Consider the following 42,290-nt stretch of genomic DNA (forward strand, 5'->3'; position numbering starts at 1 on the left):
AAACCGATCACGAACGCCCACACCGGCGGCAGCCGGGTCAGCACGCCCAGAAACTGCAGCGGGCTTTGCAGCCGTTCGCCGTGACTGCCGCAGCGCACCGCCACCCACAGCGCGAGCGACCAGAACAGCGGATTGATGCCGAGGATGTCGGAATAAATCGCATAGCGCGCCCCATCCGGCCCGAACAGCGCCTGCACCACCGGAATACCCAGCGAGATGATGTTCGGCAGGCCGCAGCCGATAATCAGCGCGCCGAGCTGCGCCGGACCGCTCAGCGCGAAAAAGCGCTGCCGGAACAGGCCAAACGCCAGCGCCATGCCAAGCACGATGGCGAACATGGTCAGCAGCGGCGCCACGATCAGCTCGGCATTGACCTCGGCGCGCACCACCGTGTGGAAGGCCAGCGCCGGGTAGTAGACGTACATCACCAGCGCACCGATGACGCGCCGCGCGGTGGGCGCATCCACCCCGCCCGGGCGCAGCCGCCGCCACGCATACCCCACCGCCATGATGCCGCCGACCGGCAGCAGCGCCTGTTGCAACACCGGGGCCAGACCGACCACGAAAACTCCTTATGGTTGGCTGCCGAGCGATTCCGTGCTGGGGTTTTGAAGCCACGCAGGCGCGCGCCTGCGTGCAGAACGGACGGTTTCAAGGATCGCGCCGGCGCCGGCAGCCCCGTCGGGCGCCGGCTGCGGTATGGTACGCGTCACCTCTGCGACCGCCCTGCCCATGCACGCCATCCTTGCCGAACCCCGCGGCTTCTGCGCCGGTGTGGTGCGCGCCATCGACATCGTCGAGCGCGCCCTCGAACTCTACGGCCCGCCCGTCTACGTGTTGCACGAGATCGTCCACAACCGGCACGTGGTGGACGACCTGCGCGCCCGCGGCGCCGTGTTCGTCGAAACCGTGGACCAGATCCCCCCCAGCGCACGAGCCATTTTCAGCGCCCATGGCGTGGCCGACAGCGTGGTCGAGGCCGCCGCGGCGCGGGGCCTCGAAAGCATCGACGCCACCTGCCCGCTAGTCACCAAAGTGCATGGCCAGGCGCAGCGCTACGCCGCGCAGGACTACGACGTGATCATCGTCGGCCACGCCGGGCACCCGGAGGTCGAAGGCACGCGCGGCAGCGTGCGCGGGCGCGTGCACGTGGTCGGCGAGCCGCACGAGGTGGCGGACCTCACCGTCAAAGACCCTGCGCGCGTGGCCTACGTGACGCAGACCACGCTGTCGCTGGACGACACCCGCGACGTGATCGACGCGCTCAAGCGGCGCTTCCCCACCGCCCGCGGGCCGGACACCAACGACATCTGCTACGCCACGCAGAACCGCCAAAACGCCGTCAAGGCGCTGCTCGGCGACATCGACGTGCTGCTGGTGGTCGGCGCCCGCAACAGCTCGAACTCGAACCGCCTGCGCGAGGTCGGCGAGCGGGCCGGCATTCCTTCGCATTTGATCGGCGAGGCGGACGAGCTCGACCGCGCCTGGTTTGCGCCGCACAGCCGCATCGGCATCACGGCCGGCGCCTCCACGCCGCAGCGGCTGGTCGACGGCGTGCTCGAACGTCTGCGCGACTGGGGACTGACGCAAGTGAGCCGCCAGGTCGGCGTGGCCGAGGAGACCATCTTCCGCCTGCCGCCACAGCTCGCGCGCCCCGACCGCGGCCGCCTGCCGGCGGACCTGCGCTGAGAGCTTGTAAGTTTTTCTAGCTCTCAGCGCCAACCAGGGATGGCCGCACGCACATTGCTTCACAACCTGTGACGGCACCGCTGTTGGGGCAGACGGCGCGGCAACGGTCACGCCGCTGTATTTCCCAAAGGAATTTTCGAGGGTCCGGCAGGCGGTTTCGCCGCTAAACTGTCGCCATGCGTTCAGTGACAACACCAATACAGATACAGAACGCGATCAGGGTGGGCGGGCTGCTGGGCGCAGTCGTCATGCTGCTGCTGCTCGCGGCGTGCTCGAGCACCGGCGACAAGGCCAAACGTCCGCAGGCGGTCAGCGACACCCACCGCGCCGCCTCGCTGGATGCCGTCGCGCCCGACCCGCGCGACACCGACATCTGGCAGCGCATGCGCGCCGGCTTTGCCATGGACATGCCGGACGACCCGCAGATCGACGTCGAGCTGCGCTGGTATCTGGACCACCCGCTGTTCCTTGAAAACGCCTGGGCGCGCGGCAGCCGCTACCTGTTCCACATCCTGAACGAAATCGAGCGGCGCGGCCTGCCGACCGAGCTGGCCCTGCTGCCGGTGGTCGAAAGCGCCTTCCAGCCGCATGCCGTGTCGCGCAGCAACGCGGTCGGGCTGTGGCAATTCCTGTCCGAGACCGGCCGCGATTACGGCCTACAGCAGACCGCCTGGGTGGACCAGCGGCGCGACATCATCGACTCGACGCGCGCCGCGCTGGACTATCTGGCCGCCCTGGGCCGGCAGTTCAACGGCGACTGGACGCTGGCCCTGGCCGCCTACAACGGCGGCCCGGGTTATGTGTCCAGGATGTGCGAGAGCAACCGCAGTCGCGGGCGCGGCGCCGGCTTCATGGACCTGCCGCTGCGCGACGAGACGCGCTGCTACGTGCCCAAACTGCTGGCGCTGCGCAAGCTGGTGGAGAACCCCGGCCGCTACGGCGTGACCTTGCCGGACATTCCGAACGAACCGTACTTCACTGCCGTCGACGTCGAAGGGCCGATCCGCCTCGACCTGCTGGCGGCGGTGGAAAACCTGCGCCCGGACGACATTCGTGCCCTGAACGCCGGCTTTCATCGTGGCAGCACGCCGCCTGGCGGGCCGCACCGCCTGCTGGTGCCGGTCGATGTGGCCGACGAGGCTCGCCGGCAAATCGCCGCCCTGCCGCGCGAGACGCTGCCGCTGCCGGCCGTCACGCAAAGCCCCGACCTGCCGCAACGGCGTGTGCAATGGCGGCGGCACACCGTGCAGCCCGGCGAGACGCTGACCGGCGTGGCGCAGCGCTATCGGGTCAGCATCGCGGCGCTGCGCCAGGCCAACGGCCTGCACACCGGCACCCTCAAAAGCGGCCAGGACCTGATGATCCCGGTGGCGTACGCGGCCGACGCCCGCCCCGGTCCCAAGCGTGGCTGCGATGGCGAACGGGTGCTGCACCGCGTGGCCGCCGGCGACACGCTGTGGAGCATCGCCCGCCGCTACCAGGTCGAACCCGGACGAATCACCGCCTGCAATCCCGGGCTGAGCGGTGCCGCACTCGCCGTGGGCAAGACCGTGTCGGTCTACCGGCCGGCCGAGGTGACCGCCGTGGCCGACGCCACGCGGCACCGGCGCGAAACCTACACCGTGCGGGCCGGCGACACCGCCTGGCGCATCGCCCAGAACCTGGGCGTCAGCATCGACCAGCTGCAGCGCTGGAACAACGGCCTGCGCACGCAGTCGCTCAAACCCGGTGATCGCCTGACGGTGATCCGCAACGGCGGCTGACGCATGGCGCACACGGTTTTCTTCGTCTCGGACCAGACCGGCATCACGGTGCAGACGCTCGGGCAGGCGCTGCTGGCGCACTTTCCCGGCGCCGATGTGGAACGGGTGGACATCCCGTTCATCGACAGCCCGGCCAAGGCCGAGCGGGTGGCGGCGCGCATCGTCGAGGCGGCCGCCACCGGCGGCCAGCCGGTGGTGCTGTGCAGCATCGCCGATCAACACCTGCGGGCCATCATCAAGCGCTCGGGCGTGCTGTGTCTGGACGTGCTGGAAACCTTCATCGCCCCGCTGGAAAACGCCTTCGGCGTGGCCGCCACACCGCAAGCCACCCACACCCACGGCGCACCGGACTCCAGCGACTACGAAGAACGCATCGAGGCGATCAACTTCACCCTGGCCCACGACGACGGCGTGGACGGCAAGCACCTGGCCGACGCCGACATCATCCTGATCGGCGTGTCGCGCTCCGGCAAGACGCCGACCAGCCTGTACCTGAGCCTGCAGTTCGGCATCCGGGCCGCCAACTTCCCGCTCACCGAGGACGACCTCGAAAACCTGACGCTGCCCAAATCGCTGCTGCCGCACCGCAACAAGCTGTTCGGCCTGAGCATCGACCCGGTGCGCATCCACCGCATCCGCGAGGAACGCCGCCCGGGCAGCCGCTACGCCTCGCTGGCCCAGTGCCAGTTCGAGGCCCGCCAGGCGCTGCGCCTGTACCAGCGCCTGAACATTCCGCACCTGGACTCGACCCACAAGTCGATCGAGGAAATCGCCACCACCGTCATCCAGCAGTTCGGCCTCAAGCGGCGGGTGTTTTAGGAACGCAGGTGCCGCCGTGCACCATGCCCAGGCGTCGCCCGATCGCCGGCTCGGTCAGCACGGCGGCCATGGCGTCGAAGTCACCGAGCTCGCCCGCCGCAAGGTAGTCCGCCAGTAAGGCCGCCTCGGGTCGCTGCAGCAGAGCGACCAGGCCGGCTTCGATGTCGAAATGCTCCTGCGCGCGCAGCGTCTCGGCCAGGCGGCAGGCGAAATACGCCAGCGCCACGACCGGCAACAGATCCGGCGCGACGCTGGCCGGCGCTGCCACCAGCGGTTTGAGACTGTCGCCCAATGCCCGGCGCAGGTCGCGTGGCAGCCGCCAGGCACTGCCGAGGCGGGCGCCGACGATGGCCGCGTTGAAGCCCAGCGCGCGCTGCACGGCATCGACCCGCCCAGGCAAGTCGCCCTCGCCCTCGTAGACGGCTGCCAGCCAGGGATGGTGCGAGACGAGCGTGATGTCTCCCAGACCGAACAGCAGCGCGCAGGTGGACCGTTCCGCCGCCCCTTGCTGGCGCCGCCCCTGCGCCACCGCCAAAGCGACGGCGCTGGCCAGGTAACTGCTGGCCCACAGGCTTCGATGAACGCGCTCGGCGGCCGCATCGACGGCCGGCGAGATGGCCACCGCATGCGAAACGGCGATGTCACGCACCAGATTGGCGCCCAGGTAGGTGATGGCGTGCTGCACGCTGGTGATTTCGCGCGACAGGCCGAACTGCGCCGAGTTCACCGTGCGCAGCAACAGTGCAGCCATGGCGGGGTCGGTGGCCACCACCCGCGCCAGCTCCGCCGGATCGTCACCAGCCCGCAGCAACGCCCACAGTACCCCGCTCGGACGTGGCACGGCGTCGGTCAGCGCCTCCAGCCGCCGGTTCGCCTCGGCCGTCAGCTGCGGCTCGTCCAGCAACGTCAGCTCCGGCACCGCTGGTCTGGCGGTCGGCGTCAGCCGCGCCCCCGCCGGACCGGCGGTGCCGGACCGCAACGCCGCGCGGCTGTTCGCCGGCGCGGCCGAGCGCCGCTGGCTGGGCCCCGCCCCGGCCCCGCGTCGCCGGCCCGGCCGCGGTTTCGCCGACCACCACAACACGCCCATGCCGGCCAGCAACGCGCCGGCCACGACCGCAAATCCCATGCCGCCCATCCCGCGTTGATTGTCGCCGCATCGGTCGCTTCGACGCGGCTGCCGCCGCGCTGCGTTACGCCATCGTCAGGCCAAATGAAGCCGATTCATGAACGCCCATACAACTTCAGCAGCTCGCCCAGGCGCGCCGCCAGCGGCGCCGTGAGCTGCCCGGCGGCGAGCCGCCAGCACCAATTGCCCTGCACAGTGCCCGGCGTGTTCATCCGCGCGGCGCTGCCCAGGCCCAGCAGGTCCTGCACCGGCAACACCGCCAGTTCGGCCACCGAAGCCAGCGCCGCCCGGATCAGCGGCCACGGCATGGCCTCCCCCGGCAGGCCGAGGTAATCGAGCGTGCGCTGCGCGGTCGCCGGCGGCGCGCTGTCGAACCAGCCGCAGGTGGTGTCGTTGTCGTGCGTGCCGGTGTAGGCCACGTCGTCGCGGGCGTGGTTGTGCGGCAGGTGGGGATTGCTGGCATCGCCATCGAAGGCGAACTGCAGCACCACCATGCCCGGCAGGCCGAAGCGCCGGCGCAGCGCCTCCACCTCGGGCGTGATGATGCCGAGGTTCTCGGCCACCAGGCGCAGGTCCGGGAAGGCCTGCGTGATGGCGTCGAGCAGCGCCGCGCCAGGCACCGCCTGCCAGGCGCCGGTGACCGCGGTGGGAGCGTCGGCCGGAATCATCCACACCGCCTCCAGACCGCGGAAATGGTCGATGCGCAGCAGGTCGAAGCGCTGCGCCTGGGTGGCGACACGCGCCCGCCACCAGGCGAAATCCTGCGCCTGGTGCCAGTCCCAACGGTAGTGCGGATTGCCCCAGCGCTGGCCGTCGACGGCGAAATAATCCGGCGGCACGCCGGCCACGTATTGCGGCTCACCGTCCTCGTCCAGCAGGAACGCCTGCGGCGTCGCCCACACGTCGGCGCTGTCGTGGGCCACGAACAGCGGCAGATCGCCGAACAGGCGCACGCCGTGCTCGTGCGCGTAGGCGCGCAGTTCCCGCCATTGGCTACAGAACGCGTACTGCTCGAAGTACACCTGCGCCACGACCGGCGCGTGGCGGCGGCGGGCCGCGGCCAGCACCGCCGGATCGCGATCGCGCTCGGCCGCCGGCCAGGCAGTCCAGGGGCTGCCGCCGTGTGCCGCCTTGAGCGCGCTGTAGAGCGCGAAATCCTCCAGCCAGTGCGCCTGCCGGGTGCAGAAATCGCCAAAATCGGCCGCCGGCTGCTGCGCAAACGCCGCGCCCGCGGCGCGCAGCTGCTCCTCACGCGGGCGGTCGGCATTGACGGTCTGCAGCCAACCGCGGTCACGCAGCCAGTCCAGGCTGATCAGCTCGGGATTTCCGGCGTGGCTGGAGGTCGACTGGTACGGACTGCCGCCATCGCCGGTCGGCCCCACCGGCAGCATCTGCCACACCGAACAGCCGGCGGCGGCCAGGAACTCGACGAAACGGTACGCCTCGTGCCCCAGATCGCCGCAGGCAAACGCCCCGGGCAGCGAGGTCGGATGCAGCAGCAGCCCAGCCCGCCGCTCACCGGGCATGGTGCAGCGCCTGCCCCAGCATTTCCGGGATCACCAGCGTCACGCCGCCCGGGGTGACGCTGAAGCGCCGCGCGTCGGCGTCGTGGTCGTAACCGATTTCGGTGCCCGGCGGCAGCACACAGCCACGCTCGATGATGGCGCGGCGGATACGGCAGCCGGCGCCGATCTGCACCCGCGGCAGGATCACGCAATCCTCGATCTGGGCGCCATCGTCCACGCGCACGCCGGTGAACAGCAGCGAGCGGCGCACCAGGCCGCCGGAGACGATGCAGCCGCCGGAGATCACCGAATCGACCGCCATGCCGCGCCGGCCGTCGTCGTCGAACACGAACTTGGCCGGTGGCACCTGCTCCTGCAGGGTCCAGATCGGCCACTCGGTGTCGTACAGGTTCAGCTCCGGCGTCACCGCCACCAGGTCCATGTTGGCAGCGTAGTAGGCGTCGAGCGTGCCGACGTCGCGCCAGTAGGCCTGCCCGCCGGTCTGCCCGTCGACGAACGGGTAGGCATACGCCCGGTAACGGTCGATCAGGCCGGGGATGACGTTGTGCCCGAAGTCGTGCTGCGAGCCCGGCGTGTCGGCGTCCTTGTAGAGCTGCTCGAACAGGAACGCGGTGTTGAACACGTAGATGCCCATCGAACACAGGGCCCGGTCCGGCTTGTCTGGCAGCGGCGCCGGCTGCGCGGGCTTCTCGACGAAGCTGCGGATACGCAGGTCACCGTCGACACCCATCACCCCGAAACCGCTGGCATCGGCCAGCGGCACCTCGATGCAGCCGACCGTGACGTCGGCCTCCCGCGTCACGTGCGCCGCCAGCATCGGCCCGTAGTCCATCTTGTAGACGTGATCGCCGGCCAGGATCAGCACGTACTCGGGATTGTGGGCGGCGATGATGTCCAGGTTCTGCCACACCGCATCCGCCGTGCCGGCGTACCAGGAGGTCTCCAGGCGCTGCTGGGCCGGCAGCAACTCCACGAACTCGCCGAACTGGCCGCTCAGGTGCCCCCAGCCGCGCTGAATGTGCAGGATCAGCGAGTGCGCCTTGTACTGCGTCAGCACGCCGATGCGGCGGATGCCCGAGTTCACGCAGTTCGACAGCGGAAAATCGATGATGCGGAACTTGCCGCCGAACGGCACCGCCGGTTTGGCCCGCCACAGCGTGAGCTGCTCGAGCCGGCTGCCGCGCCCGCCGGCCAGTACCAGCGCCAGCGTGTCGCGGGTTAGCTCACTGATGAAGCGTTCGGGCCGACGGGCACCGTTCATGCGTCCTCCAATGTTTCGTCACAAGCCGGCGATGGGTCATTGATACCATGCGTGGCAACCGCACCATCACGGCCCCTTCTGCGTGAACGCAACCAGCATTCCAGAATTTTCGACCGACGACCTGCAACGCCTGCAGGACGGCCGCCTGCACGATCCATTCCACCTGCTCGGCCGCCACGGCCCGCAGCTGCGGGCGTGCTGCCCCGACGCCGCCGCGGTGGTGGTGGAAGAAGCCCCCACGCTGGCGCTGCGGCGCCTGCCCGACAGCCACGTGTGGGTGGCCGATGTTGGCACGCGCCCGCTACCGGCGCATTACACGCTGCGCTGGCGCGATGCCGACGGGCGCGAACAGCGCCGCGTCGACCCGTACAGCTTCGGCCCGCTGCTGTCCGACTTCGATCTGTACCTGTTCGGGCAGGGCCGGCACTGGCATCCGCAGAATTTTCTGGGCGCCCACCTGCGACGGGTGGACGGCGTGGACGGCGTGCTGTTCGCCGTGTGGGCACCCAACGCCGAGGGCATCTCGGTGGTCGGCGACTGGAACGGCTGGGACGGACGCTGGCACCCCATGCGCAACCGCGGCAGCAGCGGCGTGTGGGAGCTGTTCATTCCCGGCGTGGTGGCCGGCGCGCTGTACAAGTTCGAGCTGCGCACCGCGCACGGCCTGCTGCTGAAGGCCGACCCCTACGCCCGCGCCGCCGAGCTGCGCCCGGCCACCGCCAGCCGCGTGGCGCCGGCCACGTCCTACGCCTGGGGCGACGAGGCCTGGCTGGAACGGCGCGCCGCCGGCGACTGGCATCGCCAGCCGATCAGCATCTACGAGCTGCATCTGGGCTCCTGGCGCCGGCGCGCCGACGGCGGCTTTCTGAGCTATGCCGAAATCGCCGACCAACTGGTGCCGTACGTGCAGGAACTCGGCTTCACGCACGTGGAGCTGCTGCCGGTGATGGAGCACCCCTTCGACGCCTCCTGGGGCTACCAGTGCACCGGCTACTACGCACCGACCGCCCGCCACGGCGAGCCGGACGGCCTGCGGCTGCTGATCGACCGCCTGCACCAGGCCGGCATCGGCGTCATCCTGGACTGGGTGCCGGCGCATTTCCCACGCGACGCGCACGCGCTGGCCCGCTTCGACGGCACCGCGCTCTACGAGCACGACGACCCGCGCCTTGGCGAGCACCCGGACTGGGGCACGCTGGTGTTCAACTTCGGCCGCGCCGAGGTCAAGAGCTTCCTGCTCGGCTCGGCCTTGTACTGGGTGGAGGCGTTTCATGCCGACGGCCTGCGCGTGGACGCGGTCGCCTCCATGCTGTACCTGGATTATTCGCGCGGTCCCGGCCAGTGGCTGCCCAACCGCCACGGCGGCAACGAAAACCTCGAGGCGGTCGAATTCCTGCGCGAGGTGTGCGGCGTGGTGCAGGGCCAGCATCCCGGCACGCTGATGGTGGCCGAGGAGTCCACCGCCTGGCCGCAAGTGACGCGCCCGCCGTGGACCGGCGGACTCGGCTTCGCGCTCAAGTGGAACATGGGCTGGATGCACGACACGCTCGAGTACCTCGAGCACGACCCGGTGCACCGCATGTACCACCACGACCGGCTCACCTTCAGCATGCTCTACGCCTACACGGAAAACTTCGTGCTGCCGCTCAGCCACGACGAAGTGGTGCACGGCAAGCGCGCACTGCTGGCCAAAATGCCCGGCGACGACTGGCAGAAGTTCGCCAACCTGCGCCTGCTGCTGGCCTACCAGTTCACCTTCCCGGGCAAAAAGCTGCTGTTCATGGGCGGCGAATTCGGCCAGTGGGCCGAGTGGAACCACGAGCGCGCACTCGACTGGTACCTGCTGGATTACGACCGCCACCGGGGCCTGCAGGCCGCCGCGCGCGATCTCGCCCACCTGTACCGCAACCACGCCGCCCTGCACGGGCACGACTTCGAGCCGCACGGCTTCGAGTGGGTGGACTGCCACGACGCCGCCCAGTCGGTGATCAGCTACCTGCGCCACGGCGGCGGGCGCAGCGTGCTGGTGGTGCTCAACTTCACGCCGGTGGTGCGGCACGGTTATCGCCTCGGCGTGCCCGGACCCGGCTGGCACGCGGTGTGTTTCAACTCCGACTCCGCCTACTACGGCGGCAGCAACACCGGCACCGCCGGTGCACAGGCCGAGCCGGTGCCCTGGATGGGCCGGCCGTGGTCGGTGTCGCTCACCCTGCCGCCGCTGGCGGCGCTGGTGCTGGAGCTGCCGTGAAACGCCTGCGGGTGCTGCTGGCGGCCAGCGAGGCCTGGCCACTGGTCAAGACCGGCGGTCTCGGCGACGTGGTGGGCGCCCTGCCGGTGGCGCTGCGTGGTCTCGGCGTCGACGCGCGCCTGGTGCTGCCGGCCTACCCGGCCGCGCGCCAGGCACTGCCCGACGCCCGGCCGCTGGCGCGCTCGGCGCTGTACGGCGCCGACATCACGCTGCTGCGCGGCGAGCTGCCGGCCGGCGGCCGGCGCATGCTGCCGGTGTACTTGATCGCCACCGCCGCTTTCGATCGCCCCGGCAATCCCTACCAAAACGCCGACGGCGTGGACTGGCCGGACAACCCGGCGCGCTTTGCGCTGTTCTGCCGCGCCGCGGCGGCGCTGGCGCTGGGCCATCTGGCGCCGGACTGGCGCGCCGATGTGGTGCACGCGCACGACTGGCAGGCCGGCCTGCTGCCGGCCCTGCTCAGCCTGCACACGCAGCGGCCGCGCAGCGTGTTCACCGTCCACAACCTCGCCTACCAAGGCTTGGCACCGGCCGCGGATGCCGCCGCACTCGGCCTGCCGGCCGAGTGGTGGCGCTTCGACGCGCTGGAGTTCTTCGGGCAACTGGCGCTGATCAAGGGCGGCCTGGTGTTTGCCGACCGCATCACCACCGTCAGCCCGCGCTACGCGCAGGAGATCCAGACCCCCGAGTTCGGCTGCGGGCTGGACGGCCTGCTGCGCTACCGCGCCCACGCGCTGGTTGGCATCCTGAACGGCATCGACGCCGAGCAGTGGAACCCAGCCACCGATCCGGCCCTGCCCTACCGCTACGACGCCGAGCACCTGGACCTTAAGGCCGCCGACAAGGCGGCGCTGCAGCAGGAACTGGGACTCGCGGCCGAGCCGCGGGCGCTGCTGCTCGGCCTGGTCAGCCGCCTGGTGGCGCAAAAAGGCATCGACCTGCTCATCGACGCCCTGCCGCACCTGCCGGCCGATGTGCAACTGGTGGTGCTCGGCAGCGGCGAGGCCGCCTACACCGAAGCCCTGCGCGCCGCCGCGGCGGCGCAGCCGGCGCGCATCGCCTTTCGCGCCGGCTACGACGAACCGCTCGCCCACCGCATCCAGGCCGGCGCCGACGCCTTGCTGGTACCCTCGCGCTTCGAACCGTGCGGCCTGACGCAGCTGTACGCCCTGCGCTACGGCACCGTGCCCATCGTGCGCGCGGTGGGTGGTCTCGCCGACACGGTCGTCGACGCCAGCGCCGAGAATCTCGCCAGCGACTGCGCCACCGGCATCGTATTCGAGACCGCCAGCAGCGCCGCCCTGCTGGCCGCCATCGAGCGCGCGCTGGCGCTGTTTCGCGCCGGCGCGCCGTGGCAGCAGCTACAGCGCGCCGGCATGGCCGAGGACCACTCCTGGGAACACGCCGCCGGGGCGTATCTGGAGCTTTACTGCCACCTGCTCGACCAAGAGCTGCCAGGCGCCTGATCGATAACGAAAAACGGCCCGCGGCCGGGGAGTGATTCCCGGTCGCGGGCCGTCTTGCGAGCAAGCGTTTTTAACAGGCCGTTGAAACAGGCCGTCGAAAAAGGTTTTTCAACGGCCTGTCAAACGCTGAACACGTCGAGCTGGCGCGGGATCACGTCGTTGTTGACGATGATCTTCTTCTGCACGATGCCAAAACCCTCCGCGCGCCGGCGCAGCGCGTAGTGGTAGCTGCCGAAGAAGAAATCGGCGCGCTTCTCGTCGAGCTTGAACGCATCGGCGTGGAAGTTCGCCGTCACCAGCAGGCAGCCGTCCCGCTCGCCGGCCAGGCGCACCGTGCTCACCAGGTGGGTGACGCGCGGCATGCGCAGCAGCGACGAGGACAAGCCCGAGCGGATGCGCCAGATGCGCTCGCCGAGCCGCTCCTTGCCCTGCAGGTAGATCAGCGACAGCTGCGTGTCGGGATCTTGCGTGTAGGATTCGTCGTCGTGCCAGGCCGGCACCCAGTAGACGCAATCCTCCTCGTACAGCGCCAGCCAGTCGTCCCAGCGGCGCTGGTCCAGGCAGGCCGCCTCCTCGTACAGAAACTCCGTCACCTCGGCCAGCAGTTGGACGTCGATTGCCATCTCAGGCCACCTCGCGCCGGGTTTGCTGCGCGTCGCGCTCGAGCCCTTTGCACAGCGTGTTCAGCCAGTGCCGGTACTCACCGTGGTACAGCGTCTCGTCGGCGGCGTCGGGCGCGCTCTCCCGCGCGGGGATGCCCACCTCACGGGCGAATTCGTCCGGCCCGATGATGCGCCGCGCCATGCCGCGGTCGAAATCCTGCCATTCGGCGTTGCGTCCGTAGTAGCCGGACTGGCAGGCGTCGAACTCGGTCAGGTCGTCCGGTGTGGCCAGGCCGCTGGCGCTGTAGAAGTCCTCGTACTGGCGCAGGCGCCGGCGGCGCTGCTCGGCCGACTCGCCCTTCATGGCGATGCACTTGACGGTGACCTCGGTCTCGTCCTGCGACAGCGGCCGCCAGGTGCGCACCTGCGTGGAAATGCCGTCGAACAGGATCACGTTGGGGTAGATCAGCACCTGGCGCAGACGTGCCGCCATCCAGCGCGCCCGCTGCTCGCCGAAACGGGCGACCAGGTTGTCGTACTGCATGCCGGCGGCGCGGTCGCGGTAGTTGGCGACGTCGAACCAGATCACCACGTGGCCGTTGCCCAGATCGTAATTACCGCTGTGCGCCTGCGGGTTCAGCACGTCGATGGCCTTGACCTGGTCCTTGCCGGCCGCCTCGGCCGCCTTCTTGGCACGCAGCGCCGCGAGGCGGAAGTACGAGGTATGCACCGGGTCCAGGTGATAACCGTCGACGCCGTTCTCGGCCTGCATCTTCCAGTTGCCGTGGTGCGTGTACACCGAGAAGCCGGGCAGGATCTCGAGGCCCTGCTCGGACTGGTCGGCGAACATGTCCAGGAACACCGCCGCGCCGGCCAAGTGCTCCTTCAGCGGCAGCACGTCGGCGTTGAGACTCGCGAAGATGAAACCCCGATAGGAGCCGACCTGCGGCACCGGCGTCAGGCCGTAGTTGGCCTTGTCGAAGCTCGGCAGGTAACCACCGCCGGCCTCGTTTTTCACATCCAGCAGCGTGCCCTGGTTGTCGAACACCCAGCCGTGATAGGGGCAGGTCCAGTGCTTGGCGTTGCCGTGCGGCTTGCGGCACACGTTGGCGCCACGGTGGCTGCAAGCGTTGATGAAGCCGCGGATCTGCCCGTCGCTGCTGCGGGTGATGATCACCGGCTGGCGACCCATCACGGTGGTGATGTAGTCGCCGGGGTTCGGAATTTCGCTCTCGTGGGCGACGTAGATCCAGTTGCCCTCGTAGATGTGTTTGAGCTCCGCTTCGAAGATCTCGGGATCGGTGTAGATCGAACGGTGGACCTTGAAGGTTTCACCCGGCTTGTCGACGACACGCCAGCGCAGGTCTTCGGGTTTCATACGGCACTCCTGATGAGGCAAGCGAACGGATCGGCGCGGGCCGGCGAGGCACACTCGCCCGACCTGCGCACGAGCGAAGCTTGCGGGACGGGTACCGAAACGGGTTGACGAGCGTCAAGGGCGCCGCCTGAACCGACCCGACCGGTCGGTCGCCCTCACCTTTACAAGCGCGCCTTCGTCAGACTAACGTACGTTGATCTTTGACGGCACCAGCGTTCCGCCCTGGGCCAGCACCCGCCCCGAGGAGACCGAGCCATGAACCGACCGCGCGACTACGCGGATCTCGCGCGCGTGGACCGCACGCACGTCAGCCTGTACACGGACCCGGAGGTGTTCCACGACGAGATGGAGCGCATCTTCTACCGCTCCTGGGTATACGTGGCGCACGAGAGCGAAATCCCGAACCCCGGCGACTACAAGACCACCTACATCGGTCTGGTGCCGGTGATCGCCACGCGCGACGCCAAGGGCAAGGTGCACGTGCTGGTGAACCGCTGCACGCACCGCGGCGCCACCGTGTGTCCGTACGAGAAAGGCCACGCGGCGAGCTTCGTGTGCCCCTACCACGGCTGGGAGTTCGCGCCGGACGGCCAGCTGCTGTCGGTGGGCCTGCCCAAGGGCTACAACGAGGGCGAGCTCGACATGGCCCAGCTCGGTCTGCGCGAGGCGGCCAAGGTGGACAGCTACCGCGGCATCGTCTTCGCGAGCCTGCTGGAGGTGCCGGACATCACGCTGGAGCAAAAACTGGCCGGCGTGCGGCCGGTGATCGACATGTACATGGACCTATCGCCGGTGGGCGAGATCCTGGTCGGCCACAGCGGCATCTACAAACATCCCTACCACGGCAACTGGAAGATCCAGACCGAGGGCTCGGTCGAGGGCTACCACGCCATCTTCACGCACCAGACGGCGCTCGACGTGATGGCGCGCAAGATGGGCGCCTTCCTGCGCGGCTTCCAGAATTCCGGCCTCAAGGGCCTGGACGTCGGCTACGGCAACAACATCCTGGAGGTGTACCGGCTGTCGGACGAGCAGGTGCACCAGCGCTGGCCGAAGCCCTACATCGACATGCTGTGCGACGCCCACGGCGAACGGCGCGCCATGGAGGCGCTGCGCAACCGCTTCAACCTGGTGATCTTCCCGAACTTCGCCATCCTGGAGTACCAGTTCCGCGTCATCCGGCCGATCGAGCCCGACTTCACCGAGGTGCGCATCTACCACACCACGCTCAAGGACGCGCCGGCCGAGATAAACCTCAAGCGCGTACGCGAGCACGAGTTCTTCTACGGCCCGGCCTCGTTCGGCGGCCCGGACGACTACGCCGCCTTCGACCGTATCCAAGAGGGTTTCCGGGCACCGATGGTGCCGTGGGTGCACCTGAACCGCGGTTACCTCAGCGAACAGACCGACGCCCAGGGTCATCGGGTAGGCGACCTCACACAGGAAACCCAGCAGCGGGCGCCCTACTACGAATACCGCCGCCTGATGACGCGGGAGGTGTGAGCATGGACCGCGCGCAAGCCGAAGATTTCCTCTACCACGAGGCGCGCCTGCTGGATGCCGGGCGCTGGCGCGACTGGCAGAAGCTGTTCACCGACGACGCCATCTACTGGGTGCCGGCCAACAAGGCCGACTACGACCCGACCCAGCACGTGTCGTTCATCTACGACACCATGGACCTGCTGAACGAACGCCTCGGGCGGCTCGAAAGCCCGGTGTGCTACTCGCAGCAGCCGCCGTCGACCACGCTGCACCAGATCGGCAACGTCATCGTCGAAGAATCCGGGCCGGATTACGCCAAGATCAGCTCGAATCTGGCGCTGTTCGAGTTCCGCAACAACCGCCAGATGCGCTTCTACCCGCTGCAGACCTTCCCGGCGCACTGCCAGCATCATTTGCAGCGCACGGCAGACGGCTGGAAGATCAAGTTCAAAAAGGTCACCCTGCTCAACTGTGACGGCGAGATCTTCGACCTCACCTTCCTGCTGTAACCGCGAGGGCTCCCCCATGAAGACCGAAGGACGTTTCAGCCTGGATGCCACCGACGGCTTCCCGTTCTCGCGCGACAGCAAGGACTACCAGCAGGGTCTGGCGCTGATGCGCAAGGTGCTGGGAGCGGACGACGCCGCCAAGATCGAGGCGCTGATCGACAACCCGCTGTTCGGCAACGAGATCGGCTACCTGTTCTCCAAGACCTGGGGCGCGCTGTACGCCCGCGACAACCTGCCGCTGCGCGACCGTGCCCTGCTGCTGATGGGCAGCGATCTGGCGCTCGGCCGCGAGGGGCCGCTCAAAGACCACATGCGCGTCGCGCTGTACGCCGGCGTGAGCCCGCAGCAGATCGTCGAGGCACTGTTCCAGTCCATGTTCTACGTGGGTGCCCCGGGGCTGGTGCTGGGGCTCAAGGTGGCCAGCGAGGTGCTGGCGCCGCACATGGAAGCCATGAAGAATGCGCCGGCGATTCCGCAACGGACAAAGGAGGGGACGATGATCAACGATCTTGGCGTGCGCCTTGGACCGATCAACCACGTGGCCATGGCGGTCAAGGACTGGGAGAAGACCGCGCGCGGCTTTGCGAGCCTGATGGGCCTCAAAACCTGGCGCAAGATGGAAATCCCGTCGGCCATCATGGAAAAGGCCGAGTACTACGGCAAACCGGCCGAGTTCGTGTGGATTTCGGCCTTCGCCAAGCTCGGCGACACGCTGATCGAGCTGTGCCAGCCGGTGTCCGGTGAAACCGTGTTCGCCGACTTCGTGAACCAGTACGGCGACGGCATGCAGCACGTGGGGGATCTGTCGCACCCCGAGCCGCTGGAACTGGTGCGCCGCTACACCAGCCAGGGCGTGAAGATCGCCAACTACTGCAAGATCGCCGGCGTCGCCGAGCTGTTCTTCCTGGACACCCGCGAGCAGCTCGGCGGCATGTTCCTGGAAGTGGTGGCGCCGCCCACCTACGCGCAGATCGCCGCCATGGGCGAGGACGTCACCTTCACCTGACGGGCGCCCGCGCGCTCACGCCGACACATTTGTCAGGCCGGCACGCTCCGGCCTGATTTTTTCGTGACGAGGAGAACCAACCGTGCCCGCAACCATCCCGGTCGGCAAATGGCAGTACACCACCGTGGTCGTGCGCGACTACCGACAGGTGGTGTGCAACTTCGCGCGCTTTTTCGGCATCGACCGCTGGGAAGTAACCCGCGTCGACGGCAAGTACCTCACCGGTGCCCGGTTCGATGGCAAGCCGGCGCAGCCGCGTTGGATCTCGGCGCGCGGTCACAGCGGCCAGCTCGGCATCGAGCTGATCCAGCCGGTGGACGGCCCGTCCGGCTACCGGGCCATGCTGGATAGCGTCGGCGAGGGCATGTACGGCGTGGCCGCCAGCGTGTGCGAACCCGGGCAGTTCGAGACCCTCCAGGCGGACCTCGCCGCTCAGGGTATCGGCATCCGCCAAAGCGGCACCTTCTTCGACGCCGTCGACGTCTACCAGCTCGACACCCGCGACGCGCTGTCGAACGTGATCGTCGAGGTGCACTGCCCGCGCCGGGCGGACTGGCAGTCGCGCATCCACCCGCACGAGGTGCTGCAGATGGACCTGAACCGCCTCGGCCCGCAATTCCTGCCGACGCAGAAAATGCTGCACATCGGCGTGGTCTGCAAGGACCGCGACCGCACCAAAGCCAATCTGCAAAAACTGTTCGGCATGCAGCGCTGGATCGAGTTCAAGATCGAAACCGGCGTCAGCATGGAAGACACCACCTACTACGGCCAGCCCTGCTACCACGCCTACGACAACCACGTCGGGCGCCTCGGCGAGCTGTGCTTCGAGCTGATCACCCCGCGCAGCGACAAATGCGTGTATGACGAGTTCCTGAAGGAACGCGGCGAGGGCATGCACCACACCTTCCCCACCATCTGCTCGAAGGAAGAATTCACCGCCCGCCTGCCGGAACTCGAAAAACACGGCATGCCGGTCATCCAGGGCGGGCGCATCGGCGATCTGATGGAGTACTACTACGTCGATACACGCCGCTACCTGCCCGGCATCACCACCGAGGTGGTCATCCCGCTGCGGCCGGACTGGCTGCAGCTGTTCTTCCCGAACCCGGAAGACGCCTCCATACTGACCGGTAACTGAGAACCTGTGAATTTTTCAGGCTCCGAGGCCGGCCAGGTATGGCCGGACGCGAATCGAGCACGCAAGGGCTTGATTCGCGGGAGCTCGTCCGGGCGTGTACCGGACGGGCGACGCAAGAAATGCGCAGGACGCGCATTTCTTCACAAACTCTGAGCCGGCTGGAGCGCGGACGATGATTCCTTTCAGCGTGCTCGATCTGTGCCCGGTGTTCGAGGGCAGCAGCGCGGCCGATGCGCTGCGCAATTCGCTCGATCTTGCCCGGCACGTGGAGCGACTCGGCTTCAAGCGTTACTGGCTGGCCGAACACCACGGCATGCCGGGCATCGCCAGCGCCGCCACCGCGGTGGTGATCGCGCATGTGGCCGGCGGCACTTCCACCATCCGCGTCGGCGCCGGCGGCATCATGCTGCCGAACCACTCGCCGCTGGTGATCGCCGAGCAATTCGGCACGCTGGAGGCGCTGTTCCCGGGGCGCATCGACCTTGGCCTCGGCCGCGCCCCGGGCACCGACCAGGCCACCGCCGCCGCGCTGCGCCGGGACTCGCACGCCAGCGCCGAACGCTTCCCGCAGGACGTCGTCGAGCTGCTGCGCTACCTCGGGCACCTCCCCCACGACGGGCCGGTGCAGGCGGTGCCCGGCGCCGGCTCGCGCGTGCCGGTGTGGATTCTGGGTTCCAGCCTGTTCGGCGCGCAGCTCGCCGCCATGCTGGGCCTGCCGTTTGCGTTCGCCTCGCACTTCGCACCGCAGGCACTGATGCAGGCACTCGACGTGTACCGCAGCCAGTTCCGGCCGTCGGCGCAGCTCGAAAAACCCTACGTGATGCTCGGTTTCAACGTCTACGCCGCCGACACCGACGCCGCCGGCCGCCTGCTGGCGAGCTCCATGCAGCAGGCCTTCGTGGCGCTGCGCACCGGCCGGCCGGGCAAGCTGCCACCGCCGGTGGCGGACTATCCCGACCAGCTGCCGCCCGCCTGGCGCGCCATGCTGGAGGAGTCGATGTCCTGTTCGGCCATCGGCGCGCCGGACACGGTGCGCGCCCAGCTGGCCGCCTTCATCGCCCGCACCGGCGCCGATGAACTGATGATCAGCAGCCCGATCTACGATCACGCCGCACGCAAACACAGCTACGACATCGTCGCCGCGGCCCGCGATCGGTTGGCGGCACCGGCCTGACGGCGGACCGGACGCCTCAACCGCCCAGCAGGCGCCGCTCGGCGTTTTCCACCTGCGCGGCGGTACCGAACAGCACCACCACGTCGCCGGCCGCCAGGCGCAGGTCCCCGCTCGGTTCGAGCTCACCCAGGCCGTCGCGGCGCACGGCGCGCACCTCGGCACCGGTGCGCGCCAGATCGAGATCATCGAGGCGCAGCCCGACGGCGCGCGCGTTGTCCGGCAGGCGCACCGCGTGACGCACTTCCAGCGCCTGCCCCTGCGTGTCCTCGATGCGCGAGCGCTGGCCGTGGAAATAGCCGCGCAGCACGCCGTAGCGTTCCTCGCGCACGCCCTGCACGCTCTGCTGCACGCGCTCCATCGGGAAATCGAGCAGCGCCAGCACGTGCGAGGCGAGCGTGAGGCTGGCCTCGAAGGTTTCCGGCACGATGGCGGTCACGCCGGCCTGCTTGAGCACGTCGCGGTGGCGGTCGTCGGTGGTGCGCACCAGGATCGGGATGTCCGGCGAGCGGTCGCGCACCGCGCGCACCACGGCCAGCGCATGCCGGTGGTCGGTGAAGCTCACCACCACCAGCCGCGCCCGGGCGATGCCGAGCGCGTGCAACAGCGCCGGGCGGCGGGCGTCGCCATAGAACACCCGCTCGCCGCCGAGCAGCGCTTCCTGCACGCGCACCGGGTCCTCGTCCACGGCCACGAACGCCACACCCTCGCGGCTGAGAATGCGGCCCACCGCCTGCCCCACCCGGCCGTAGCCGCAGATGATCACGTGTCCCGACAGCTCGGCGGTGGCGTCGCTCATGCCGACCAGGTCGGCCTGCGCCTGCGGCGGCGGGTGGTGATGGCGCAGCAAAAAGGCCGCCATGCGCCCGTTGTGGCGCACGATCAGCGGCGTCAGCGCCATGCTGAGCACGATGCTGGCCGCCACCAACACGGCCTGCGCAGGGTCGATCAGGCCGTAGGTGCCAGCCACCGCCAGCAGCGCAAAACCGAACTCGCCGCCCTGCGCCAGCAGCAGCGCGGCACGCAGCGCGGTGAGGCGATCCTCGCCCAGGCAGCGGCCGAGCGCCGCCACGATGATGGTCTTGAACACCAGCAGTCCGGCGGTCAGCGCCAGCACCTGCGGCCAGCGCGGCAGCAGTTGTGCCGGCACCAGCAGCATGCCGACGCTGACGAAGAAAATGCCCAGCAACACGTCGCGGAACGGCCGGATCTCGACCTCGATGCGGTGCCGGAAATGGCTCTCACCGAGCATCATGCCGGCGATGAAGGCGCCCAGCGTCATCGACAGGCCAAAGGCATCCGTCAGCAGCGCCGCCAGCAATGCCACCAACAGCGCCGCCAGCACGAACAGCTCCTCCGAATGTGTCTTGGCGACCTCGAAGAACACCCGCGGCAGCACCCACTTGCCAATACCGATCAACACCGCGAACAGCGCAAGGCCTTTGGCGATGGTCAGCGCGAACGTGAGCGGCACATGGTCGCCGGCATTGGCCAGCGCCGGGATCAGGATCAGGAACAGCACCGCGGCGAGATCCTGGAACAGCAGCACCGCCACGCCGAGCTGGCCGTGCCGGGCATACAGCTCGCCGCCGCGGGCGAGCTCGCGCGTGACCACCGCGGTCGAGGACAGCGCCAGTACCGCCGCCATCAGCAGCGCCAGCCGCCCGTCGAGTCCCAGCCCGACGCCGACCGCCATGAATGCCGCCGTGCAGATCAGCACCTGCCCGCCGCCGAGGCCGAACACCAGCCGGCGCATGGCCAGCAACCGCGACAGCGAGAACTCCAGCCCCAGCGAGAACAGCAGGAACACCACGCCGAACTCGGCCAGATACCGGACCGCCTCCTGGTTGACGACCAGACCGAGCGCGCCCGGCCCGATCAGCAGGCCGGTGAACAAATAACCCAGCGTCGCCGGCAGGCGCAGGCGGTAGAACACCGCCAGCACCAGCGCCGAGGCGGTGAGGATGATGACCAGTTCGGTGAAAAAGCCGTGCATCAGGCCGCCGTCTGCTGCCGACTGAGCCACACCAGAACCGCGCCGGCCGCCAGCATCGGCAGGCACAGCAGCTGGCCCATGGTCAGCCAGTCGAAGGCCACGAAACCCAGAAACGCATCCGGCTCGCGCGCAAACTCGCCGATGAAGCGCAGCGCACCATAACCCAGCAAAAACACGCCGGACACCGCCATCCGCGGCCGCGGGCGGGCCGAATACAGCCATACGATCAAAAACAGCACCCCGCCTTCGAGCGCTGCCTGATACAACTGCGAGGGATGCCGCGGCAGCGGTCCGGCGTCCGGGAACACCATGCCCCACGGCAGGTCGGTGACGCGGCCCCACAGCTCGCCGTTGATGAAATTGCCAAGCCGCCCGGCCAGCAGCCCGGTCGGCACCAGCGGCGCCACGAAATCGGTGACCGCAAAAAAACCGCGCCCGGTCTTGCGCCCGTACAGCCAGCAGGCCGCCAGCACACCGAGCAGGCCGCCGTGGAAGGACATGCCGCCCTCCCAGGCCCGCAAAATGGCGGCCGGGTTGTGCAGGTAAAACCCCGGCTGATAGAACAGCACATAGCCCAGGCGCCCGCCGAGCACCGCGCCCATGGCGCCATAAAAAATGAGATCGCCGAGCTCCTGTACCTGCCAGCCGCTGCCCGGACGCAGCGCGCGGTAGCGGCCGAGCCACCAGGCGGCGGCAAAGCCGACCAGGTACATGAGGCCATACCAGCGGATGGCGAACGGGCCGAGGTGCAGCGCGACGGGATCGATGGCGGGATGGTGCAGCATGGGCGTGGATTATCCGGCATGATGCGGTGCGAACCCGCTTTGCCGAGATCGGGACGGTTTTTTTTGGGCTCGCCAGCGCGCCGGTCGAGCCGATTCCGACCACCCGCCAGCCAGCCACTATGACCGACACCGCCACCAACCGCCTCGCCCGAGAACGCAGCCCGTATCTGCTGCAGCACGCCCACAATCCGGTCGACTGGCACCCCTGGGGCGACACCGCGCTGCGCCTGGCGCGCGAGCAGGACAAGCCGATCCTGCTGTCGATCGGCTACTTCGCCTGCCACTGGTGCCACGTGATGGCGCACGAGTCCTTCGAGGACCCGGCCACCGCGGCGCTGATGAACGCGCTGTTCGTCAACATCAAGGTGGACCGCGAGGAGCGGCCGGACCTGGATCGCATCTACCAGCTCGCGCACCAGATGCTCACCGGCCGTGGCGGCGGCTGGCCGCTGACGGTATTTCTGACGCCCGATCAGGTGCCGTTCTTCGCCGGCACGTACTTTCCGAAGCAGGCCCGCTACGGCCTGCCCGCCTTCGCCGACCTGCTGACCCGAGTCGACGAGTACTACCGCCAGCACCGCGCCGCCATCGACAGCCAGAACGCGCAGTTGCTGGAAGCCCTCGCCCACAGCCAGGCGCTTGCCGGCAGCTCGGCGCTGACCGACGCGCCACTGCGCCGCGCCACAGCGGAACTGAAGGGCCTGTTCGACGGCGTGCACGGCGGCTTCGGCGGGGCGCCCAAGTTTCCGCAGGCACCGCTGCTGGAACGGTGTCTTCGCGAGCACGCCCGCACGGGTGACCAGGAGGCGCTGCGCATGGCGCTGCTGACACTCGAACAGATGGCCCGCGGCGGCATTCACGATCACCTCGGCGGCGGCTTTTTCCGCTACGCGGTGGACGGCGAGTGGACCATCCCGCACTTCGAGAAAATGCTCTACGACAACGCACAGTTGCTGCGCCTGTACGCGCAGGCGGCGCAGATCACCCAAAGCGCCCGCTTCGACGCCGTGCTGCACACCACAGGTCACTGGGCGCTGCGCGAGCTGCGCGCGCCGGACGGCGGCTTCTACGCCGCGCTCGACGCCGACTCCGAGGGCGAGGAAGGCCGCTTCTACGTCTGGGACCGGCAGGACGTGCAGGCACTGCTCAGCGACGAGGAGTACGCCATCCTCGCCCGCCGCTTTGGTCTCGACGACACGCCGAACTTCAAGGGCCGCTGGCATTTGCGCGTCGTGGCCGACGTGGCGGACATCGCCAAAGACGTCGATCTTTCCCCGCAGCGCGTGGCGGTGGTGCTGTCGGGCGCCATGCAGAAACTATTCGCCGCGCGCAGCGCGCGCGTGCGGCCCGCAGTCGACGACAAGGTACTGGCCGGCTGGAACGGCCTCATGATCGGCGGCCTCGCGCAGGCCGGTCGGCATTTGAACGAACCCATCTTCATCGAGGCCGCCGCCGGCGCGGCCGACTTTGCCCGCCGCGTGCTGTGGCAAAACGGCCGCCTGCACGCCGCCGCCAAGGACGGCGTGGGGTATCTGCGCGCCTATCTCGACGACCACGCCTATCTGCTGGACGGCCTGCTGGAGCTGCTGCAGGCGCGTTGGGACGCCGGGCATCTCGCCTTCGCCGTGGATCTCGCGGATGCGATGCTCACGCACTTCGAGGACCGCGCCGCAGGTGGTTTTTTCCACACCGCGGACGATCACGAGGCGCTGATCGTGCGCACCCGCCCGCTCGGCGACGACGCGACGCCCGCCGGCACCGCCATCGCCGCCCGCGCGCTCGGCCGGCTGGGACATTTGCTGGGCGAGGTGCGCTACCTCGACGCCGCCGCGCGGGCGGTGGCGAGCGCTGCCGGGCGGATGCAGGAACACCCGCTCGGCTGCTGCAGCCTGCTGGCGGCGCTCGAAGAACAGCTCACGCCGCCACAGACGCTGATCCTGCGCGGCGATGGCGCCGCACTGGCGCCCTGGCTGGCGCTGGCCCGGGAGGGCTACCGGCCGCGGCGGCTCACGCTCGCCATCCCGGCCGATGCCACCGACCTGCCGGGCGTGCTCGCCCACTGCCGCCCGCAGGGCGAGGCGGTGGCGTATTTGTGCCAGGGTGGGCAATGCAGCGCGCCGCTGACGCGCCTCGAGGAGCTGGCCGCGGCGCTCGACGGCAGCTGACCGCCGACCCGCGCGCCGCGCGGGCGGGTACTGCGCTGCGGCGAGCCGGAAAATTCCGCGGCGGGGAATTTTTCAGAATGTCCCAAGATCGCCGGCCAGCGCCTGCAACAGCGCCAGCGCCACCACCGCCGCGGTTTCGGTGCGCAGCACCCGCGGCCCCATGCGCACCGGCGTGAAGCCCACCGCCTGCGCGGCCGCGCGCTCTTGCGGCGTGAGGCCGCCCTCGGGTCCGATCAGCACGCTGACCGGACCTGCAAGACCAGTCAGCGCGGTCAGCGCCTGCGGCGCGGTCGGGTCGAGCAGCAGGCCGCAGCCCGCCGCGCCATCGGCGCCATGACCGGCCAGATACTCCAGCAGCTCACGCGGCGCGGCCAGCGCCGGCACCCGCGTGCGCCCGCTCTGCTCGCAGGCCGCCAGCACCACGCCGCGCCAGTGGGCCAGACGCCGCTCGGCCCGCTCGCCGGCCAGGCGCAGCACCGTGCGCTCGGTGATCAGCGGCACGATGTCGGTCACGCCGAGCTCGACCGCCTTTTGCAGCGTGTAGTCCATGCGCTCGCCGCGCGAGACGCCCTGCAGCAGGCGAAGATGCAGCGGCGACTCGCGCCGGTCCGGTGTGAATTCGCCCACCCGCGCGTGCAGCGCGCCGTCCGGCCCGCGCACCAGCTCGGCCGCGAACTCGCCACCCTCGCCGTTGAACAGGCACAGCGCATCGCCCGCGCGCAGGCGCAGCACCTTGACCGCGTGATCGAGCGCGCGACGGTCGAGCGCACACTCGGCGCCGCTCGCGAGCGGCTGGTCGACGAAAAGGCGCGGTATGCGCACGGTCAGGCATCCGCCAGGCGCACGAACTCGGCCACCGACAGCGTTTCGGGGCGGCGGCCGGGATCGATGCCGGCGGCCGCGAACTGCTCGGCACTCACCACGCCGGCCAGGCTGTTGCGCAGCGTCTTGCGCCGCTGGGCGAAGGCGCGCTGCACGATGTTGGCGAACCGCTTCTCGTCGACCGCCGGATACGGCAGCGTGGCATAGGGCGTGAGCTGCACGATGCGCGACTGCACCTTGGGCGCCGGCCAGAACGCGCCCGGCGGCACCACGAACAGCGCCTGCACCGCGCAAGCGTACTGCACCATCACGCCGAGCCGCCCGTAGTCGGCTTCGCCGGGACCGGCGGCGAGGCGGTCCACCACCTCGCGCTGCAGCATGAACAACATGTCGCCGATGACGGCCCGTTGCGCGAGCAGATGAAACAGCAGCGGCGTCGAGATGTTGTACGGCAGGTTACCGAACACGCGCAGCCGCCGGCCCTCGCCAACCAGCGCGGCGAAGTCGAAGCGCAGCGCATCGGCGCCGATCAGCGTGAGCCCGGCACCGCCGAAGCGCGCCTGCAGCTCGCCGGCCAGGTCCCGGTCGAGTTCGATGGCGGTCAGCGCGCCGGCCCGCTCGAGCACCGGGCCGGTCAGCGCGCCGTGGCCGGGGCCGATCTCGACCAGCGCCTCACCCGGTTGCGGGGCGAGTGTGGCCACGATGCGCGAAATCACCCCCGGGCTGTGCAGGAAGTTCTGCCCGAAGCGCTTTCTGGCCGGCTGCATCAGCGCCCCGCCATTGCCAGTTCGACGGCGAGCCTGGCCGCCGCGCGCAGGCTGCCGGCATCGGCCTTGCCCGTGCCGGCCAGATCGTAGGCCGTGCCGTGATCGACCGAGGTGCGGATGATGGGCAGGCCGAGCGTCACGTTCACCGCCTGCCCGAAACCCGCGTACTTGAGCACCGGCAAGCCCTGATCGTGGTACATGGCGAGCACCGCATCGAACGGCGCCAGGCGCGCCGGCGTGAACAGCGTGTCGGCCGGCAGCGGGCCGGTCACATCGAGCCCGTGCGCGCGTGCCTGGGCGATGGCGGGCGCGATCACGTCGATTTCCTCCCGCCCCAGGTGGCCGCGCTCGCCGGCGTGGGGATTGAGCCCGCACACGGCGATGCGCGGGCGCGACAAGCCGAAGCGGCGGCGCAGGTCGCCATCCAGGATGCGCAGCGTGCCGCCGAGCCCGGCGATGGTCAGCGCGTCCGGCACCTGCCGCAGCGGCAGGTGCGTGGTGGCCAGCGCCACGCGCAGGCCGCCCGCCACCAGCATCATCACCACCTGCTCGCAGCCGCAGCGCGCGGCGAGGTATTCGGTATGGCCGCTGAATGGCACGCCGGCGTCGGCGATCACGCCCTTGTCGAGCGGCGCGGTGACCAGCGCATCGAAACGGCCCGAAAGACAACCGGCCACGGCCTGATCGAGCCCCTCGAGCAACGCCAGCGCATTGGCGGAATCCGGTCGCCCGGGCGGCGGCGGGCGCGGCAGGTCCACCTGCAGCACGCGCAGCGCGCCGGGGCCATGGGCCGCGCCTGACAGATCGACCGGCAGGCGCAGCGCCGCCGCGCGGTCCGCCAGCAGGCGAGCATCGCCGATGAAGGTGAGCTCGACGTCCACCGGCGGCGTGCACGCCAGCTCAAGACAGATGTCCGGGCCGATGCCGGCCGGCTCGCCGACGGTGACCGCCAGGCGAATCATGGCGCGCTCCGCAGCACACATGCCAAAACAATGCCCGCCTTGGCTGCGGGCCGCAGGCGGGACCTTTTCAAACGCCCGTCAAAGGCGCACTTCCACGTAGGCCTCGTCGCGCAGGCGCTGCAGCCAGGCCTGCGTCATCTCCTCGGCCTTGCGCTGACGCAGCAGGTCGCGCGCATGGGCGCGGCGGTAGGCCTCGGTGTCGTCCTGGCTGCGCCGGCCGAGCACGCGGATCAGGTGAAAGCCGTAGGTGGACTGCACCGGCTCGCTGAGCTCGCCTTCCGGCAGGGACTGCATGGCCTGCGCGAACTGCGGCACCACCTCCTCGGCGGTGATCCAGCCCAGATCACCACCCTTCACCGCCGAGCCGGGGTCGTCGGAGTGCGTGCGCGCCAGCTCGTGGAAATCCTCGCCGGCCAGGATGCGCCGGCGCAGCGACTCGATGCGTGCCCGTGCCTCGTCCTCACGGCCGGCCTCGACCTTGACCAGGATGTGCTCGACGTGGGTCTGCTGCACCACGTGCCGGCCACCGGCCGCATCGGCCTCGATCAGCTTCAGGATGTGAAAGCCGCTCGGGCTGGCAATGATCTCGCTGATGCCGCCCGGCTGCAGGTTGCGCACCGCCGCCACGAACGGCGGCGGCAGCTCGTCGGCGTTGCGCCAGCCCAGATCGCCGCCCTCGAGTGCCTGCTGGCCCTTGGACACCGCCACCGCGGTGCTGGCGAAATCGGCGCCGTCGAGCAGCTGCTGGCGCACCTTCTCGGCCTGTGCCTGGGTGTCGCGCAGCTGCTGCGGCGTCGGGTCGGCCGGCAGGGCGATCAGGATGTGCGCCAGATGGTAGCGGGCGGCGGCCATATCGCCGCCCTCGGCCAGGAAGCGCTCGACCTCGGCATCGGAAATGTTGATGCGCGAGATGACCTCTTTCTGGCGCAGCTGCGTGAGGCGCATTTCGTTGCGTACCTCCTCGCGAAAATCCTCGAAGCTGCCGCCGTCGGCGATCACCGCCTCGCGCATCTGCTCCAAGCTCATGTTGTTGCGCGCGGCAATGTTCTGCAGGGCGAAGTTCAGCTCGTCGTCACCCACGTTGATGCCGGCCTGATCGGCCAACTGCAGCTGCAGGCGCCGCACCACCAGGTGCTCGAGCACCTGGCGCTGGAATTCCTGCGGCGGCGGGGTGGCGGTGCCACGCCGGCGCAGGTCGGCGAGGATGCGCTGCACCTCCCGATCGAGCTCGCTTTGCACGATGACGTCTTTGTTGACCACCGCGACCACCCGGTCGAGGCTGCTGCGGGCGTTGCCAGTGGCAACAGGATGGCGCACAAAAAGGCGAGCAGTCGTATCACGGGAAGCCTTGGCACGAATCCAATCAGAACCCGTAGGCGTCGCGGCTGTAGCCGTACACGCCTTCGGTGAGCAGGTTTTCAACTTTGTTGCCGATATTGGTCAGCCCCTTCAGTTCGAGCTCGAACATGATGGAACTGGTGGTATCCCCATCGTAGCGGCCGTCGTAGCGGCGCACGTAGCGACGCGTCACCACGCGCGCGCCCCAGCAGCAGCTCTCGTAGCCGACGCCGACGAAGCTCTCGACGAATTGCGAATCCGGCAACGAGTAATAAGACCGTCCCACGAGCTGCCAGTTGCGCCCGAGCGGAATGACCCCGGACACGTCGACCTGCTCCAAGCTGTCCGTGAGCCCCGGCGCCGACAGGTTGGGCAGCTCGCGGCGCATTCGGTAGGAGGCGTTCAGCAGCATGCCGTTCTGCGGCCGGTAGTACAGCCCGACCACCGAGCGCTGCGTGCTGCCGCTGTCGGGGTCCCATTCCAGGTCGCCGCGGGCCAGCAGGGCGCGCGTCAGGCGCGCCCACAGCTCGCCGACGATGGCCGACTCGTTCGACTCGATGGCCGGCCCGCTGCGCAGCAGCACCTGCCGATCGCGCAGGTAGCGCACCTGCCCCAGGCTGGCGCGGAACATCTCCACGCCGCTGCTGGCGCCCAGGAAACGCGAGGTGATCGCCGCGGTGACCTGGTTGGCATCGCCCTGGCGGTCCGGTCCCGAGAAGCGGTTGGTGCGGAACAGCGACTGGAAGCTGAAATCCGTGTCGCCGGTGTCGAACAGCGGGATGTCGTCCTGATCGCGCTTGGGCACGTACAGGTAGAACAGGCGCGGCTCGAGCGTCTGCAGCGCCCCCACTCCCCACAGGTCGACATCACGCTCGAAGAACAGGCCGCTGTCCAGGCTCAGGATGGGCAGCGCCCGGCTCGGCTTGTCGTCCAGGCCCGGCAGCTGTTGCTTCAGGTCGTACTGGGTGTAGCGGTAGCCGACGCGCGGCTCGACACGAAACGCCGCCCGCTCGAACGGCAGGCTCAGGCTCGGGTACAGGTCCAGGCGCGTGCCGTGCACCAGGTCGGGGTGATCGTAGACGGCGTACTCGGAATCGAGCGTGTAGCTCAGCCCGGCCGGCGCAAACCCCGAGGTGTTGAACATCAGCTGCGGCAGGCGCCGGTACGGTTTGCTGCCATACAAGGTCTGATAGGTCTCGACCTGCCCCAGCACCCGCCAGCTGTCGCCGTTGTAGCTGGTGCTCGCCAGGCGCTGCAGGTGGCTGGTGCTGACGTCGTAGATGCCGTTGCCGAAATCCTCGAAGTAGGCGTCGTCGGACACGCGGTTGAAGGTCAGGTAATGCGTCCAGCGCGGCGTGAGCGCACCGCTCTGGCTGAACGCCACCAGGCTGCGGTCGCGATCGGCCTTGTTGTCGGACGGCAGATAGGTGCCGCCGATCTGGCCGCTGAAGTCGCTGAACAGATACCGCCCCAGGCCCTCCATCATCAGGCCGCGGTCGCTCATGTAGTGCGGCGTGACGGTGGCGTCGTAGTTGGGGGCGAGGTTCAGGTAATACGGTGTGCGCAGCTCGAACCCGCTCTTGCCGCCGGTGCCGGCGCTGGGTGCCAGAAAGCCGGACTTGCGCTTGTCCGACAACGGGAAACTGAAGAACGGGCTGTACAGGATCGGCACGCCCTTGAAGTCGAGCACCACGTTGCGCGCCCTGCCCTCGCCGGCATCGAAGTCCAGATCGACCCTGGTCGAGCGCACCGCCCAGTCGCGCTTGCCTGGCGGACAGGTGGTGTAGAACGCCCCTTCCAGGGTGTGACGGCTGGAGTCGCGGCGGATGATGCGCGTCGCCCGGCCGCGGGCGCGCTTCTCGCGCAGGGCATAGCTGGCGTTTTCGATGGTGCCCTGGTCGGTGTCGACGTTGTACTCGAGACTGCTGCCCTCGAGCATCATGCGACTGTCACCGAACACCACCGCACCCACCGCCACCGCCGCCTGGCTGTCGCGGTTGAACGTCACCTCGTCGGCGTTGAGCTGCCGATCGCCCTTGACGATGGCGGCCTGACCGCGCAGCCGGATCTCACCCCCGGGCGTGCCCTCGGTCGAGTCGGCGACGATGTAGATGGGCTGACCGCTGGCCTTGGCGCGCGCCGCCACCGCCGGATCGGGACCGATGAATTCGAAGGCGCTGCCGCACTGGGCGTCGCTCGGCTGACTGACGGCGGCGACCGCGGGCGCCCCCGCCAGCAATGCCGACACCGCCACCATGGCCGCGCCGAACTGCCTCAAGAACGCTGAATGTATCTGGCGCAAGCTGAAACACCCGGGGGCGCAGGAGTGGATGCGAGCCGTCACGGCCGGCGCGGGCGAAACCGGTGGGCGCGAGGCGACCCTCCCCGCAGGCGGTCCGATGCGGGCCATGCGCGAAAGGCGCGGATGATAACAAACCGCCGCCCACTCACCGGCGCACGCCCGAGCTTGCACCGACCGCCGCGCGGTCTGGCCGCCCCGGCGCTCGTTCAGCAGGCCGCCGCAGCCGCGCGCAGACTGATGTGCGGCCAGCCACGGGCCGCCGCCAGCGCCGCCAGTTGCGGGTCGGCATCCACGACGCAGGGCACATCGGCGCACTCCAGCAGCGGCAGGTCGTTGTGCGAATCGGTATAGAAATGCAACACCGCCCGCTCGTAGCCGTAGCGTCGTTGCCAACGCTGCAGGCAGGCCACCTTGCCGTCCCGGAAACACGGCGGATCGAGCGCCCGACCGGTGAAGCCGCCGCCGGCGTGCTCCGGCTCGGTCGCGATCAGCACCGGCACGCCCAGCAGGCCGGCGATCGGTCCGGTCACGAAGCGATTGGTGGCGGTGATGATCACCGGCAGATGCCCGGCGCGCCGGTGACGCTCGATCAGCGCCGGCGCGCCGGGCGCCACGCGCGGCGCGATCCACTGCGCCACGAACTGCTCGCGCAGCGCCAGCAGGCGCTCGATCGGCAGCTCGCGCAACGGCCGCAGCGCAAACGCCAGGAACTCGTGAATGTCGAGCTCGCCGGCCTTGTACTGGGCGTAGTAGCGGGCATTCTCGGTCTCGTAGGCGGGGCCATCCACCAGCCCGGCGTCGGCCAGACAGCGGCCCCACAGATAGTCGCTGTCGTCGCTCAGCAGCGTGTTGTCGAGATCGAACAGGGCAAGCGTGCGGGCCATGGGCGGCGGCTTCCAGTGGGGCAGCGTGCTAACATTCAGGGCAAGTTTACAGTGCCGTGACGTGCCCTTTCGGGGCCGCGCGGCCGGGTGTGGAACAGCTGAAGGATCGAGCCATGATCGATGCGGAAGGCTTTCGGGCAAACGTCGGCATCATTCTGGTCAACGATGCCGGGCGCGTGTTCTGGGGCAGGCGCGTCGGCCAGAACGCCTGGCAATTCCCGCAGGGTGGCATCAAGCACCACGAATCCCCGCAGCAGGCGCTGTTCCGGGAGTTGCACGAGGAAATCGGCCTGACACGCGGCGACGTCGAGATCCTTGGCGTCACCCGCGACTGGTTGCGCTACCTGATTCCGCGCCGCTACCTGCGGCGTGACAGGCCGCCCTGCATCGGCCAGAAGCAGCGCTGGTACCTGCTGCGCCTGACGGCCGGCGAGGAACGCATCCGCCTGGACGCCGACGACACGCCGGAGTTCGACGCCTGGCGCTGGGTGGATTACTGGACCCCGCTGACGCAGATCGTCACCTTCAAACGCGAGGTCTACCGCCTGGCGCTGGAGGAACTCGCCGGCTGCCTGCCCCAGCAGCGAAGTCCGCAGCCGTTGCCGCAACGTGCCTGAACAAGCGCACGCACCTACTGGCGCCGCGGCTGCGGCACGGCCCCGGCGGCGGCTGTGGCCCGCCCTGCTCGCGGTGCTGCTGCTGGCCGGCGTGCCGTTGGGGGCCGCCCTGCTGTGGCAACGCGTGTGGCTGCCGCTGCGCGCCGAGCTGGACGCCCAGCGGCGCGCGCAGGCCGAGCTTGGGCGGCGCCTCGACGCGCTCGAAACCTGGCAAAGCGTCGCCAGCGACGACCTGGCCGCGCTCGAGACGCACGGCCGCGAGCTTGCCGCACGCCTGGACCAACTCGAACCGAGCCGCCTGACCGCCTGGGCGCTCGCCGAGGCCGATTACCTGCTGCGCAGCGCGCAGCGCGCAGTCGCCATCGACCACGACCCCGCGCGCGCCGCGCTGGCCTTGCGCCTGGCCAGCGCCAGCCTCGCGCCCGTGCCCGGCAGCGGTACGGCCAGGCGTGCCATCGACGCGGCGCGGTCCGCCTTGGAACAGGTGCAGATGCCCGACATCGACAGTCTGCGCAACGCGCTTGCCGGCGCGGCCGACACCCTTGCCGAGGCGCCACTGCGCGAACCGGGCGCCTCGCCGGCCGAGGTCACGCCCAGTGGCTGGCGCGGCGCCGTGAAACAGGCCTGGCAACAACTGGGCGAGGTGATCGTGGTGCAGCGCGTGGGCACGCCCGTGCAACCGCTGCTGCGCCCGCACGAGACCGACTACCTGCGCCAGCAACTGGCGCTGAAGCTCGCCGCGGCCGACTATGCCCTGCAACGGCGCGATACCGAGGTTTTTCGGCGCCAATTGGCCGACCTGCGGACCTGGGCCACGGCCTACCTCGACACCACCGCTGCGACCACCGGCGCCGCGCTGGCCACGCTGGCGCGCCTGGCGGAGGTGGACCTGCAACCGCCGCTGCCGGACCTGTCCGGCCTGCACGCCGCACTGCCGACGCTACGCCAGGCGACACCGCCACCGGCGGACGGCGACCCATGAGGCGTCTGCTGTGGCTGCTGCTGGCGGCCGCGGGCGGCGTGCTGGCAGCCGGCCTGGTGACCGCACAACCCGGCTATCTGCTGCTGGCCTGGGGCGACTGGCGGGTCGAGATACGCAGCCTGCTGTTGGCGCTGATGCTCGTGCTGGTGCTGTTCCTGCTACTGCACTGGCTGCTCGGCAGCGCCGCCCGGGCTCGCCAGATGCTGTGGCGACGGCGCCTCGCCCGCCAGCTCGAACGGCGTGAACGGTCCGAAATGGACCTGGCGGCCGGTTTGCTGGCCCTGCTCGACGGCCACCACGCGCAGGCACAAAAGCTGCTGCAGCGCAGCCGGCGCACGGCCGCCGCGCCCGCCATCCAGGCGCTGGCGCTGGCGCATCTGGCCAAGCTGCGCGGCGATACGGCCACGCGCGAGCGCGAGTTCGCCGCCGCCAGCGCGGCGGCCCCGCAGGCGCAGGCGGCCATCGCCCGCCTGCAGGCGCAGGCGCAGCTCGACGCCGGCGATAGCCTGGCCGCGGCCGCCACCCTCAAAGCCGTGGCCGAGCACGACAGTCCGCGCCTGCTCGAGCTGCAGGCCAGGCTGTGTCGCGCCCGACGCGACTGGGCGGCCTTGCACGAGCTGCTGCCGCGACTGCGCCGCGCCGGGATCATCGACGGTACCGAGCTGGCGCGCCAGGAGGTGGATGTGGCCTGCGCGCGCCTGGCCGACAGCGAGGTGCCGGACCTGCTGTGGCCGCAACTGTCGCGGCGGCTGCGCCGCGACGGCGCCGTGCAGCTCGCCTATGCCGAAGCGCTGCGCCGGGCGGGGCGCCACGACGCGGCCCAGGAACGGCTCGCCGAATTGCTGCGCGACACCTGGCCGGCGGCGGCGATCGAACTGTTCGGGCATTACGCGGGCGACGATCCGCAGCGTTGGCTGACGCAGGCCGAGCAGTGGCTGGCCGACCATGCCGACGACCCGACGCTGCTACTGGCCGCCGGGCGACTGGCCCGGCGCGCCGGGCAGTGGGCGAAGGCGCGCGCCTACCTCGACAGCAGCCTGCTGCTCGCGCCGACCGCTCAAGCCCACCTGGAACTGGCGCAGCTGCTCGAGCAGATGGGCCTGGCAGCAGACGCGGCGGAACACTACCGCGCCGGCTTGCGTGTGGCCGTGTCGGCGAGCACCCAGGCGCCTGCCGCCTTGACAGGTCGGGCGGCGGCTGCCGATGATCGAACCCATCTGCTACCGCACGAGGCCTGACCCGGCTTGGACCACGACTTACCCCTGGCGCTGCTGATCGCGGCGCTGATCGGGCTGGTTTTGCTGTCGGGTCTGTTCGCCGCCGCCGAGACGGCGCTGCTGTCCCTGAACCGCTACCGCCTGCGTCACCTGGTGCGTGCCGGTCACCCGGGCGCCCGGCGCGCCGACGCGCTGCTGCGCAAACCGGACCGCTTCATCGGCTTGGTGCAACTCGGCAACAACTTCTGCGACATCCTCGCCTCGAGTGCGGCCACGCTGATCGCGCTGCAGGTGTGGGGCGAACAGGCGATCGCGCTGATGGCCGGCGTGTTGACCGTGTTCGCACTCATCTTCGGCGAGGTAGCGCCCAAGACGCTGGCCGCGCTGCATCCCGAACGGGTGGCGTTTCCCGCCGCCTACGCGCTGTCGGCGCTGATGTCGGTGCTGCTGCCGGTGGTGGTCAGCGTCAACGCCGTCGCCAACGGCGTGCTGCGCGCACTCGGCGTGCGCACCGACCACGCCGCGCCGGACACGCTGGGCCGCGAAGAGCTGCGCAGCCTGCTGTTCGAGGCAGGGCACCATTTCTCGCCGCGTCATCGCAGCATGCTGCTGCGCATCCTCGATCTCGAGAGCGTGGTGGTCGAGGACGTGATGGTGCCGCGCAACGAGGTGCGTTATCTCGACCTCGACGACAGCTGGCCGGACCTGCTCGAGCAGCTACGCAACAGCCCGCACACGCGCCTGCCGGTGTGCCGCGGCTCGCTCGACCAGGTGCTGGGCATCCTGCACCTGCGGCGGGTGATGCACCTGCTGGCCGACGACGACTTCGACGTCGAGCGCCTGCAAAGCCTGCTGCAGGAACCCTACTACGTGCCCGAAGGCACCTCGCTCACGCAGCAGCTGCTGCAGTTCCAGTCCGGCCATGAACGCCTGGCCCTGGTGGTCAACGAATACGGCGACACCGTCGGCCTGATCACCGTCGAGGACATTCTGGGCGAGATCATCGGCGAGTTCAGCGACGTACCCGGTGCCATGAAAAGCGATGTGCATCCGCAGCCGGACGGCTCCTGCCTGGTGTCTGGCAGCGCCAGCGTGCGCGAGCTGAACCGCACCATGGGCTGGGACCTGCCGGTGACCGAGGCCAAGACGCTCAACGGCGCCATCCTCGAGCAGCTCGAGGACATCCCGACGCCGGCCACCAGCCTGCTGCTGGGCGACTACCCGGTCGAGATCGTGCAGACCCAAGGCAACGTGGTGCGCGTGGCGCGCATCGGCCCCAAGCTGAAACGCAGCAACGCCAACACGTGACCTGTCGCAAGTCAGCGACGGCGGCCGACCAGCACTGACCGGCTGCCCGCCACCGCCACCAGCGCCAGCACGATGGCCGCCCCGGCCGGCAGGTCCAGCAGCGCCGACGCCAGCAGCCCGAGCGCGTAGCCGGCGCCGCCGATGGCATAGGCCCACCCCGGCCGCCCGCCGGCCGCCAGCGCCGGCACGATCAGGCTGGCGAACACCAGATACACGCCGACCACCTGCACCGAAGCGGTGACGGTGACGGCGAACAACAGGTAGAAACCCAGCGGCGATTCCTTCAGGCGCAGCCCGAACCAGGCCGCCAGCACCAGGCCCGTCACCAGTGCCAGTGGCCACAAACCGCCCCAGGTGCTCCACAGGATCTGCCCGACCAGCAGCTCCTGCAGGTGCTCGCCGGCGTGCGGGTCGTGGCTCATCAGCACGATGGCCGTGCACGCCGCGGTGACGAAGCCGACGCCGATCAGCGCCTCCAGATGCTCGGGCGCGCGGCGCTCGAGCGCGCGCAGCAGCAGCGCGCCGGCCAGCGCCGCCAGCACGGCGGCGAGCTGCATGCGCCAACCGCCCACCTCGAAGCCGAGCGCGCTGGCGACCACGATGCCGAGCCCGGCGAACTGCGCGATCGCCAGATCGATGAAGATGATCCCCCGCCGCAGCACCTCGCCGCCCAGCAGCACGTGGCTGGCGAGCACCAAAAGCCCCGCCGCGAAGGCCGGCAGCAGCAGGCCGAGGTCGACCGCGCCGAAACTCACGGCGCGGCCGCCAGCAGGCGCGCGAGCGTCACGTCGAACAGCCCGAACAGGTCATCCGTGCCGGGCGCGCCGCCCACCGTGAACGGCAATTCCACGGCCGGGATGCCGGCTTTTTGCGACAACCACTCGGACGGCTGCGCCGACTGGTAGGCGGCGCGAAGAATCATCCGCGCCGGTCGCACCTTGAGCGTGTCCAGCAGTTCGGCCAGATGCGCCGCCGAGGGCTCGACGCCGGGCTTGGGTTCCAAATCGCCGACTTCGACCAGCCCCAGCCAGTCGGCCAGATAGGTGAAGCTTTTGTGGTGCACCACCACCGGCACGCCCTTCAGGCGCGCGCCCTGCGCCTCCCAGCGCGCGATGGCCGCCTGCCAGCGGTCCTGGAAATCGGCGTTGCGCTCGACATAGCGGCTGGCGTTGGCCGCATCGAGCTGCGCCAGGCGCTGCGCCAGCGCGGCGGCGATCCGCGCCACGCGGCGCGGATCGAGCTGCACGTGCGGGTTGCCGGCGGCATGCACGTCACCCTGGGCGCGGTCCAGACGGGCCGGCCGTTCGAGCAACATCACCTGCGCGCTCGCCTCGAAGTAACCCGCCTGGCCGGGCTGGATGCGGCCGTTGCCGGCCTGGCGCTGCAGCAGCGGCAGCCAGCCCATTTCCAGCTCGGCGCCGGTGCAGACCAGCAGATCCGCGCGCCGCGCCTTGGCCAGCAGCGACGGCCGCGCCTCGATGCGGTGCGGGTCCTGTAGCGCCGTGGTGGCCGAATCGACCTCGGCCAGATCGCCGGCCAGCTCGCGGGTCAGCGCCGCCCACTCGGGCTCGCAGGTCAGCACCCGCAGCGCGGCCTGCGCCGGCGCGATCAGCAGGAAGCTCATCAACGCAGACAGGAACAGGGTTCTCATGGTGATCTCCTCAGAACTGGTGGGCGCCGTGCGGGCCGAGGCTCAGGATGTATTGCAGGATGAACTGGTCGTCGGGGTCACCGCGTAACGCCTCGTCGCGGTTGAATTGCAGGCGAAAACGCGAGAATTCCGACGGCGAGAAGTCGGTCATCAAGCTCCAGACCTGCGGGTGCCTGCTGTCGCCGTCCAGGCTCGCGGCATTCAGGCCAAAGTCGGTCGAACCGCTCGACAGCCGGCTGTAGCGGGTGCCGATGCGCCAGCGCGGCATGAACTGGTACACCGCCTGCGCGTACCAGCCGGACTGGTCGCTGTCGTAGCCGTCCGTGACACCCAGACACGCGCCGCCCTCGGCGCTGTTGTCGGCGCAGCCGAGGCTGCCGTCCTCCTTGCGCTGGAAATACTCGGCGGCGAAGGTGAAATTGCGCTGGCGCGGATTGCCATTCGGCGCCCATTTCCACACCGCATCGGCCAGCCAGGTCTTGGAGGTGCCCGAGAACTGGGTGAGCGCGTCGACGCCCGCGATATCCTCGATCCAGCCTTCGCGCTCGCGCGGCCGGGCGCGCACGTACGAGAGACCCGCCCGCCAGCTGTTGGACGCGCCGACGTCGCCACCCACGTGACCGAACGCCGCCCAGGAACCGATGCCGTTCTTGTCGCCGCCCGCATCCGAGCCCGGGAAATGCTGGCCCTTGGCGGCCTCGGCACCGAACTCGAGGAACAGCTCGGTCGGCGCCAGCCAGCGCACCTGCACGCCGTCCTGCAGCAGGTGCTCGCCGAACAGCGCCTCGTAGACCAGGTTGTTGTCGGCGAAGTCCCAGGCGTGCGGGTGTTTTTCGTTCTGATAGCCGATGCCGGACACGAAACGCCCGCCTTTCACCGTCAGGCCATGGCCGAGCTGCAGGCTTTGGAACCAGGCCTCCTCGACCTCCACCTCGTCGTTGTTGAACACCAGATCGAGGTAGCCGCGCAGGTACGGGTCGACGTTGGCGCTCATGACGAGCTCGCTGTCGTCCAGCGTGAAGCCGCGTTCAACCGACTCGTAAGCGCCGTCGGTCGGCATGAAGCCGCTGATCGGCCGCGGCCGGCCGGCGCGGTCGATGTAGGCGCCCTGCAGGATCAGCGAGATGTCGGGGTTGAAGGCGCTTGACGGCGGCGGCGGTGGCGGCGCCGCCTGGGCGGTCTGCTCGGCAGTGACGGCGGCGGTCTGCGCCGTCACCTGCGCCTGGCCGGCCTGCACCTCGGCCGCCTGCACGCGGCTTTCGAGGGCCTTCAGACGCGCCTCGTAATCGGCCTGCAAGGCTTTGACTTTCTGATCGAACTCGGCGCGCAGCGCGTCGAGCTCCTGCGGCTGCGGGGCAGCCAGAACCGGCGAGGCGAGCACCGACAGTGCCGCCACGGCCAATACCGGACGAATGGACATGCGAGAACTCCCGTGATGGTCCCGACAGTGGGACCCGAGCACAAGCAACCGCGAGGCGGCCGCCAGCAAGATGTGTCAGGCCACCGCCAGCGGCGGCGCGCGCACCTGGTACGGGAGGGACGAGACGGGAACATCGATCGCTATCGGCTGCACGCCGGCAACGACATCGGCATCGATTGCCACGCAGACCACCGGCGCCGAGGGCGCCACTGCACCGTCGGCACCGGCAAAGGCGACGCACATGACGCACACGGCATGTGTCGGCAGTGCCGGACCGTCAGTGCTGGCATCGAAAAGGTGGGCCAGTGCATGGCGCATAGCCGTCGCCTGCCACCCAAGCAGCAGCGCCAGCAGCAGCGACAAGCCAAGCCGCCGGGCCCAAAGCCCGCGTCGCGAGTGGCAGCGCGTGAAAGCGAAAACCCCGGCAGTCATGGGCGAATCATCCCACAGGATGATGGCCGCAATGGTCGAGGTGGGATTCCCCGACTGCGCCGCATCCCACCGCGACGGTCATAAGCTGCCAGCCAGCACCACACCGACCCCCAGCAGCAGCACCAGCAGTTGCTCCGCAAAGTCGGTGCCGCGCCGCTCGCGCTGCAACAGCGGCACCAGGTCGGCGGTGGCGAGATACAGAAAACTGGCCGCCGCCAACGCCAGCAGGTAGGGTACGGCGCCGGTCACCGCCTGCAGCGCCGCGAATCCAATCACACCGCCGGCCACCATGGCGGCGCCGGACAGCGCATTCAGCGCCAAGGCCCGGGGACGGCTTACGCCGACCGCCAGCAACACCATGAAGTCGCCGATCTCCTGCGGGATTTCGTGCGCGATCACCGCCGCCGCCGTGGTCATTCCCAGCAGCGGATCCTGCAGAAAGGCGGCCGCCAGCAACACGCCATCGACGAAGTTGTGCACGCCGTCGCCGAGCACGATCAGGGTTGCCGTGGCGTCACTGCCGCCGCCGTGGTCGTGCCGCCACAGCGCGAGCTTCTCCAGAAAGAAAAAGCCGAGCAGCCCTGCCAGCAGCACGCCGCCCACACGCGGCGCCGACAGCTCCGCGAGCGCTTCCGGCAGCAGTTCGAGCAACGCCGCGGCGAGCAGCACGCCCACCGCGAAGCCCACCAGCTTGCCGGCGATCCGCCGCAGCACGGTCATCGACAGCAACGCGGCGATCAGCACCGACAGCACCCCGCCGGCCAAGGTCGCACCCAGAATGGTCAACAAGGTCATGCCCGATCTCCGGTGGCGATGGCGACGAATGCCCGTAGCGCGTGTTCGAGACGCGCCGCCGGCGCCGGGTCGATCAGCACCAGCCGGGCACCTGTGCCGTCGGCCGGCCATGTCAGCAGGGACACCGGCGCGTCGAGTCCGGCCGGCACACCGTGCAGTGCAAACGGTCCCGCTTCGCCGTGCAGGGCGACGATGCCCTTCAGGCGCAGTGGTGGCCCGGGCAGTTCCGCACACAGCGCCCGCCAGCCGGCGGCCAGCAAGCGACGCTGCAGAGGCCGGCCGGGCATCACCGCGTGGCTGTGATGGGCCGGTGCGGCTGACTCGGGCTCAACGAAGCACCACGACGCGCGTGCGGCGGGCCCAAGCAGCCAGTCTGCCGCCACGGCGCCGGCGGCAGCCGGCATGCAAGGCGCGGTCGGATTCAGACGCCGCAGGCGCGCTTCGACGGCCTGCAAGCCGGCCGTGCTCAGGCAGTCGGCACGGCTGATCAACAGCCGGTCGGCCAACGCCACCTGGCGCTCGAACAGCGAGTTGCCGGCGAGATCGGTGCGGCTGCCATCCACCACGCACGCCACGCCCGCCACCCGGTAACGCGCCGCCAGCCAGCGGCTTGCCGTCAGCGTTTCGAGCAGCGGTGCCGGATCGGCCACGCCGGATGCCTCTATCACGACTGCCCGCAACTGCCTTGGCGCGCCACCGGCCGGCCCCAGCCACAGGTTCCGCAGCACGGGCGCCAGCGAGTCTTTGATGTCACAACACACACAGCCGCCGCCCAGCACCGCCAGCTCGCCGGCACGCCCACGCAGCAGTGCCTGATCGACCGGCCGCGCACCGAACTCGTTGATCAGCACGGCGATCCCGCTAGACTGGCCGAGCAGATGGTTGAGCACGGTGGTCTTGCCGGCGCCGAGAAAGCCAACCAGCAGCGTCACCGGCAGCCGTTGGGAAGTCGCCCCGTCAGGTGCCAAACCACTGCCTGCCATTGCGCACTCCTTCATTGATTACTCGTCGGCGCGCACGCCATGCCCAACCCGCTACCGCCAGACTCGTCCCCGCTACCGGCCGGCGCACGCCTCACCCCGGCCCGCCGGACCGTGCTCGCGCACCTGCGGGCGGCGAGCGCGGCCCTCAGCCACCCGGAATTGCTGGCCGCGCTGCCGCAGCTCGACAAGGTCACCCTCTACCGCACGCTCGACTGGCTGGTCGCGCAGGGGCTGGTGCATCGGCTGATCGGCGAGGACCGGGTCGGGCGCTTTCACGCCGCTGCCGCGGACAGCGCCGCCGATGCGCATTTCCAGTGCCTGCGCTGTGGCCGCACGCTGTGCCTCACGGCTTCGGAGCCTGCTCCGAAGCTGCCGCCCGGCTTCAGGGTGGAGCGAGTCGAAATCGTGGTGCGTGGCTACTGCCCGGACTGCTCCTGATCGCAACTCGGTTGCATTCTTGCCGGACGCAGAACAAAATGCAAGCAAGTTGCATTCATCCCATTCCGGCGACCGGTCAGGAGCCAACCCATGGAACGCGATGTCCCCATTCCCGTCACCGTGCTGACCGGCTTCCTCGGCGCCGGCAAGACCACCGTGCTCAACCACGTGCTGCGGGCCGCCCACGGCCAGCGTATCGCCGTGATCGAGAACGAATTCGGCGCCGCCGGCATCGACAACGAACTGCTGGAGCAGCCGCAGGGCGAGGAAATCGTCGAAATGAACAACGGCTGCCTGTGCTGCACCGTGCGCGGCGACCTGGTGCGCATCCTCGGCCGCCTGCACGAACGCCGCGCCCTGGGCGAGATTCGCTTCGACCGGGTGCTGATCGAGACCACCGGCCTAGCCGACCCGGCCCCGGTGGCACAGACCTTCTTCATCGAAGACAGCATTCGCGAGCACTACCGGCTGGACGCTATCGTGACCGTGGTCGACGCTCGCCATGCCCACCTGCAGCTGAGCCTGCACGGCGAAGCACAGGAGCAGGTTGCTTTCGCCGATCGGTTGTTGATCAGCAAGAGCGACCTGGTCGATGAGCCCACTGTGGCGGCGCTGCGTGGGCGCCTGGCGAGCATGAATCCACGTGCCACCCAGCACCTGGTGCGACACGGATATATCGATCTGGACGAAATTCTCGACATCCACGGCTTTCAGCTCGACGAGGCATTGCGCCTGGATCCGCAGTTCCTGGCCGACGCTAGCCACCATCACGATGACGCCGTATCGTCCTGGGTCTACCGCAGCACGCAGCCGTTCGATCTGGGCAAGCTGGAAGGTTGTCTGGCGCTGTTGACGGGCACCTTTGGCACGCAGCTGATGCGCTACAAGGGTGTGCTCTACGTCGTGAATGACGACCGACGGCTGTACTTTCAGGGCGTCCAGGCCATGTACGGCGGCACCCCGGGACGGCCATGGACGCCCGACGACGAACGCGCCAGCACGCTGGTATTCATTGGCCGCGACATGCCCTGGGGGTTGGTGCAAGACCTGGTGGCGGCCTGCCACCAAGACGTCGAAACCGTGGCTTGAGCGCGCAAATAGGCGACAGTGAGCACCGGGTTCTACCCCGAAATCACGGACGGTTGCAAAAGAGTTGAGAACTTCTGGTCCTGCCTTGCGACTCTTCGCCTCATCCTTGGGTTGTGGAACCGCTCGATGTATTCGAACACATCGGCCCTCGCC

At 69.4% G+C, this 42,290-nt stretch carries 37 protein-coding genes and 1 pseudogene; 17 read left to right on the top strand and 21 right to left on the bottom strand.

The window, feature by feature from the left end; all coding sequences use genetic code 11:
• Positions 1-563 (bottom strand): AEC family transporter (locus PHC73_RS00245; protein ID WP_300123550.1); only part of this gene is annotated, 563 nt, incomplete at its 3' end.
• Between the two features lie 169 nt (positions 564-732).
• On the opposite strand from PHC73_RS00245, the gene ispH reads away from it, so the two are divergent.
• The 3 genes from ispH (at position 733) to PHC73_RS00260 (ending at position 4,271) form a co-directional block, all read left to right on the top strand.
• Entirely contained in the window at positions 733-1,689 is a 957-nt protein-coding gene (ispH, locus tag PHC73_RS00250) for a 4-hydroxy-3-methylbut-2-enyl diphosphate reductase (protein ID WP_300123551.1), read from the top strand.
• 248 nt (positions 1,690-1,937) lie between these two features.
• Positions 1,938-3,452, top strand: coding sequence for a LysM peptidoglycan-binding domain-containing protein (locus tag PHC73_RS00255; RefSeq protein ID WP_300123552.1), 1,515 nt, complete (start codon positions 1,938-1,940; stop codon positions 3,450-3,452).
• A 3-nt stretch (positions 3,453-3,455) separates the two neighbouring features.
• On the top strand, positions 3,456-4,271 hold the full coding sequence (locus PHC73_RS00260) for a pyruvate, water dikinase regulatory protein (RefSeq protein WP_300123553.1): 816 nt from the start codon (positions 3,456-3,458) through the stop codon (positions 4,269-4,271).
• On the opposite strand, the gene PHC73_RS00265 is transcribed toward PHC73_RS00260, so the two are convergent.
• The 3 genes from PHC73_RS00265 to glgC form a co-directional block, all read right to left on the bottom strand.
• Positions 4,252-5,397 (bottom strand): HDOD domain-containing protein, encoded by a 1,146-nt coding sequence (locus PHC73_RS00265; protein WP_300123554.1) that lies wholly within the window; start codon positions 5,395-5,397, stop codon positions 4,252-4,254. The two genes, PHC73_RS00260 and PHC73_RS00265, sit on opposite strands and share 20 nt — an antisense overlap.
• A gap of 95 nt (positions 5,398-5,492) precedes the next feature.
• Positions 5,493-6,923, bottom strand: a complete 1,431-nt coding sequence (gene malQ / locus PHC73_RS00270; RefSeq protein WP_300123555.1) for a 4-alpha-glucanotransferase — start codon at positions 6,921-6,923, stop codon at positions 5,493-5,495.
• A complete protein-coding gene (gene glgC, locus PHC73_RS00275; protein ID WP_300123556.1) occupies positions 6,913-8,184 on the bottom strand; it encodes a glucose-1-phosphate adenylyltransferase in 1,272 nt (423 codons plus the stop codon). The genes malQ and glgC overlap by 11 nt, the downstream gene beginning before the upstream one ends.
• A gap of 82 nt (positions 8,185-8,266) precedes the next feature.
• Between glgC and glgB the strand changes: the two genes are divergently transcribed.
• Positions 8,267-10,432: a 1,4-alpha-glucan branching protein GlgB gene (gene glgB, locus PHC73_RS00280; protein ID WP_300123557.1), complete on the top strand. Its 2,166-nt coding sequence runs from the start codon at positions 8,267-8,269 to the stop codon at positions 10,430-10,432.
• The gene (gene glgA, locus PHC73_RS00285) at positions 10,429-11,898 is read left to right on the top strand and encodes a glycogen synthase GlgA (RefSeq protein WP_300123558.1); all 1,470 of its coding nucleotides are present in this window, start codon (positions 10,429-10,431) and stop codon (positions 11,896-11,898) included. The genes glgB and glgA overlap by 4 nt, the downstream gene beginning before the upstream one ends.
• A gap of 119 nt (positions 11,899-12,017) precedes the next feature.
• On the opposite strand, the gene PHC73_RS00290 is transcribed toward glgA, so the two are convergent.
• Both PHC73_RS00290 and PHC73_RS00295 read right to left on the bottom strand, forming a co-directional pair.
• Positions 12,018-12,521, bottom strand: coding sequence for an aromatic-ring-hydroxylating dioxygenase subunit beta (locus PHC73_RS00290; protein ID WP_300123559.1), 504 nt, complete (start codon positions 12,519-12,521; stop codon positions 12,018-12,020).
• A 1-nt stretch (position 12,522) separates the two neighbouring features.
• A complete protein-coding gene (locus tag PHC73_RS00295) occupies positions 12,523-13,878 on the bottom strand; it encodes an aromatic ring-hydroxylating dioxygenase subunit alpha (protein ID WP_300123560.1) in 1,356 nt (451 codons plus the stop codon).
• Between the two features lie 255 nt (positions 13,879-14,133).
• Here PHC73_RS00295 and PHC73_RS00300 point away from each other — a divergent pair, with 255 nt between their 5' ends.
• The 5 genes from PHC73_RS00300 to PHC73_RS00320 all read left to right on the top strand — a co-directional run bounded on the left by PHC73_RS00300 (position 14,134) and on the right by PHC73_RS00320 (position 19,187).
• A complete protein-coding gene (locus tag PHC73_RS00300; protein WP_300123561.1) occupies positions 14,134-15,381 on the top strand; it encodes an aromatic ring-hydroxylating dioxygenase subunit alpha in 1,248 nt (415 codons plus the stop codon).
• Positions 15,382-15,383: 2 nt separating this feature from the next.
• Positions 15,384-15,869, top strand: a complete 486-nt coding sequence (locus PHC73_RS00305) for an aromatic-ring-hydroxylating dioxygenase subunit beta (protein WP_300123562.1) — start codon at positions 15,384-15,386, stop codon at positions 15,867-15,869.
• 16 nt (positions 15,870-15,885) lie between these two features.
• Positions 15,886-16,875, top strand: coding sequence for a carboxymuconolactone decarboxylase family protein (locus PHC73_RS00310; protein WP_300123563.1), 990 nt, complete (start codon positions 15,886-15,888; stop codon positions 16,873-16,875).
• A gap of 82 nt (positions 16,876-16,957) precedes the next feature.
• Entirely contained in the window at positions 16,958-18,013 is a 1,056-nt protein-coding gene (locus tag PHC73_RS00315) for a VOC family protein (RefSeq protein WP_300123564.1), read from the top strand.
• A gap of 172 nt (positions 18,014-18,185) precedes the next feature.
• Positions 18,186-19,187: an LLM class flavin-dependent oxidoreductase gene (locus tag PHC73_RS00320; RefSeq protein ID WP_300123565.1), complete on the top strand. Its 1,002-nt coding sequence runs from the start codon at positions 18,186-18,188 to the stop codon at positions 19,185-19,187.
• Positions 19,188-19,203: 16 nt separating this feature from the next.
• Here PHC73_RS00320 and PHC73_RS00325 read toward each other — a convergent pair whose 3' ends face one another.
• Both PHC73_RS00325 and lgt read right to left on the bottom strand, forming a co-directional pair.
• Positions 19,204-21,180, bottom strand: a complete 1,977-nt coding sequence (locus PHC73_RS00325; protein WP_300123566.1) for a monovalent cation:proton antiporter family protein — start codon at positions 21,178-21,180, stop codon at positions 19,204-19,206.
• Complete coding sequence (gene lgt, locus PHC73_RS00330; RefSeq protein WP_300123567.1) at positions 21,180-21,965, bottom strand: prolipoprotein diacylglyceryl transferase; 786 nt, start codon at positions 21,963-21,965, stop codon at positions 21,180-21,182. The genes PHC73_RS00325 and lgt overlap by 1 nt, the downstream gene beginning before the upstream one ends.
• Positions 21,966-22,084: 119 nt before the next feature.
• Here lgt and PHC73_RS00335 point away from each other — a divergent pair, with 119 nt between their 5' ends.
• Positions 22,085-24,130: a thioredoxin domain-containing protein gene (locus PHC73_RS00335; RefSeq protein ID WP_300123568.1), complete on the top strand. Its 2,046-nt coding sequence runs from the start codon at positions 22,085-22,087 to the stop codon at positions 24,128-24,130.
• Between the two features lie 72 nt (positions 24,131-24,202).
• Here the strand turns inward: PHC73_RS00335 and PHC73_RS00340 are convergent, their stop codons facing one another.
• From PHC73_RS00340 to PHC73_RS00365, 6 genes are all read right to left on the bottom strand, one after another.
• The gene (locus PHC73_RS00340) at positions 24,203-24,952 is read right to left on the bottom strand and encodes a 16S rRNA (uracil(1498)-N(3))-methyltransferase (protein WP_300123569.1); all 750 of its coding nucleotides are present in this window, start codon (positions 24,950-24,952) and stop codon (positions 24,203-24,205) included.
• A gap of 2 nt (positions 24,953-24,954) precedes the next feature.
• Positions 24,955-25,719, bottom strand: coding sequence for a 16S rRNA (adenine(1518)-N(6)/adenine(1519)-N(6))-dimethyltransferase RsmA (rsmA, locus tag PHC73_RS00345; RefSeq protein ID WP_300123570.1), 765 nt, complete (start codon positions 25,717-25,719; stop codon positions 24,955-24,957).
• Positions 25,719-26,681 carry a 4-hydroxythreonine-4-phosphate dehydrogenase PdxA gene (gene pdxA, locus PHC73_RS00350; RefSeq protein ID WP_300123571.1) on the bottom strand — a complete coding sequence of 321 codons (963 nt, stop codon included), beginning with the start codon at positions 26,679-26,681 and terminating at the stop codon, positions 25,719-25,721. Before pdxA ends, rsmA begins: the two co-directional genes overlap by 1 nt.
• A 78-nt stretch (positions 26,682-26,759) precedes the next feature.
• Positions 26,760-27,998 carry a peptidylprolyl isomerase gene (locus PHC73_RS00355; protein WP_300123572.1) on the bottom strand — a complete coding sequence of 413 codons (1,239 nt, stop codon included), beginning with the start codon at positions 27,996-27,998 and terminating at the stop codon, positions 26,760-26,762.
• 46 nt (positions 27,999-28,044) lie between these two features.
• On the bottom strand, positions 28,045-30,297 hold the full coding sequence (lptD, locus tag PHC73_RS00360; protein ID WP_300123573.1) for an LPS assembly protein LptD: 2,253 nt from the start codon (positions 30,295-30,297) through the stop codon (positions 28,045-28,047).
• 230 nt (positions 30,298-30,527) lie between these two features.
• Positions 30,528-31,205, bottom strand: coding sequence for an HAD family phosphatase (locus PHC73_RS00365; RefSeq protein WP_300123574.1), 678 nt, complete (start codon positions 31,203-31,205; stop codon positions 30,528-30,530).
• Between the two features lie 113 nt (positions 31,206-31,318).
• On the opposite strand from PHC73_RS00365, the gene PHC73_RS00370 reads away from it, so the two are divergent.
• Genes PHC73_RS00370 through PHC73_RS00385 form a run of 4 tightly spaced genes read left to right on the top strand, consistent with a single transcriptional unit; the run spans position 31,319 to position 35,329 of the window.
• Entirely contained in the window at positions 31,319-31,822 is a 504-nt protein-coding gene (locus tag PHC73_RS00370) for an RNA pyrophosphohydrolase (protein ID WP_300123575.1), read from the top strand.
• A complete protein-coding gene (locus PHC73_RS00375) occupies positions 31,815-32,804 on the top strand; it encodes a uroporphyrinogen-III C-methyltransferase (RefSeq protein ID WP_300123576.1) in 990 nt (329 codons plus the stop codon). Before PHC73_RS00370 ends, PHC73_RS00375 begins: the two co-directional genes overlap by 8 nt.
• A complete protein-coding gene (locus PHC73_RS00380) occupies positions 32,801-34,042 on the top strand; it encodes a heme biosynthesis HemY N-terminal domain-containing protein (protein WP_300123577.1) in 1,242 nt (413 codons plus the stop codon). Before PHC73_RS00375 ends, PHC73_RS00380 begins: the two co-directional genes overlap by 4 nt.
• A gap of 6 nt (positions 34,043-34,048) precedes the next feature.
• Complete coding sequence (locus PHC73_RS00385) at positions 34,049-35,329, top strand: CNNM domain-containing protein (RefSeq protein WP_300123578.1); 1,281 nt, start codon at positions 34,049-34,051, stop codon at positions 35,327-35,329.
• An 11-nt stretch (positions 35,330-35,340) separates the two neighbouring features.
• Here PHC73_RS00385 and PHC73_RS00390 read toward each other — a convergent pair whose 3' ends face one another.
• From PHC73_RS00390 to PHC73_RS00415, 6 genes are all read right to left on the bottom strand, one after another.
• Complete coding sequence (locus PHC73_RS00390; RefSeq protein WP_300123579.1) at positions 35,341-36,084, bottom strand: metal ABC transporter permease; 744 nt, start codon at positions 36,082-36,084, stop codon at positions 35,341-35,343.
• Positions 36,081-36,980 (bottom strand): zinc ABC transporter substrate-binding protein, encoded by a 900-nt coding sequence (locus PHC73_RS00395; protein ID WP_300123580.1) that lies wholly within the window; start codon positions 36,978-36,980, stop codon positions 36,081-36,083. The genes PHC73_RS00390 and PHC73_RS00395 overlap by 4 nt, the downstream gene beginning before the upstream one ends.
• Positions 36,981-36,990: 10 nt before the next feature.
• A complete protein-coding gene (locus tag PHC73_RS00400; protein WP_300123581.1) occupies positions 36,991-38,400 on the bottom strand; it encodes a hypothetical protein in 1,410 nt (469 codons plus the stop codon).
• Positions 38,401-38,475: 75 nt separating this feature from the next.
• Positions 38,476-38,763 carry a hypothetical protein gene (locus tag PHC73_RS00405; protein WP_300123582.1) on the bottom strand — a complete coding sequence of 96 codons (288 nt, stop codon included), beginning with the start codon at positions 38,761-38,763 and terminating at the stop codon, positions 38,476-38,478.
• Positions 38,764-38,910: 147 nt separating this feature from the next.
• Positions 38,911-39,627 (bottom strand): ZIP family metal transporter, encoded by a 717-nt coding sequence (locus PHC73_RS00410; protein ID WP_300123583.1) that lies wholly within the window; start codon positions 39,625-39,627, stop codon positions 38,911-38,913.
• On the bottom strand, positions 39,624-40,610 hold the full coding sequence (locus PHC73_RS00415; protein WP_300123584.1) for a GTP-binding protein: 987 nt from the start codon (positions 40,608-40,610) through the stop codon (positions 39,624-39,626). The genes PHC73_RS00410 and PHC73_RS00415 overlap by 4 nt, the downstream gene beginning before the upstream one ends.
• Before the next feature lie 39 nt (positions 40,611-40,649).
• Here PHC73_RS00415 and PHC73_RS00420 point away from each other — a divergent pair, with 39 nt between their 5' ends.
• Together PHC73_RS00420 and PHC73_RS00425 are read left to right on the top strand one after the other, a co-directional pair.
• Complete coding sequence (locus PHC73_RS00420; RefSeq protein WP_300123585.1) at positions 40,650-41,048, top strand: Fur family transcriptional regulator; 399 nt, start codon at positions 40,650-40,652, stop codon at positions 41,046-41,048.
• A gap of 90 nt (positions 41,049-41,138) precedes the next feature.
• Positions 41,139-42,137 (top strand): GTP-binding protein, encoded by a 999-nt coding sequence (locus PHC73_RS00425; RefSeq protein ID WP_300123586.1) that lies wholly within the window; start codon positions 41,139-41,141, stop codon positions 42,135-42,137.
• A gap of 32 nt (positions 42,138-42,169) precedes the next feature.
• On the opposite strand, the pseudogene PHC73_RS00430 reads toward PHC73_RS00425, so the two are convergent.
• Positions 42,170-42,290: pseudogene (locus PHC73_RS00430) on the bottom strand (IS3 family transposase); the annotation flags it as partial.

Source organism: Immundisolibacter sp. (genome assembly GCF_028696615.1).
GTDB lineage: Bacteria > Pseudomonadota > Gammaproteobacteria > Immundisolibacterales > Immundisolibacteraceae > Immundisolibacter.

Bases quoted from the DNA above. Each gene is read 5' to 3' on its own strand.
- glgC (WP_300123556.1), bottom strand. From the start codon at position 8,184: ATGAACGGTGCCCGTCGGCCCGAACGCTTCATCAGTGAGCTAACCCGC.
- lgt (WP_300123567.1), bottom strand. From the start codon at position 21,965: ATGCTGCACCATCCCGCCATCGATCCCGTCGCGCTGCACCTCGGCCCG.
- PHC73_RS00415 (WP_300123584.1), bottom strand. From the start codon at position 40,610: ATGGCAGGCAGTGGTTTGGCACCTGACGGGGCGACTTCCCAACGGCTG.
- PHC73_RS00370 (WP_300123575.1), top strand. From the start codon at position 31,319: ATGATCGATGCGGAAGGCTTTCGGGCAAACGTCGGCATCATTCTGGTC.
- PHC73_RS00300 (WP_300123561.1), top strand. From the start codon at position 14,134: ATGAACCGACCGCGCGACTACGCGGATCTCGCGCGCGTGGACCGCACG.
- ispH (WP_300123551.1), top strand. From the start codon at position 733: ATGCACGCCATCCTTGCCGAACCCCGCGGCTTCTGCGCCGGTGTGGTG.
- PHC73_RS00260 (WP_300123553.1), top strand. From the start codon at position 3,456: ATGGCGCACACGGTTTTCTTCGTCTCGGACCAGACCGGCATCACGGTG.
- PHC73_RS00310 (WP_300123563.1), top strand. From the start codon at position 15,886: ATGAAGACCGAAGGACGTTTCAGCCTGGATGCCACCGACGGCTTCCCG.
- PHC73_RS00290 (WP_300123559.1), bottom strand. From the start codon at position 12,521: ATGGCAATCGACGTCCAACTGCTGGCCGAGGTGACGGAGTTTCTGTAC.
- PHC73_RS00255 (WP_300123552.1), top strand. From the start codon at position 1,938: ATGCTGCTGCTGCTCGCGGCGTGCTCGAGCACCGGCGACAAGGCCAAA.
- PHC73_RS00320 (WP_300123565.1), top strand. From the start codon at position 18,186: ATGATTCCTTTCAGCGTGCTCGATCTGTGCCCGGTGTTCGAGGGCAGC.
- PHC73_RS00265 (WP_300123554.1), bottom strand. From the start codon at position 5,397: ATGGGATTTGCGGTCGTGGCCGGCGCGTTGCTGGCCGGCATGGGCGTG.
- malQ (WP_300123555.1), bottom strand. From the start codon at position 6,923: ATGCCCGGTGAGCGGCGGGCTGGGCTGCTGCTGCATCCGACCTCGCTG.
- pdxA (WP_300123571.1), bottom strand. From the start codon at position 26,681: ATGATTCGCCTGGCGGTCACCGTCGGCGAGCCGGCCGGCATCGGCCCG.
- PHC73_RS00420 (WP_300123585.1), top strand. From the start codon at position 40,650: ATGCCCAACCCGCTACCGCCAGACTCGTCCCCGCTACCGGCCGGCGCA.
- PHC73_RS00400 (WP_300123581.1), bottom strand. From the start codon at position 38,400: ATGTCCATTCGTCCGGTATTGGCCGTGGCGGCACTGTCGGTGCTCGCC.
- PHC73_RS00305 (WP_300123562.1), top strand. From the start codon at position 15,384: ATGGACCGCGCGCAAGCCGAAGATTTCCTCTACCACGAGGCGCGCCTG.
- PHC73_RS00425 (WP_300123586.1), top strand. From the start codon at position 41,139: ATGGAACGCGATGTCCCCATTCCCGTCACCGTGCTGACCGGCTTCCTC.
- PHC73_RS00335 (WP_300123568.1), top strand. From the start codon at position 22,085: ATGACCGACACCGCCACCAACCGCCTCGCCCGAGAACGCAGCCCGTAT.
- PHC73_RS00295 (WP_300123560.1), bottom strand. From the start codon at position 13,878: ATGAAACCCGAAGACCTGCGCTGGCGTGTCGTCGACAAGCCGGGTGAA.
- PHC73_RS00380 (WP_300123577.1), top strand. From the start codon at position 32,801: ATGAGGCGTCTGCTGTGGCTGCTGCTGGCGGCCGCGGGCGGCGTGCTG.
- PHC73_RS00395 (WP_300123580.1), bottom strand. From the start codon at position 36,980: ATGAGAACCCTGTTCCTGTCTGCGTTGATGAGCTTCCTGCTGATCGCG.
- rsmA (WP_300123570.1), bottom strand. From the start codon at position 25,719: ATGCAGCCGGCCAGAAAGCGCTTCGGGCAGAACTTCCTGCACAGCCCG.
- PHC73_RS00325 (WP_300123566.1), bottom strand. From the start codon at position 21,180: ATGCACGGCTTTTTCACCGAACTGGTCATCATCCTCACCGCCTCGGCG.
- PHC73_RS00410 (WP_300123583.1), bottom strand. From the start codon at position 39,627: ATGACCTTGTTGACCATTCTGGGTGCGACCTTGGCCGGCGGGGTGCTG.
- PHC73_RS00365 (WP_300123574.1), bottom strand. From the start codon at position 31,205: ATGGCCCGCACGCTTGCCCTGTTCGATCTCGACAACACGCTGCTGAGC.